General features: G+C 40.4%; 61 protein-coding genes and 1 pseudogene (1 of these 62 running past the window's edge). 46 read left to right on the forward strand and 16 right to left on the reverse strand.

The features are described from left to right. Positions 1 to 240 (reverse strand): transposase (locus IQ19_RS10295; protein ID WP_199749410.1); only part of this gene is annotated, 240 nt, incomplete at its 3' end. 293 nt (positions 241 to 533) lie between these two features. Between IQ19_RS10295 and IQ19_RS10300 the strand changes: the two genes are divergently transcribed. Then, entirely contained in the window at positions 534 to 668 is a 135-nt protein-coding gene (locus IQ19_RS10300) for a GapA-binding peptide SR1P (RefSeq protein WP_110067300.1), read from the forward strand. A gap of 42 nt (positions 669 to 710) precedes the next feature. Here IQ19_RS10300 and IQ19_RS10305 read toward each other — a convergent pair whose 3' ends face one another. Beyond that, positions 711 to 2,180 carry an aminotransferase class I/II-fold pyridoxal phosphate-dependent enzyme gene (locus tag IQ19_RS10305; protein WP_144542350.1) on the reverse strand — a complete coding sequence of 490 codons (1,470 nt, stop codon included), beginning with the start codon at positions 2,178 to 2,180 and terminating at the stop codon, positions 711 to 713. 228 nt (positions 2,181 to 2,408) lie between these two features. On the opposite strand from IQ19_RS10305, the gene IQ19_RS10310 reads away from it, so the two are divergent. Next, positions 2,409 to 3,368 carry an NAD(P)H-dependent flavin oxidoreductase gene (locus tag IQ19_RS10310; protein ID WP_144542351.1) on the forward strand — a complete coding sequence of 320 codons (960 nt, stop codon included), beginning with the start codon at positions 2,409 to 2,411 and terminating at the stop codon, positions 3,366 to 3,368. 42 nt (positions 3,369 to 3,410) lie between these two features. After that, positions 3,411 to 3,683, forward strand: a complete 273-nt coding sequence (locus tag IQ19_RS10315; RefSeq protein WP_144542352.1) for a UPF0223 family protein — start codon at positions 3,411 to 3,413, stop codon at positions 3,681 to 3,683. Between the two features lie 106 nt (positions 3,684 to 3,789). Here the strand turns inward: IQ19_RS10315 and IQ19_RS10320 are convergent, their stop codons facing one another. Beyond that, on the reverse strand, positions 3,790 to 4,410 hold the full coding sequence (locus IQ19_RS10320) for a YktB family protein (protein WP_144542353.1): 621 nt from the start codon (positions 4,408 to 4,410) through the stop codon (positions 3,790 to 3,792). 197 nt (positions 4,411 to 4,607) lie between these two features. Between IQ19_RS10320 and IQ19_RS10325 the strand changes: the two genes are divergently transcribed. The 3 genes from IQ19_RS10325 to IQ19_RS10335 all read left to right on the forward strand — a co-directional run bounded on the left by IQ19_RS10325 (position 4,608) and on the right by IQ19_RS10335 (position 6,751). Beyond that, positions 4,608 to 4,802, forward strand: coding sequence for a hypothetical protein (locus IQ19_RS10325; protein ID WP_110067295.1), 195 nt, complete (start codon positions 4,608 to 4,610; stop codon positions 4,800 to 4,802). 691 nt (positions 4,803 to 5,493) lie between these two features. After that, positions 5,494 to 6,294: an inositol monophosphatase family protein gene (locus IQ19_RS10330; RefSeq protein ID WP_144542354.1), complete on the forward strand. Its 801-nt coding sequence runs from the start codon at positions 5,494 to 5,496 to the stop codon at positions 6,292 to 6,294. Then, entirely contained in the window at positions 6,281 to 6,751 is a 471-nt protein-coding gene (locus IQ19_RS10335) for a GNAT family N-acetyltransferase (protein ID WP_144542355.1), read from the forward strand. The genes IQ19_RS10330 and IQ19_RS10335 overlap by 14 nt, the downstream gene beginning before the upstream one ends. A gap of 40 nt (positions 6,752 to 6,791) precedes the next feature. Here IQ19_RS10335 and IQ19_RS10340 read toward each other — a convergent pair whose 3' ends face one another. Further along, entirely contained in the window at positions 6,792 to 6,977 is a 186-nt protein-coding gene (locus IQ19_RS10340; protein ID WP_144542356.1) for a YlaF family protein, read from the reverse strand. A 227-nt stretch (positions 6,978 to 7,204) separates the two neighbouring features. Here IQ19_RS10340 and typA point away from each other — a divergent pair, with 227 nt between their 5' ends. Genes typA through IQ19_RS10355 form a run of 3 tightly spaced genes read left to right on the forward strand, consistent with a single transcriptional unit; the run spans position 7,205 to position 9,694 of the window. Continuing rightward, complete coding sequence (gene typA / locus IQ19_RS10345; RefSeq protein ID WP_144542357.1) at positions 7,205 to 9,043, forward strand: translational GTPase TypA; 1,839 nt, start codon at positions 7,205 to 7,207, stop codon at positions 9,041 to 9,043. A gap of 27 nt (positions 9,044 to 9,070) precedes the next feature. Then, positions 9,071 to 9,385, forward strand: a complete 315-nt coding sequence (locus IQ19_RS10350) for a YlaH-like family protein (protein WP_144542358.1) — start codon at positions 9,071 to 9,073, stop codon at positions 9,383 to 9,385. A 15-nt stretch (positions 9,386 to 9,400) separates the two neighbouring features. Then, positions 9,401 to 9,694: a hypothetical protein gene (locus tag IQ19_RS10355; RefSeq protein ID WP_144542359.1), complete on the forward strand. Its 294-nt coding sequence runs from the start codon at positions 9,401 to 9,403 to the stop codon at positions 9,692 to 9,694. 122 nt (positions 9,695 to 9,816) lie between these two features. On the opposite strand, the gene IQ19_RS10360 is transcribed toward IQ19_RS10355, so the two are convergent. After that, on the reverse strand, positions 9,817 to 10,017 hold the full coding sequence (locus tag IQ19_RS10360) for a YlaI family protein (RefSeq protein ID WP_110067849.1): 201 nt from the start codon (positions 10,015 to 10,017) through the stop codon (positions 9,817 to 9,819). 249 nt (positions 10,018 to 10,266) lie between these two features. Between IQ19_RS10360 and IQ19_RS10365 the strand changes: the two genes are divergently transcribed. Next, the gene (locus IQ19_RS10365) at positions 10,267 to 10,722 is read left to right on the forward strand and encodes a pyridoxamine 5'-phosphate oxidase family protein (protein WP_144542360.1); all 456 of its coding nucleotides are present in this window, start codon (positions 10,267 to 10,269) and stop codon (positions 10,720 to 10,722) included. Positions 10,723 to 11,468: 746 nt separating this feature from the next. Here IQ19_RS10365 and IQ19_RS10370 read toward each other — a convergent pair. After that, positions 11,469 to 12,068 carry a YhcN/YlaJ family sporulation lipoprotein gene (locus IQ19_RS10370; RefSeq protein ID WP_144542361.1) on the reverse strand — a complete coding sequence of 200 codons (600 nt, stop codon included), beginning with the start codon at positions 12,066 to 12,068 and terminating at the stop codon, positions 11,469 to 11,471. A 379-nt stretch (positions 12,069 to 12,447) separates the two neighbouring features. Between IQ19_RS10370 and IQ19_RS10375 the strand changes: the two genes are divergently transcribed. Then, positions 12,448 to 13,776: a PhoH family protein gene (locus tag IQ19_RS10375; RefSeq protein WP_144542362.1), complete on the forward strand. Its 1,329-nt coding sequence runs from the start codon at positions 12,448 to 12,450 to the stop codon at positions 13,774 to 13,776. 138 nt (positions 13,777 to 13,914) lie between these two features. Here the strand turns inward: IQ19_RS10375 and IQ19_RS10380 are convergent, their stop codons facing one another. Next, a complete protein-coding gene (locus tag IQ19_RS10380) occupies positions 13,915 to 14,412 on the reverse strand; it encodes a molybdopterin-binding protein (protein ID WP_144542363.1) in 498 nt (165 codons plus the stop codon). A gap of 147 nt (positions 14,413 to 14,559) precedes the next feature. Between IQ19_RS10380 and glsA the strand changes: the two are divergent. From glsA to pyc, 4 genes and pseudogenes are all read left to right on the forward strand, one after another. Beyond that, positions 14,560 to 15,490, forward strand: a pseudogene (glsA, locus tag IQ19_RS10385) (glutaminase A). Positions 15,491 to 15,878: 388 nt separating this feature from the next. Next, complete coding sequence (locus IQ19_RS10395; RefSeq protein WP_110067841.1) at positions 15,879 to 16,160, forward strand: Fpa/YlaN family protein; 282 nt, start codon at positions 15,879 to 15,881, stop codon at positions 16,158 to 16,160. Positions 16,161 to 16,427: 267 nt separating this feature from the next. Further along, positions 16,428 to 17,630, forward strand: a complete 1,203-nt coding sequence (locus tag IQ19_RS10400) for an FtsW/RodA/SpoVE family cell cycle protein (protein WP_144542365.1) — start codon at positions 16,428 to 16,430, stop codon at positions 17,628 to 17,630. Positions 17,631 to 17,829: 199 nt separating this feature from the next. After that, positions 17,830 to 21,270: a pyruvate carboxylase gene (pyc, locus tag IQ19_RS10405; protein ID WP_144542366.1), complete on the forward strand. Its 3,441-nt coding sequence runs from the start codon at positions 17,830 to 17,832 to the stop codon at positions 21,268 to 21,270. 68 nt (positions 21,271 to 21,338) lie between these two features. Here pyc and IQ19_RS10410 read toward each other — a convergent pair whose 3' ends face one another. Next, entirely contained in the window at positions 21,339 to 22,313 is a 975-nt protein-coding gene (locus IQ19_RS10410) for a COX15/CtaA family protein (protein ID WP_144542367.1), read from the reverse strand. 672 nt (positions 22,314 to 22,985) lie between these two features. On the opposite strand from IQ19_RS10410, the gene cyoE reads away from it, so the two are divergent. The 8 genes from cyoE to IQ19_RS10450 all read left to right on the forward strand — a co-directional run bounded on the left by cyoE (position 22,986) and on the right by IQ19_RS10450 (position 31,404). Further along, positions 22,986 to 23,924, forward strand: coding sequence for a heme o synthase (gene cyoE, locus IQ19_RS10415; RefSeq protein WP_144542368.1), 939 nt, complete (start codon positions 22,986 to 22,988; stop codon positions 23,922 to 23,924). Positions 23,925 to 24,035: 111 nt separating this feature from the next. Then, positions 24,036 to 25,112, forward strand: coding sequence for a cytochrome c oxidase subunit II (coxB, locus tag IQ19_RS10420; protein ID WP_144542369.1), 1,077 nt, complete (start codon positions 24,036 to 24,038; stop codon positions 25,110 to 25,112). Positions 25,113 to 25,140: 28 nt separating this feature from the next. Next, positions 25,141 to 27,009: a cytochrome c oxidase subunit I gene (gene ctaD, locus IQ19_RS10425; RefSeq protein WP_144542370.1), complete on the forward strand. Its 1,869-nt coding sequence runs from the start codon at positions 25,141 to 25,143 to the stop codon at positions 27,007 to 27,009. Further along, complete coding sequence (locus IQ19_RS10430) at positions 27,009 to 27,638, forward strand: cytochrome c oxidase subunit 3 (RefSeq protein ID WP_144542371.1); 630 nt, start codon at positions 27,009 to 27,011, stop codon at positions 27,636 to 27,638. Before ctaD ends, IQ19_RS10430 begins: the two co-directional genes overlap by 1 nt. Before the next feature lie 4 nt (positions 27,639 to 27,642). After that, positions 27,643 to 27,978: a cytochrome c oxidase subunit IVB gene (gene ctaF, locus IQ19_RS10435; protein ID WP_110067833.1), complete on the forward strand. Its 336-nt coding sequence runs from the start codon at positions 27,643 to 27,645 to the stop codon at positions 27,976 to 27,978. A 199-nt stretch (positions 27,979 to 28,177) separates the two neighbouring features. Further along, positions 28,178 to 29,080, forward strand: coding sequence for a cytochrome c oxidase assembly factor CtaG (gene ctaG, locus IQ19_RS10440; RefSeq protein WP_144542372.1), 903 nt, complete (start codon positions 28,178 to 28,180; stop codon positions 29,078 to 29,080). Positions 29,081 to 29,312: 232 nt separating this feature from the next. Continuing rightward, positions 29,313 to 29,780: a DUF420 domain-containing protein gene (locus IQ19_RS10445; RefSeq protein WP_144542373.1), complete on the forward strand. Its 468-nt coding sequence runs from the start codon at positions 29,313 to 29,315 to the stop codon at positions 29,778 to 29,780. A gap of 451 nt (positions 29,781 to 30,231) precedes the next feature. Next, positions 30,232 to 31,404, forward strand: coding sequence for a GNAT family N-acetyltransferase (locus IQ19_RS10450; protein WP_144542374.1), 1,173 nt, complete (start codon positions 30,232 to 30,234; stop codon positions 31,402 to 31,404). Positions 31,405 to 31,438: 34 nt separating this feature from the next. Here the strand turns inward: IQ19_RS10450 and ytvI are convergent, their stop codons facing one another. Continuing rightward, positions 31,439 to 32,497 (reverse strand): sporulation integral membrane protein YtvI, encoded by a 1,059-nt coding sequence (gene ytvI / locus IQ19_RS10455; protein ID WP_144542375.1) that lies wholly within the window; start codon positions 32,495 to 32,497, stop codon positions 31,439 to 31,441. A gap of 223 nt (positions 32,498 to 32,720) precedes the next feature. Here ytvI and IQ19_RS10460 point away from each other — a divergent pair, with 223 nt between their 5' ends. After that, positions 32,721 to 33,074, forward strand: a complete 354-nt coding sequence (locus IQ19_RS10460; protein WP_144542376.1) for an Asp23/Gls24 family envelope stress response protein — start codon at positions 32,721 to 32,723, stop codon at positions 33,072 to 33,074. A gap of 83 nt (positions 33,075 to 33,157) precedes the next feature. Here IQ19_RS10460 and IQ19_RS10465 read toward each other — a convergent pair whose 3' ends face one another. Beyond that, entirely contained in the window at positions 33,158 to 33,517 is a 360-nt protein-coding gene (locus tag IQ19_RS10465) for a YugN family protein (protein WP_144542377.1), read from the reverse strand. A 246-nt stretch (positions 33,518 to 33,763) separates the two neighbouring features. Here IQ19_RS10465 and IQ19_RS10470 point away from each other — a divergent pair, with 246 nt between their 5' ends. The 3 genes from IQ19_RS10470 to IQ19_RS10480 all read left to right on the forward strand — a co-directional run bounded on the left by IQ19_RS10470 (position 33,764) and on the right by IQ19_RS10480 (position 36,136). Further along, positions 33,764 to 34,402 (forward strand): CAP domain-containing protein, encoded by a 639-nt coding sequence (locus IQ19_RS10470; RefSeq protein WP_144542378.1) that lies wholly within the window; start codon positions 33,764 to 33,766, stop codon positions 34,400 to 34,402. 4 nt (positions 34,403 to 34,406) lie between these two features. Continuing rightward, positions 34,407 to 34,838, forward strand: a complete 432-nt coding sequence (locus IQ19_RS10475) for a CBS domain-containing protein (protein ID WP_144542379.1) — start codon at positions 34,407 to 34,409, stop codon at positions 34,836 to 34,838. A gap of 224 nt (positions 34,839 to 35,062) precedes the next feature. After that, positions 35,063 to 36,136: a CAP domain-containing protein gene (locus IQ19_RS10480; RefSeq protein ID WP_394137209.1), complete on the forward strand. Its 1,074-nt coding sequence runs from the start codon at positions 35,063 to 35,065 to the stop codon at positions 36,134 to 36,136. A 35-nt stretch (positions 36,137 to 36,171) separates the two neighbouring features. On the opposite strand, the gene IQ19_RS10485 is transcribed toward IQ19_RS10480, so the two are convergent. Together IQ19_RS10485 and IQ19_RS10490 are read right to left on the reverse strand one after the other, a co-directional pair. Next, entirely contained in the window at positions 36,172 to 36,549 is a 378-nt protein-coding gene (locus IQ19_RS10485; RefSeq protein ID WP_144542380.1) for a hypothetical protein, read from the reverse strand. A gap of 15 nt (positions 36,550 to 36,564) precedes the next feature. Beyond that, complete coding sequence (locus tag IQ19_RS10490; RefSeq protein ID WP_144542381.1) at positions 36,565 to 37,062, reverse strand: PaaI family thioesterase; 498 nt, start codon at positions 37,060 to 37,062, stop codon at positions 36,565 to 36,567. Positions 37,063 to 37,228: 166 nt separating this feature from the next. Between IQ19_RS10490 and IQ19_RS10495 the strand changes: the two genes are divergently transcribed. The 5 genes from IQ19_RS10495 (at position 37,229) to IQ19_RS10515 (ending at position 39,343) form a co-directional block, all read left to right on the forward strand. After that, positions 37,229 to 37,633 (forward strand): YlbD family protein, encoded by a 405-nt coding sequence (locus IQ19_RS10495; RefSeq protein WP_144542382.1) that lies wholly within the window; start codon positions 37,229 to 37,231, stop codon positions 37,631 to 37,633. Between the two features lie 19 nt (positions 37,634 to 37,652). After that, positions 37,653 to 37,895 carry a YlbE-like family protein gene (locus IQ19_RS10500; RefSeq protein ID WP_110067823.1) on the forward strand — a complete coding sequence of 81 codons (243 nt, stop codon included), beginning with the start codon at positions 37,653 to 37,655 and terminating at the stop codon, positions 37,893 to 37,895. Between the two features lie 116 nt (positions 37,896 to 38,011). Continuing rightward, positions 38,012 to 38,443 (forward strand): hypothetical protein, encoded by a 432-nt coding sequence (locus IQ19_RS10505; protein ID WP_144542383.1) that lies wholly within the window; start codon positions 38,012 to 38,014, stop codon positions 38,441 to 38,443. 58 nt (positions 38,444 to 38,501) lie between these two features. Next, entirely contained in the window at positions 38,502 to 38,942 is a 441-nt protein-coding gene (locus tag IQ19_RS10510) for a YlbF/YmcA family competence regulator (RefSeq protein WP_144542384.1), read from the forward strand. Positions 38,943 to 39,067: 125 nt separating this feature from the next. Beyond that, positions 39,068 to 39,343 (forward strand): YlbG family protein, encoded by a 276-nt coding sequence (locus IQ19_RS10515; protein ID WP_144542385.1) that lies wholly within the window; start codon positions 39,068 to 39,070, stop codon positions 39,341 to 39,343. A 100-nt stretch (positions 39,344 to 39,443) separates the two neighbouring features. Here the strand turns inward: IQ19_RS10515 and IQ19_RS10520 are convergent, their stop codons facing one another. Then, a complete protein-coding gene (locus IQ19_RS10520; protein WP_144542386.1) occupies positions 39,444 to 39,833 on the reverse strand; it encodes a DUF7147 family protein in 390 nt (129 codons plus the stop codon). A 158-nt stretch (positions 39,834 to 39,991) separates the two neighbouring features. On the opposite strand from IQ19_RS10520, the gene IQ19_RS10525 reads away from it, so the two are divergent. From IQ19_RS10525 to coaD, 4 genes are all read left to right on the forward strand, one after another. Then, positions 39,992 to 40,303: a hypothetical protein gene (locus tag IQ19_RS10525; RefSeq protein WP_144542387.1), complete on the forward strand. Its 312-nt coding sequence runs from the start codon at positions 39,992 to 39,994 to the stop codon at positions 40,301 to 40,303. A gap of 512 nt (positions 40,304 to 40,815) precedes the next feature. Beyond that, a complete protein-coding gene (locus IQ19_RS10530) occupies positions 40,816 to 42,234 on the forward strand; it encodes a stalk domain-containing protein (protein WP_144542388.1) in 1,419 nt (472 codons plus the stop codon). 389 nt (positions 42,235 to 42,623) lie between these two features. Then, positions 42,624 to 43,178, forward strand: coding sequence for a 16S rRNA (guanine(966)-N(2))-methyltransferase RsmD (gene rsmD, locus IQ19_RS10535; RefSeq protein ID WP_144542622.1), 555 nt, complete (start codon positions 42,624 to 42,626; stop codon positions 43,176 to 43,178). 64 nt (positions 43,179 to 43,242) lie between these two features. Further along, positions 43,243 to 43,722 carry a pantetheine-phosphate adenylyltransferase gene (gene coaD / locus IQ19_RS10540; protein WP_144542389.1) on the forward strand — a complete coding sequence of 160 codons (480 nt, stop codon included), beginning with the start codon at positions 43,243 to 43,245 and terminating at the stop codon, positions 43,720 to 43,722. A gap of 63 nt (positions 43,723 to 43,785) precedes the next feature. On the opposite strand, the gene ylbJ is transcribed toward coaD, so the two are convergent. Next, positions 43,786 to 45,003: a sporulation integral membrane protein YlbJ gene (gene ylbJ / locus IQ19_RS10545; RefSeq protein WP_144542390.1), complete on the reverse strand. Its 1,218-nt coding sequence runs from the start codon at positions 45,001 to 45,003 to the stop codon at positions 43,786 to 43,788. 439 nt (positions 45,004 to 45,442) lie between these two features. On the opposite strand from ylbJ, the gene IQ19_RS10550 reads away from it, so the two are divergent. Both IQ19_RS10550 and IQ19_RS10555 read left to right on the forward strand, forming a co-directional pair. Further along, positions 45,443 to 46,252 carry a patatin-like phospholipase family protein gene (locus IQ19_RS10550; RefSeq protein WP_199749451.1) on the forward strand — a complete coding sequence of 270 codons (810 nt, stop codon included), beginning with the start codon at positions 45,443 to 45,445 and terminating at the stop codon, positions 46,250 to 46,252. Continuing rightward, entirely contained in the window at positions 46,252 to 47,262 is a 1,011-nt protein-coding gene (locus tag IQ19_RS10555) for a SepM family pheromone-processing serine protease (protein WP_144542392.1), read from the forward strand. Before IQ19_RS10550 ends, IQ19_RS10555 begins: the two co-directional genes overlap by 1 nt. 260 nt (positions 47,263 to 47,522) lie before the next feature. Here IQ19_RS10555 and IQ19_RS10560 read toward each other — a convergent pair whose 3' ends face one another. Continuing rightward, positions 47,523 to 48,734, reverse strand: a complete 1,212-nt coding sequence (locus tag IQ19_RS10560; RefSeq protein ID WP_144542393.1) for a nucleotidyltransferase — start codon at positions 48,732 to 48,734, stop codon at positions 47,523 to 47,525. Positions 48,735 to 48,967: 233 nt separating this feature from the next. Between IQ19_RS10560 and IQ19_RS10565 the strand changes: the two genes are divergently transcribed. From IQ19_RS10565 to IQ19_RS10580, 4 genes are all read left to right on the forward strand, one after another. Next, positions 48,968 to 49,492: a YceD family protein gene (locus IQ19_RS10565; RefSeq protein ID WP_144542394.1), complete on the forward strand. Its 525-nt coding sequence runs from the start codon at positions 48,968 to 48,970 to the stop codon at positions 49,490 to 49,492. A gap of 120 nt (positions 49,493 to 49,612) precedes the next feature. Continuing rightward, positions 49,613 to 49,786, forward strand: a complete 174-nt coding sequence (rpmF, locus tag IQ19_RS10570) for a 50S ribosomal protein L32 (RefSeq protein WP_009791160.1) — start codon at positions 49,613 to 49,615, stop codon at positions 49,784 to 49,786. Between the two features lie 334 nt (positions 49,787 to 50,120). Beyond that, complete coding sequence (locus tag IQ19_RS10575) at positions 50,121 to 50,876, forward strand: enoyl-CoA hydratase/isomerase family protein (RefSeq protein ID WP_144542395.1); 756 nt, start codon at positions 50,121 to 50,123, stop codon at positions 50,874 to 50,876. 131 nt (positions 50,877 to 51,007) lie between these two features. Beyond that, positions 51,008 to 51,640, forward strand: a complete 633-nt coding sequence (locus tag IQ19_RS10580; RefSeq protein WP_144542396.1) for an RsfA family transcriptional regulator — start codon at positions 51,008 to 51,010, stop codon at positions 51,638 to 51,640. A 129-nt stretch (positions 51,641 to 51,769) separates the two neighbouring features. Here IQ19_RS10580 and IQ19_RS10585 read toward each other — a convergent pair whose 3' ends face one another. Beyond that, a complete protein-coding gene (locus IQ19_RS10585; protein WP_144542397.1) occupies positions 51,770 to 52,243 on the reverse strand; it encodes an N-acetyltransferase in 474 nt (157 codons plus the stop codon). Positions 52,244 to 52,629: 386 nt separating this feature from the next. Here IQ19_RS10585 and IQ19_RS10590 point away from each other — a divergent pair, with 386 nt between their 5' ends. The 4 genes from IQ19_RS10590 to IQ19_RS10605 all read left to right on the forward strand — a co-directional run. Continuing rightward, entirely contained in the window at positions 52,630 to 53,973 is a 1,344-nt protein-coding gene (locus tag IQ19_RS10590; protein WP_144542398.1) for an acetyl-CoA carboxylase biotin carboxylase subunit, read from the forward strand. Positions 53,974 to 53,988: 15 nt separating this feature from the next. Then, on the forward strand, positions 53,989 to 54,201 hold the full coding sequence (locus IQ19_RS10595; RefSeq protein ID WP_144542399.1) for a biotin/lipoyl-binding carrier protein: 213 nt from the start codon (positions 53,989 to 53,991) through the stop codon (positions 54,199 to 54,201). Between the two features lie 297 nt (positions 54,202 to 54,498). After that, positions 54,499 to 56,040 carry an acyl-CoA carboxylase subunit beta gene (locus IQ19_RS10600; protein ID WP_144542400.1) on the forward strand — a complete coding sequence of 514 codons (1,542 nt, stop codon included), beginning with the start codon at positions 54,499 to 54,501 and terminating at the stop codon, positions 56,038 to 56,040. Positions 56,041 to 56,232: 192 nt separating this feature from the next. Then, on the forward strand, positions 56,233 to 57,062 hold the 5' portion of the coding sequence (locus tag IQ19_RS10605) for a 2-dehydropantoate 2-reductase (RefSeq protein ID WP_144542401.1). 55 nt of this gene lie beyond the right edge of the window; 830 of the gene's 885 nt are visible here — the first part of the coding sequence; its start codon is at positions 56,233 to 56,235; its stop codon lies off the right edge, out of view.

Below are 57,062 nucleotides of genomic sequence, written 5' to 3' on the forward strand. Positions count from 1 at the left end.
AGTTTGACGCATCGAGCGTATGCCAAAAAGATATTGAATGAACACCATTTTAATAAGGACAACAGGGTCAATACTAGGTCTCCCATTGTCTAAGCTATACTTATCTTTTACCAGGTCATAAATGAATTCAAAATCAATAGCTTGTTCGATCTTTCTAACCAGATGATCTTCAGGCACTAATTGGTCAAGAGCGACCATTTCTATTTGATTTCTTCCATCTTCTACGTGTTTTGATAACATTTGAATCCCCCACAAAAAATCTTTTCAACTTCATTATACAAAAAAAGCTTGTAGACGTGGTCCGTAAAGCAGACTTTGTCTACAAGCTGAAACAGACCATATAGGTCTGTTTTTTTATTGTGACATACTATTAAAGAGGAGACAACGCCTGGTAAAAAGAATAAATACCAAAAAATACTTTAAATATGTTATACAATTAGGCTTGAAAAATTAATAGTGTTATATTATTATTGAATTAAAGATGTTAAGCGCTTTCAAGTTTAATAAAACTCAATGAAAAGGAGAATGAAAAGATGGGTACAATCGTATGCCAGGCTTGCAATTCAACTATCGATCACTTTGAGGATGAAAAAGTAACAGTTTTATATTCAAAACAATGCAACTGCTGTGACGGAGAAAAAACAGATAAAGCAAACAATAACCGCTAAAAATAAAAAGAGCCTATTCCTTAAAGGAAAGGCTCTTTTGCTTTATCGAATGGCACGATGTTCTTCAATGACGCGCAGGTATTTGAAATCGTAATCTTCCGGTCCTTGAACGGGAAGTCCTGCTTCCATATTTGTTTTAATATACCGAAGATTTTCTTTTGTAATGATTTCACCTGGGATAAAAATCGGTATGCCAGGCGGATAGACCATGATAAATTCAGCTATAATTCTTCCTTCTGATTCATCAAATGGTACCAGTTCAGTATCTGCATAAAAGGCATCACGCGGCGTTAAGGATAAGACTGGAATATCAGGCAAGAGCACTTGAGTTTCAAGTTTCTCCGTATTTCCTTGGCGCTCTTTTGCCAGCTCGGCAAGAGCAGATACTAAAATATCAGCTTCCCTTTCAGTGTCTCCTGGTGTAATGATGCAAAGGATGTTATATAAATCGGACATTTCCACTTCGATATTATGTTTTTCGCGAAGCCAATTTTCAACATCAAAACCGTTCATACCAAGTTCCTTGACAGAAATGATTAATTTTGTCGGATCGTAGTCATGGGCAGCCTTTGTTTCCAATATTTCCTCTCCGACGCAATATAAGCGATCAATTTCATTTATGCTGCGGCGGATTGATTGGGCCAATTCTATAGTTTTGCCAATGAGCTCCCTGCCTTCAGTGGCAAGGCGTTTTCTTGCAACATCCAATGAAGCGAGCAATAAATAAGAAGTGGAAGTAGTCGTCAGCATACTCAAAATGGATTGAACCCTTTTGGCCGATACGAGATTTCCTTTCATATTTAAAACAGAGCTTTGGGTCATGGACCCGCCAAGTTTATGGACGGAGGTAGCTGCCAGATCTGCTCCGGCCTGCATAGCCGACAATGGAAGCTCGTCATGGAAGTGGATATGCACTCCATGTGCTTCATCAACCAGGACAGGCACATTATAGGAGTGGGCAATATCTACAATTTTCTTTAAATCAGCAGAAATCCCGAAATAAGTCGGATTTATAACCAAAACCCCTTTGGCATCCGGATGGAGTTCAAGGGCTTTTGATACAGAGTCAGTTGTAATTCCGTGCGATATTCCCAGTTTTTCATCAATCTCAGGATGAATGAAAATAGGCGTTGCACCCGAGAAAACGATAGCAGACATGACTGATTTATGGACATTTCGAGGGACGATGATTTTATCTCCAGGACCGCAGACCGCCATAACCATTGTCATTATGGCTCCGCTTGTACCCTGTACAGAGAAGAAGGTTTTATCAGCTCCAAATGCCTCTGCAGCAAGGTCCTGCGCTTCTTTAATAATTCCTTTTGGCTGATGGAGATCATCAAGCGGCCCGATATTTATCAGGTCGATTGCAAGAGCATTATCCCCAATATAATCTCTAAATTCCGGGTCAATCCCAGTACCTTTTTTATGCCCTGGTATATGAAACTGCACCGGATCCTTTTTTGCGTGTGCAAGTAAACCGCTGAACAACGGTGTTTTATATTGAGACAACTTATTCCCACACCTCTTTAGTTAATATTTCAATTTGATCGTGTTATAAAACATTTGCATTATAGCATTATTCATTCCCTTTGCATAGAAAGATTTATCGTTCTGCTGCCATATGGCGCAGACACTTCTGCCACTAAATTTTGAACTTGCTTTTAGTTTTAGAAGTTAACAGGAAATTAAAACATAAAAATAGAAATAGAAGAATATTGACGAATGGAGGTTATAAATATGAAGTGGAACACAAGGGTTACAGACATGCTAAAAATTCAATATCCTATTATACAGGGAGGGCTTGCACATCTCGCTTATTCCGATCTGGCTGCTGCCGTTTCAAATGCAGGCGGGCTGGGGCAGGTTACAGCAATGTCTCTTAGCAGCCCGGAAAAACTTAAAGAAGAAATTCAAAAAGTAAAGAAATTGACAGACAAGCCTTTTGGAGTTAATTTTGCTATTGGGCAGCACGGCAGACCCTTCTCTGATTATCTTGATGTTGCAATTGAAGAAGAAGTTCCGGTAATATCCATGACAGGAGGAAATCCTGCCCCCATTTTTGAACAACTGAAAGGGATAAACGTTAAGAAGCTTGTTCTTGTAGCAGCAAAAAGGCAGGCTGTAAAGGCAGAAGAACTTGGTGCTGATGCAGTCATGGTCGTAGGACAGGAAGGCGGAGGCCATTTAGGCAGGGATGATATCGGTACCTTTGTCCTCGTGCCTCAGGTTGTTGATGCTGTATCCATTCCTGTTATTGCATCAGGAGGCATCGGGGATGGCAGAGGAATGATGGCTGCGCTAAGCCTTGGAGCCGAAGGGATTGAAATGGGAACAAGATTTGTGGCGACAAAAGAATGCGTTCATGCTTCCGAATTATATAAAAACCGTCTCGTAGAAGGAACAGAAAATGATACAGTTGTCATTAAAAGAACCATTGGCGCTCCTGCCAGGGTAATTGCAAACTCCTGGACAGATAAAATCCTTGAAATAGAAAAACAAAACGGCGGCTATGAACAACTAAGGAACTACATAAGCGGGAATGCTAATAGGAAATATATTCATGAGGGGAAAGACCATGAAGGTTTCGCATGGGCTGGCCAGGTAATGGGGTTAATCAAGGATGTGCCGACTGTTGAGGAGTTAATTCAGCGAATGGTAGCTGAAGGGGAAGACGTCCGCAAAAAGTGGGCTGAGTAAATATTAGAGGCAGCAGGATTATCATAAGTGAGGTGAGATGACATGGAATATCAATACCCTATTGACCATGATTGGTCAACAGAAGAAATTGTTGATGTTATAAAATATTTTGAAAGCATTGAACAGGCATATGAAAAAGGAATTGAGCGGGACCAATTTATGAATGCATACAGACGGTTTAAAGAAATAGTGCCGGGCAAAGCCCAGGAAAAAAATCTTTGTGATGAATTTGAAGAACAGAGCGGCTATTCATCGTACAGAACGGTGAAGGCTGCCAAGGAGTCTTCTGCAGGGGATAAAATCAAAATGAAATAACAGGCCTAGAACCGGATCCGCACCGGCTATATAACTAAAAAAGGAAAACCGCCTAATGTAAGGAGGTTTTCCTTTTTTAGTTATTAATCTAATCACTTAATGATGTTTATGCCATTTTGTATAGGGGTAATAAATTTCTAAATACAGAATCTGCTTTTTCAATAAATTGATCAGGCGACATGCTGACGGCCTCTTCTCTAGGGATATGGAAGCCGCAAAGAATTTCAGCCTTTTTGACAGTTTGCAGGCGAACAAACATGGATTTTAATTCATCTTTAGACAATTGATTGTGCGGAAGAGCAGATGGTTTCGTATGATCACCAGACCAGACATAATCCTTAGGTATTTCTTTATACAATTTATCCAATCTGTCCTCGAAAGCTTTGCCGATTGCCTCTTTATTCGGTGCTTCATAGATGACAGCAAACCAAATGAATACATGTGTTTCCCACAAGCCAACTTGAAAATGCGGAAGCATTTTGTAGCCTCTCGCATTGCTGGCAAATGCAACCCACGTATCATTTGGGGGATTCTTGGTTCGCCTTGCATGTTTAGCAACATGAGGAAACATTTCATCGCCGGATAAAGCTGAAAGCGATGGGGCAAAATGCCGTCCCAGTTCTTCAAGCTTCGGTCTTATCGTTGACTTTAATGCTTCCATTCTGTCATCTAGGCCATCTATTTTAAAAGTATCGAAATCTTCATTGGTAAAACCGGAAAATGACATAAGCTAACCTCCTGAATGCTTTGTCAAATATTGTAGCATAACCTCGAACAAACAAGAAATGTTAAGCCTTCAAGCTCTCTATAAATTAAAGTTTGGGTTATAGCACAAATTAGTTGCATCTAAGATTTACTCTTCATATGATAATAGTAAAAATAATCAGAAAACTAACAAGATTATTGGAAGGGGTGTACTGTCTAATGAAACAACTTATGAATTCTGTTAAGAAAAAAGCCGGTGAGAGAGAAAGGACAGCAGTTCTACGACTGGAAATGGATTATGAATTGGCTACTTTATTTGATGCCATGACAGAAAAAAATGAAGACCTAAAGAAGCAAACAAAGCTAAAGCTTGAAAGGATCAGGCAGGAACTTCTAAGATTAAAAGCACTTTAAAGATGAATTTTGAACTGTGAAGCAAAGGAGAAAAGGCAGAAAAAATGCAGATGAAAAGCAGAAACCTTTAGAAACGAACTCCCTTATTACATGAGGAGTTCGTTTATTATTTTATAAATGACTTATTATTTGTTTTGGCACTCTGTTGATTGGAGCGGAAGGCGCGGGGCACCAGCGGGAGAAGCGAGTCAAAGTGAGACCCCGCAGACGCACTGCACCAAGGAGCGTCGGAACGCCCGCGGTTCGCTGAGTACCTGGAGCGTAAATCAACAGACAAGTTTAACCGAGCTTTTTTTTAAATAACTTCATGGCTTGCAAATGATTAGACTCTCCCTGGGAGAGTATATAACTTGAAGAACATCGCTAATTCATTTAAGCTATTTATATTTTAGGCTATGTTAAAGCTTATTGTTGATTTTGCACCCCGTTGATTAGAGCGGAAGGCACTAATCCCGCGAAAATGCATCCGCATTTCCTTCGTGCGGTGTTGATTCAAGGATGCTTATTCAAAGTCCTGCGGGAAACGCGAGTCAAAGGGAGACCCCGCAGGCGTTCACGCCGAGGAGCGTCGGAACGTCCGCAGTTCGCTGAGTGCCTGGAGCGGAAATCAGCAGGCGAATTTAACAGAGCCATATTTTAAAAGGGATCCCAGAAAATAACGATGGGGAACCAAGCGGAGGGTGGACCAATTATGACGAATTGGAGCGAAATTGATACATATGCAAAAGCCTGGGTTAAAGAGGCTGGAGTTAACATCCGAAATTCCTTCAGTAAAACATTGACAATTATGACAAAGTCAAGTGCAAATGATTTGGTGACGGATATTGATCAGGGAACAGAACAATTTTTCATAAAGAAAATTAAAGAGAAATATCCTGATCACCGAATCCTTGGAGAAGAGGGATTTGGCGATCAGTTAAACAATTTGGACGGAATTGTATGGATCATCGACCCAATCGATGGAACGATGAACTTCGTGCATCAGCAAAGAAATTTTGCTATTTCAATTGGCATCTATGAAAATGGTGAAGGGAAAATCGGTTTAATTTATGACGTGGTGCATGATGAATTGTATCATGCTATTAAGGGGCATGGAGTCTTTATGAATGAATTGGAACTCCCTCCATTAAAAGAAACAGAAGTATCCAAAGCAGTTATCGGGCTGAATGCAACATGGGTAACTGAAAATAAGCGAATCGATCCATCGCTGCTGGCTCCGCTAGTTAAAAATGCGAGAGGTACCCGCTCCTATGGGTCTGCGGCAATAGAGATGGCCTATATTGCATCAGGGCGGGTTGACGCGTATATCACTTTAAGGCTGGCGCCATGGGATTTTGCCGCTGGTGTCATATTGATTGAGGAACTGGGAGGAATAGCGACTACTCTTAAAGGAGAGCCTTTGAATCTGCTTGAAAATAATTCAGTTTTTGTTTCTAAGCCGGGTCTTCACCAGGAAATCATGAAAGAGTATTTAAAAGATGGAAATTGGTAATCTGTCCAGTGATTTGATGACTGATGCAGATTGGCCATTCTTTATAGAAACCATCAAAGACAGCCCTGAGTGGGAAGAAACCGAAAAAAGCAGTTTTGATCCTAAAAAGTACATGGCTATGTACGAGAACCTGAATGGTGAGTGGAGATTATGGCGATTGGATGGTGAGCGGATAGGCATTACCTTTCATGTTAAATCATCGCCAGCTAATCAAAAGCCGTGGATTGGGACTATTCTTGTTAAAAAAGAAATGCGGCGAACAGGTTTGGGTATAGCCATAATCGGCCAAATAGGCAAGGAATTGAAAAAAAGAGGCGAAAAGTCATTATTTGCTGGTGTGCCGGAATATCGCTACATGTGGATCGAGTTTTTATCGGATGCCGGATTTGAACAGTTTAAGATGGAGGTTTCTCCTGAAGGCCAAGATTATTTGATCATGGTCTGTCCGCTCATTTAAAAAAGCTGCAGCACTTGGCTGCAGCTTTTTCGCGCTTTAATTATAGCAATCCGTCTTCTCTCATTTTCTTCTTTGTTTTAAAACCAAAACCCATTACAAAAACTAACAGAATGATTGAAAAAATAATGCCAATTATGCTTCTTTCAGCCACAGCAACGCCAATTCCCATCATGCATAGGGCTGCTCCAATCGCAAAAGCTAATAATGGCCACTTGATATTTTTCATACGATTTTACCCTCCCAGGCGGAGTAATAAGTGCATTTGCTGGCAAACAATATATAGAAATAGCCGCATTAAATAATGAAAATAATCTAAAAAGCCAGGCACGAACCCCTTTTCTACATTATTTTACACAAAAAGCTTTTAGGTTTCTACTGTAATTATGATATAATGTATCAGTTGTGAAAAAAATGTAGAAAATTATTTAGTTTTTATAAATAGGAGGAAATCTTTTGAAATTAAGAGAAGATATTCGCAATATAGCTATTATTGCCCACGTTGACCATGGGAAAACAACGCTGGTTGACGAGCTTTTGAAACAGTCTGGAACTTTCCGTTCAAATGAGCATGTGGAAGAGCGTGCAATGGATTCAAACGATTTGGAAAGAGAACGTGGAATTACCATCTTAGCTAAAAATACTGCAGTTAAATATAAAGATACAAGAATAAACATTCTTGATACGCCAGGACACGCAGATTTCGGCGGAGAAGTTGAACGTATCATGAAAATGGTTGACGGTGTATTATTGGTAGTTGATGCATATGAAGGGTGTATGCCGCAAACACGTTTCGTACTAAAAAAGGCATTGGAACAAAAATTAACTCCAATCGTTGTAGTAAATAAAATTGACAAGGAATCTGCCCGCCCAACAGAAGTTGTGGACGAAGTAATCGATTTATTTATCGAACTTGGTGCAGATGAAGATCAGCTGGAGTTTCCAGTCATCTATGCTTCAGCAATTGCTGGGACCGCAAGTACAACTCCTGATAAACAGGATGATGATATGCATTCGGTTTATGAAGCAATTATTGAGCATATACCAGCACCTGCTGATAACCGGGAAGAACCGCTTCAATTCCAGGTAGCACTTTTAGATTACAATGATTATGTAGGAAGAATTGGGATTGGCCGCGTTTTCCGAGGAACAATCAAGGTCGGCCAGCAAGTTGCATTGATGAAGCTTGATGGAGCTGTCAAACAGTTCCGTGTGACGAAAATTTTTGGTTTCTTCGGCCTGAAGCGTGAGGAAATTCAGGAAGCCTATCCTGGAGATTTAATCGCTGTTTCCGGAATGGAAGACATCAACGTAGGGGAAACTGTCTGCCCTGTTGAACATCAGGAAGCACTTCCTGTTTTAAGAATCGATGAACCAACATTGCAAATGACTTTCGTTGTAAATAACAGCCCATTCGCAGGAAGAGAAGGCAAGTATATTACAGCCAGAAAAGTTGAAGAAAGATTGCGTGCTCAACTTGAGACAGATGTGAGTCTTCGTGTCGAAAATACAGATTCACCTGACGCTTGGATTGTATCTGGACGTGGAGAACTTCATTTATCGATATTAATTGAAAATATGCGCCGTGAAGGCTTTGAATTGCAGGTTTCAAAACCTGAAGTAATTATTAGAGAAATTGACGGTGTTCGCTGCGAACCGGTAGAACGTGTTCAAATTGATGTACCAGAAGACAACACTGGTGCTATTATTGAATCAATGGGTACGCGTAAAGGTGAAATGCTTGACATGGTTAATAACGGCAACGGGCAAGTACGATTAACATTCAATGTCCCAGCCCGCGGCCTAATCGGCTATTCTACAGAATTTATGACGCTTACTCGCGGATATGGTATTATCAACCACACTTTTGACAGCTACCAGCCAGAGATTAAAGGGCAAATCGGCGGCAGAAGCAAAGGCGTGCTTGTTTCAATGGAAAGCGGGAAGTCATCCACATATGGTATTATGCAAGTAGAGGATAGAGGAACCATTTTCGTTGAACCAGGTACTGAGATCTATGAAGGAATGATTGTTGGGGAACATACTCGCGAGAATGACCTTACAGTTAATATCACAAAAGTGAAGCATGCAACCAACATCCGCTCTGCTAATAAGGATCAAACAAATGTAATTAAAAAGCCGCGCATATTGACTCTTGAAGAAGCGCTGGAATACTTGAATGATGACGAGCTTCTTGAAGTAACACCTGAATCAATCCGACTGCGCAAGAAAATTCTTGATAAAAATGAACGTGAAAGAGTATCTAAGAAAAAGAAATACGCTGAAACAAACTAAGGCTAAGAAGGGGGAGGAGAGAGGGATATGGATGTTTCACAACGCCTGTCTTTTTTCGCTGCTTTATTCAAAGTCGATCAAAATCCCACAACAGGGATGTGGCTGCTATATATAACAATTGTCCTTTTGTCTATCCTGGTTTTTAAATTGGGATTTGCCAAGAAGCTTCCTATTGCCAAATCAGTAGTTATTTACACCTTCTTAATTTTGGGATGTACGATGCTGACTTTTCTTGGTGTGTTCCTTCCGGTTGCAGAAGGCCTTGTTGTGGCTGCGCTAATCTTGATTATCTATAAAATCCGCCTTCACCAGGAAAAGAAACAGCACGCAAATGCGGATTAACAGGGAGAGGCTGATATGAAATCTTTGCAGGATTCACTGTATAACTGGTTAACGATTAAAATTGTCAGTGATGAACGGCCGGATGATACAGCAGCAGCAGAAACAGAAAAAATGTTTTTCGATATTCTCGGGGATGAGTTTCACGTATCCGATATTGAAATTGAAAAAGATGATGTCATGTACTATGTACATTACAACAATAAGGACGGAGAACGGAACAAGACCCGTTTTCCGCGTGAATTGATAGAAGTAATGCTCAATCAGATCAAAAATGAGCCTGATAAGTATGTGAATTATCCAGAGGATTAAAAAGAGCCGCCCCTTTCGCATGGGGCGGCTTTTTTTTGCTGGCTATAGTTTTTGAAGCAATCCAGCTGTTCTCGAAATTATTATCTGTTGAGAAATGCCTTTTCACTGCAAAAATGGCGGGCTTACCATTCTTCCTCCTGGACCTTGCTCCGATATAGTTTAAAATTGCCGGTCTCGGCTCTCTTTTGTGTCCTCTCTGCGATTCTTGTTTCGCACGGTTTGCACATATAGGTGTGGATTGGACGATTGCGTAGACGTTTGGCCTGCAGTGATTCATTTTCTATAGATTCGATTTTATCGCAAAGTACACATTTAACTCTCATAGGGACACCTCATATTATTTTGGCTGCTCTTTATACCATTATAGTACAAGTTGGGGTTTGATTCGAATGCTTTGGTATAAATAAATTTTTGCTGTTATACGGTATTTGGCCGGAGGTGTTGGTTCATATTAGTATAGAACAGATATGCATGGCTAACATTGGTGAATAAGGAATGTTAGCCATGAATGTATATTGGTTGAAAGAAAAACATTATCATACTATGATGAAACTATTAGAGGAGGGAAAAGAATGGCAAATCAGGTAGAACCAAAATTAATTAAACCATTATATGATGAACTGCAAAAAGAGCGGTTTGTTACACTTGCCACTGTGGATCACGAAACAGGAGGTCCAAATGTCAGTGCGATTTCATGGGTATTGGCCAAGGATGAAGAAACAATCTATTTCGCTGTTGATAACCGTTCAAGAATCGTGCAAAACATAGACAGCAACAATAAAGTAGTCCTGAATATCATAGCTAATGAATCTACATATTCCATTTCTGGAGAGGCATCAGTAAAGTCTGAAAAGATGGAAGGGGTGCCGCTTAAGCTTGCGCTCTTGGAAATCAGTGTGAAAGAAGTCCGTGATGTAATGTTCTACGGTTCTAAAATTACAGCAGAACCGCAATATGATAAAACCTACGACAAAGATGCTGCTGCCCGTTTAGATAAACAGGTAATGGAAGCCATGAAAAAAGCTTAGTTTCTCTAAGAGGATAGGGTCTTTATTGATAAGTTTATAATAACGAATGAAATGACGTGTGGATTCACATACGTCATTTTTTATTTAATTAATTGTGCTCTGTTAAATTTGCCTGTTGATTTCCGCTCCAGGCACTAAGCGAACCGCGGGCGGTCCGACGCTCCTCGGTGCAATGCGCCTGCAGGGTCTCCCTTCGGCATGCTCCTCCTGATGGAGTCTCGCGCCTTCCGCCCCAATTAACAGGAATAATAAAAATAACCTTCGTCAAGCCAGTGAAGGACAAAACTCCACGAAGGAAAAGCTGAAAAGTCCCTCGTCAAGCCAATGAAGGACAAAACTCCACGAAAGAAAGGCCAAAAAGTCCCTCATCAAGCCGATGAAGAACAAAACTCCACGAAAGAAAGGCCAAAAAGTCCCTCATCAAGCCAATGAAGGACAAAACTCCACGAAAGAAAGGCCAAAAAGTCCTTCATCAAGCCAATGAAGGACAAAACTCCACGAAAGAAAGGCCAAAAAGTCCCTCATCAAGCCGATGAAGGACAAAACTCCACGAAAGAAAGGCCAAAAAGTCCTTCATCAAGCCAATGAAGGACTGAACTCCACGAAGGAAAAGCTGAAAAGTCCTTCATCAATATTAAGGGCAAAATCACTGATTCAAAATATTTTTTAGATATGGACAGAACAAATACTAAAAAAAACAGGTACCTATATCATTTCGTGCAACTGGAATAGGTACCTGGCATTGGTTATTTATAGTGGTTGGATCCTTCTTCTTGTTTTTGTTCGAGTTGTTTTTCTTGGTTGTTATTGAGTTTTTTCTTCGGGTCTTCGGTTGCATTTTTTTCGTTTTTCTTGTTTGGATCAACTAAATCTGCAGGGACCTCTGGCATCAAACGGCCGGCAATGTCAGCCAGTTCATTCATAATCCCTTGAATAGGCTCTCCATTTTGTATGTCTTCGGCTATTTCTCTAAGCCGTGCGTTAATATCCGGATCAGCCACAATCATGGCTCTTGCGCCATGGGGATCATTTTTCAGGCTTTCTGCAACAGAATACTTAATTGTCCCAACTTCCGATCTATCGAGGTTTTTATTCACATCAATCCCCACAATCGCAAATCTTCCGAGGACAACAGCAGTCGCGTCATTAACATTGGGTATCCTGGTTGCCAAATCGACCAGGTGTCTGGAAACTTGCTGACCTGTCTCTCTGTCAACCTCCTGAATCGTACTATTTTTAACATTAATGGCATTTTGCTGGTCCTGCTGGTCTTGGGACTGGTTATTGTTTATTCCGCAACCTGACAAAAGTAAGGCTGAAAAGAACAATAATAGCCATTTTTTCATATTTGACACCTCCGGGGCTATCAAAAAATTTTTCCTGAAATGAAAGCAATTAGCCGAAAATGACTTCAGGCTTTTTACAAAATCTGAGGACTAAATAGGATTGTTTAATGTTTATTGTGCAAAACTTCTTCTATCTTTATTCGGAAAAACATATATTTTACCAAGTTATATTTGTCCCACTGTATTTCAAAGCCTTTTATCCTATTCATTCAACTTCTCCAGTGGGCATGAATAATATAAACAAACAGCGTATTCGTTATGAGTCCAAAATGGCTCATTTCAAGCAAAGTCTCAGCAGCTGTCGAAACCAAAAAGGCATAAAGCCCCCACTTAAGAAGTTACGCTTTATAAAGACCCAAGAGGAGCAGGAGGCATCAGATTGAGTAAAATTTACGTTTTAGATACCAACGTCTTGTTGCAAGACCCTAATTCCATATTTTCATTCGAAGATAATGATGTGGTAATTCCAGCTGTGGTGCTGGAAGAGGTCGATTCGAAGAAAAGGTATATGGATGAGATAGGCAGAAATGCAAGACAAGTATCCAGGCTGATTGACGGCATGAGAGAAACGGGAAAGCTTCATGAAAAAATCCCTCTTGAAAATGGCGGAAGCCTGCGTATTGAATTGAACCACAGATCTTTTCACCAGCTGCAGGAAATCTTTGTTGAGAAAACCAATGATAATCGGATTTTGGCTGTTGCTAAGAATTTGTCGCTTGAAGAAGAGACAAAAGAAAATGGACGAACAGTTATTCTGGTTAGTAAAGATGCTCTAGTCCGTGTTAAAGCCGATGCAATTGGGCTAATTTCAGAAGATTTTTTAAGTGATCGGGTAGTGGAAAATGATCATTTGTATCCCGGATTCCTGGAAGTTTATATAGGGCTGGATATATTGAACCGCTTTTATGAAAAAGGTGAATTGCCCTTATCGGATGTAGCAAACCATCCATTCTACCCCAATCAGTTCCTTGTCATGAAGGACGCTCTCGGCTCTTCATCATCTGCTTTGGGAGTGGTTGATAAAAACGGCAAAAAGGTAAAGAAGCTTATCTTTGACTATGATCATATTTGGGGAATCAAACCCCGCAATGTCCAGCAGATAATGGCTTTGGAGCTTTTGCTAAGAAACGATCTGCCTTTAGTTACGCTAATTGGGAAGGCGGGAACCGGAAAGACCTTATTAGCGCTCGCATCCGGTTTAATGCAGACCGAGGACTACGGGCAATATAAAAAGCTGCTGGTAGCCCGGCCGATCGTTCCGGTAGGGAAAGATCTTGGTTTCCTGCCAGGGGAAAAAGAAGAAAAATTAAGGCCGTGGATGCAGCCGATTTACGATAATCTTGAGTATTTGTTTAACGTGAAGAAACCGGGGGAATTGGATGCCATACTGGCAGGGATGGGATCGATTGAGGTGGAGGCGCTGACCTATATACGGGGAAGGAGCATTCCGGATCAGTTTATAATTATTGATGAAGCACAGAACCTGACTAAGCATGAAGTGAAAACTATTCTTACCCGAGTGGGGGAAGGAAGTAAAATAGTCTTAATGGGTGACCCTGAGCAAATCGATCATCCATACCTGGATGCTTATAACAATGGCCTCACCTATGTTGTCGAAAAGTTTAAAGATCAAATTATCTCCGGACATGTCAAGCTTATCAAAGGCGAAAGATCCGGCCTGGCACAGCTTGCGGCTGACCTTTTATAAAAAATATTTTAGCCTAATATTTCACGCAGGAAATTATAATAATCGGTCTATAAGCCGGGGTGGCCAGGAAAAAGCAGAAAATCCAGCGCTTACATCAAGGCCAAAAAGAAAAGGGCGATTTTCCATCGCCCTCTCCGGTCATTCCACTCTGAATGCTTTCACTCTTTTGATGGGATTGTTTTTATTGCTTCCATCCCCCAAATACACATGTACAGGTCCGTCACTTTTTAAAGGTTTTCCTTCATTTGAGAACCCCAATATTAAATCTTCTGCTTGGGAAAGCGGCAGTTGAACCTCGCCATCTTCACTTTCGATAATAAGAGATTCTGCATTCTTATCAGGCTCTGCGTTAAGGAGGAACGGTTTAAAAGGAATCCCGAAAGTGCCTGTCAAAACCTTTTCCTTTTCAAATTTTTTTTCTGTTTTTAATGTAGGAGGAAACACGGCTCCTTCCATAATCTCCCGATCCCAATGCTTGGAAACAGCCTTCGTATATTCCTCCAGCTCATTTTTATTCTCAGCCTCATTATCAAAGTATGTATTTAAATCTACTCTCCGGTCATCAAAAATCCAGACTCCAGGGTCCAGTGTAATTGTATATTTAACTTTTCCTTTAAACGAAATAATATTTTCCATAGTAATCCTCCTGGCAATCCATGAACTCATGAATAGATGTATGCTTTCAGTATACAGATTTTATGGTGGGTTGTCATATTGGCATTCTCGATATTCATTTGGGGTAGACTAGCTAAATGATAAAAATAATGCCAGGAGGAGAAAAAAATGACATGCCATACTAGCGGTGACCTGCAGGAAATTGTTGACGAAGTCGTTCCATTGACAAATGATGGCGAAGTAGCTGATTATATTCCTGCACTTGCTGAAGTGAACAAGCATGACCTTTCAGTAGCGGTATATAACGTCCGAGATAACACCTGCATATGCCGGGGATTACCAAAAAAAATTTACATTGCAAAGCATTTCAAAAGTGCTGGTGTTAGCTTTGGCAATTCAGGATAGAGGCTATGGCTATGTCTTTGATAGAGTAGGAATGGAACCGACAGGCGATCCTTTCAATTCAATCTCCAAGCTTGAGACTTCCGTTCCGTCAAAGCCTCTCAATCCGATGATTAATGCAGGAGCGCTGGCAGTTACAAACATGATAAAAGGTGATAGCGCTTTAGAAAGGTGGAGCCGCATTAGAGACTTTGTGCAGCGCCTGGCAAGTGATAAAAATGTGACTTGCGATGAGTCAGTGGCAAAATCTGAATTTGAAACTTCTTGCCTTAATAGGGCCCTCTGTTACTTTATGAAGCAGCACGGCGTTATCGAGGGAAATATAGAAGAATTAATGGATATTTATACAAAACAATGTGCAATCGAAATGAGCTGTTTTGATCTTGCGAGGATAGGTGCTGTATTTGCCCTTGATGGAAAAGATCCGGAGACAGGTAAAGAAATTATCCCTAAGGGTATTGCACGTATTTGTAAAACGTTTATGGTCACATGCGGTATGTACAATGCCTCCGGGGAGTTTGCAATCAAAGTTGGAATACCAGCGAAAAGCGGGGTATCAGGAGGAATTCTAGGGGTAGTGCCTGAACGATGCGGGGTGGGGATCTTTGGCCCTTCACTGGACAAAAGAGGGAATAGTATAGCAGGTTTAAAATTATTGGAAATTCTTGCAGACAAAAATAACTTCAGCATATTTTAAAATATGGCTGTGTTAAAGCTTGTTGTTGATTCTAGCACCTTGTTTTTGGAAAGGAAAGTGCGAGATCCTCGAAAATGCATTCGCATTTTCTTCGTGCGGTGTTATCTCAAAGATGCTTACTCAAAGTCCTGCGGGAGGAGCGTGTCCAAGGGAGACTCCGCAGGCGCCCGCGCCGAGGAGGCTACCGGACAGCCCGCGGTTCGCTGAGTGCCTGGAGCGGAAATCAACAGGCAAATTTAACAGAGCCTAAAATATAAGTTCTAAATAAAGCAGGACAGGCGGAAGTGTGCAATTCTTTATGCTAATCCCTTATTATCCTTGCTTTTTTCCAAGCTTAAGTATAAAATTTAAAGATAGGATAATCGCTCGGAAATGGAGGGATTGAAAGTTGGCTTCTGAAATGATTTTAGATCACAAAGAAAAAGCAAACGCTCTTTTAAAAGCAGATGCTGCTAAAATATTAAAGTTAATCAAGGTGCAAATGGATAACCTCACTATGCCGCAATGCCCTCTATATGAAGAGGTGCTTGATACCCAGATGTTCGGGTTGTCCAGAGAAATAGATTTTGCTGTCCGTCTCGGCTTAATTGAAGAGACCGAAGGCAAGGCTATTCTTGATGAATTGGAAAGAGAACTCTCCATTCTTCACGAAGCTTCAGTAAAAAAATAAAATTTAAAAACTCAAACATTCTACACAGATTGTTTGAGTTTTTTTATAACCAAATTGAAAAATGCCAAGCAATAACGTTAATTAGTATGCCTGCAAGAAAGATTTTGTTTAATTGGTATAACTTAATTTAAAATTAGTATAACATAATTGTGGAATTCTTTTGATTGCTGTGTTACATTTAAATTAACTTTTCTTTTCTTCAAAGCAGGATATTTAATACTATAGTAGAATAAGTAATAAACTTAGAAGATAAGGGAAGAGGGCTGGATGTTTAAAAAAATTCTAAAATCATATGATTATACCTTGATTATAGCTGTAGCTCTGCTATCTGTTTTTGGCCTGATTATGGTTTTTAGCGCAAGTATGGTTACTGCTGTACAAATTTATGATCAAGAAAGCGACTACTTTTATAATAAACAAAAGATGCATTTAGTTGTTTCAGCAATAGCATTTATCTTTGTTGCTTTATTTCCATACAAAGCCATGCAAAGCAATAAATTTCTTGTTCCGATGGTAGGTATTTCGGTTGTTGGCTTATTTGCCCTATTTATTTTTGGTAAAGTGGCTGGCGGAGCCATGAGCTGGTTTGAAATTGGAAGCAGAAGCCTTCAGCCCGCTGAATTTGTAAAGCTGTCTGTTATCATATATTTAGCAGCGGTATATGCAAAAAAACAGCCATATATAAATGAATTTAATAAAGGAGTCCTTCCGCCGCTTGCCTACTTAATTCTTGCTACCATGCTGGTTGCGATTCAGCCTGACTTTGGAACAGCTATAATCATTTTTGCTATAGCAGCAGCAATTATTTTTACTTCTGGCATGAATTTTAGGAATATCTTCAAGCTGGGTCTGTTTGGACTGTTGTTGGCTGCTCCATTTATCCTTCTTTTAAAGGATAAGATTTTTGCCCCTTATCGGATGGGAAGAATAGAAGCCTTCAGAGATCCTTTTGGATCAGAGTTTGGTTATCAGCTTTCCAATTCTTATATTGCACTTGGTGCAGGGGGAATGAAGGGACTTGGTCTCGGGGAGAGTGTCCAGAAGCTTGGCTACCTTCCTGAAGCACATACAGACTTTATTATGGCAGTTATTGCCGAGGAACTTGGGGCTTTCGGGGTAGGTTTTGTCATTTTGCTTCTCGGGTACATTGTTCTGAGAGGAATCTTTATCAGTTTAAAGTGTAAAGATGCTTTTGGCAGCCTGCTTGCAATTGGAATATCCTCCATGATTGGGATTCAAGCTTTTATCAACCTGGCCGGGATCTCAGGAGTCATGCCGCTTACGGGGGTAACTCTTCCCTTTGTAAGCTATGGAGGATCTTCACTTCTGCAGCTTTCAATTGCTATGGGGATACTTGTAAACGTCTCTATGTTTGTAACATATGAACAAAAGTATAAAAATACAGATGAACAATTAAAGCCGGAATCCATTCAAGAGGCTTCCGAAAAAGCTTATGTGATTCGTAAATAAGCACAGGTTATTCTCAGTGCTTTTTAATACATAAATCAGGAGTTAATTCCTTCTGATTAGTAAAGAAGGCTTCCTGCGCGAAAACTGCAGGGTTGCCGGTCATTACAATTCAGGTCAGCAAGCGGGTGGATTTTCCACCCCGATTCAGCCTGGATTTGGCAGAATATTATTAAAAATACATAAAGACGGGGTGTTTTTCTTGAGCCGAAGAATCAACAAGGTTTTAGTAGCTAACAGAGGAGAAATTGCCATCCGCGTATTCCGTGCTTGTACAGAGCTGGATATTCGTACGGTGGCCATCTATTCAAAAGAGGATTCAGGATCCTATCATCGCTATAAAGCTGATGAAGCGTATTTGGTAGGGGAAGGCAAAAAGCCGATTGATGCATATCTGGATATTGAAGGAATTATTGATATTGCTAAAAATAGCGATGTTGATGCCATCCATCCTGGATATGGATTTCTGTCTGAAAATATTGAATTTGCCAGACGGTGCGAGGAAGAGGGCATTATTTTTATTGGTCCTTCATCCAGGCATTTAGATATGTTTGGGGATAAGGTAAAAGCCAGAACGCAAGCCCAGCTTGCTGAAATTCCGGTTATCCCGGGCAGTGACGGGCCAGTACAGAGCCTTGAAGAAGTGATCAGCTTTGGCAAAAATCATGGATTCCCTATCATTATTAAAGCCTCCCTTGGAGGCGGTGGCAGAGGAATGCGCATAGTAAGAAGCCTTGAGGAAGTAAAGGAATCATATGAGCGTGCAAAATCAGAAGCCAAAGCAGCATTTGGAAACGATGAAGTGTATGTTGAAAGATTCATAGAAAGGCCAAAACATATCGAAGTTCAAATCATAGGTGACCGTGAAGGGAATATCGTCCACCTTTATGAAAGAGATTGCTCTGTACAAAGACGCCATCAGAAGGTTGTAGAAGTAGCACCATGCGTGTCCCTCCCTGAAACTTTGAGGGATGAAATTTGCCTGGCGGCAGTCAATCTAATGAAGAATGTTGATTATATAAATGCAGGTACAGTAGAATTCCTTGTCGCTGGAGACCAGTTTTATTTTATAGAAGTTAACCCGCGTGTACAGGTTGAGCATACAATCACCGAAATGGTAACAGGAGTCGATATTGTTCAGACGCAAATACTTGTTGCGGAAGGTCACTCTTTACATAGCGAAGAAGTGGGAGTGCCAAAACAGGAAGATATCCATATTCATGGGTTTGCCATTCAGTCACGTGTTACGACTGAAGATCCGTTAAATAACTTTATGCCTGATACAGGAAGATTAATGGCATACCGGTCCGGCGGCGGGTTTGGTGTCCGGCTGGATGCGGGGAATGGCTTCCAGGGTGCGGTCATTACACCATATTATGATTCCCTTCTGGTAAAATTGTCGACTCATGCAATGACTTTCCAGCAGGCGGCATCAAAAATGGTCCGAAATCTGAAGGAATTCCGTATTCGCGGTATTAAAACAAATATTCCATTCCTTGAAAATGTTGTTAAGCATGAAAAATTCTTGAGGGGAGAGTATGATACTTCCTTTATTGATGAAACACCTGAACTATTCCTATTCCCGAAAAGGAAGGACAGGGGTACGAAAATGCTTAGCTATATCGGGAATGTAACTGTCAATGGATTCCCGGGAATTGAAAAGAAAAAGCGGCCTGTTTTTGACGAGCCTAGAGTGCCAAAAATGAAATACAGCACCAGCTACCAGGACGGAACAAAGCAAATATTGGATTCTCTTGGTCCTGAAGGCCTTGTAAAATGGATCAAAGAACAAAAAGAAGTCCTTCTTACTGATACAACTTTTCGTGATGCACACCAATCATTGCTTGCTACGCGTATAAGAACAAATGATATAAAACATATTGCCGAACCAACGGCAAAGCTTCTTCCGGAAATGTTCTCGTATGAAATGTGGGGCGGTGCTACTTTTGATGTTGCCTACAGGTTCCTGAAGGAAGACCCGTGGGAAAGATTGCTCACATTAAGAGAGAAAATGCCGAATGTGCTGTTCCAAATGCTGCTTCGTGCTTCCAATGCAGTAGGATATAAAAACTATCCTGATAATGTCATAAGAGAGTTTGTTGAAAAGTCTGCACATGCAGGAATTGATGTATTCCGAATATTTGACAGTCTTAACTGGGTTAAAGGGATGGAGGTCGCGATTGATGCTGTCCGCCAGAGCGGCAAGATTGCTGAAGCCGCTATGTGCTACACAGGCGATATTTCTGATCCAACGAGAACGAAGTATGATCTGAATTATTACAAGAATCTTGCCAAAGAGCTTGAGAGCCAGGGAGCTCATATACTAGCCATAAAGGATATGGCTGGACTTCTAAAGCCTCAATCTGCTTACAGGCTGATTTCTGAGCTGAAAGAAACGGTGGACATTCCGATCCACCTTCATACGCATGATACAAGCGGAAATGGAATTTACACATATGCAAAAGCAATTGAAGCCGGAGTTGATATTGTCGATACAGCTTTAAGCACTATGGCTGGATTAACCTCGCAGCCAAGTGCCAATTCACTTTATTATGCATTGGAAGGCACTGACCGCAAGCCTAATGTTAATATTCAGGCTCTTGAACAATTGTCCTATTATTGGGAAGATGTTCGTAAATATTACCAGGACTTTGAAAGCGGTATGAAGGCTCCCCATTCGGAGATTTACCAGCATGAGATGCCAGGTGGACAGTACAGCAATCTACAGCAGCAGGCTAAAGCTGTAGGCCTTGGCGATAAGTGGGATGAAGTGAAGGACATGTATTCCCGTGTGAATCAAATGTTTGGGGACATCGTTAAGGTAACACCTTCCTCAAAGGTAGTAGGGGACATGGCCCTGTTTATGGTCCAAAATAAGCTTACAGAGCAAGACGTCCTAAATAAAGGGCAGTCACTTGATTTCCCTGATTCAGTAGTTGAATTGTTTGAGGGTTATTTGGGACAGCCATATGGAGGTTTTCCTAAGGAGCTTCAAAAAGTGATCTTAAAAGACAGGGAGCCGATAACGGTTCGACCGGGAGAACTTTTGGAGGATGTCGATTTTGATGCATTAAAAGAAAAGCTCTTCAAGGAACTGGGAAGGCAGGTAACAAGCTTTGAAGCAATTGCTTATGCCCTGTATCCAAAAGTATTTATAGATTATGTAAAAACATGCGAACAGTTTGGCGATATTTCTGTTTTGGATACTCCAACATTTCTTTATGGTTTAAGGCTTGGAGAAGAAGTGGAAATTGAGATTGAAACAGGGAAAACATTAATTGTTAAATTAGTTTCAATCGGCCAGCCTCAGGCTGATGGTACACGGATCGTCTACTTTGAGCTTAATGGACAGCCGCGGGAAGTCAGTATAAAGGATGAAAGCATTAAAGCAACAGTTGCTTCCAAAGTTAAAGCAGACCCGCATAATGAAGCCCACATTGCTGCCAGCATGCCTGGAACAGTAATAAAGGTAGTCGTTGAAAAGGGTGAGAAAGTGGAAAAAGGCGATCATCTAATGATTACAGAAGCGATGAAAATGGAAACAACTGTACAGGCTCCATATTCAGGGACAGTTAAGGACATTTACGTTGGAAATGGTGAAGCGATTCAAACTGGCGACCTTTTGATTGAACTGACAAAATAAACATTAAAAAGAGCTTCGGCCATGCCGAAGCTCTTTTTTTAGTTGGAAGCAGCTTTTCCTCTATCTTGTTAAGTGATTGTTGTAACAGGAGATACTGCTGCTCCTTGTTTTTCTTCCTTCTTCACTTTCTCAATGGCAAGCTCATTCTTTTTGCTTCGGGAAGACAGGAGGATAAAATAGCTTAATACCCCAAACAAGCAAGAAATAAAGAATGCATGCGCTAGTGCTATATAAAGATTAAGTCTGGTAAGAACTACCAAGGCTCCGGCAGCAACCTGCAGGGATACGAGTATAAATGAAATAATCCAGCCCCAGTAAATGACTTTCTGGTCTTTATAATATTTTATTGCGAGATAAGTTATATAGCCAATCCAGATGAAGATCAATCCTGCTGCGGCTCTGTGGCCCATTTGCACCCACTCATACATGTTTCCCGGAAGTGTAAAGGCTCCATTAATGCAGAGCGGCCAATCACGGCAAACCAGGCTTGCGTTTACATGACGGACAAGAGCTCCTGTGTAAACTACAGCATAGCTATATAATGAGACACCGATTATATGCTTCCTCATTCTTTTATCGATGATCAGCTTCTCAGCCTGAAATTTCTTGTCTACTTCAAAAATAAGCAAAGTCAGAAGAAGGACTGCTGCAAAAGATATTAAGGAAATGCCAAAATGAAGGGCAAGCACGAAATCCGATTGTCCCCAGACTACGGCAGCTGCACCAATCAATGCCTGCAGTACGAGGAAGAAGAAAGAAGTCAGCGACAAAAATTTAGTTTCCCTTATGTGGCCCATTTTTCTCCAGGTCCATACAGATAAGATCAAAACCATAATTCCAACCGAACCGGAAACCAGCCTGTGAGCAAGCTCTATAACCAGCTCAGGAGTTATAGAGCTCGGAACGAATTCTCCATTGCACAGCGGCCAGGATTTCCCGCATCCCATTCCTGATTCAGTTTTAGTAACAAGCGCACCGCCTAACAATATTAAAAGCATGCCGATTGTGGTTAAAACAGCAAACCACTTTAAAGATCGTTGCAAAGCCTTTCACCTTCTTTGTAAAATTCGTTTTGCTTTTGTTTTTACATATACAATAGAATTTCTTTTCTATTAATTATCCGTATTCTATCTTAACAAAAATCCTCTAAAAAGCCAGATAGGGTTGTTGTTCCATTTCCTTTATCGATAGTACAGGAATAAAGCTTTTTTTACAACACTTATAAAAATTTCTAAACGTAATTATAGTAAAAAAGGTTGAAACTTGGATTGGAGTTTGCTAGAAATATATAGTGGGTATAAAATGGATATCCCTGTCGCGGAAGATATAGTTGGTTTCCCCTTTGACCAGATACATACTAGTTAGTTGGAATCTTCACTCCTAAATGTTTTCTGCAGGTTTTATTATCTCAAAAAAACAACCTTTCTTTAAGCATAATTTATTTTTGACACAAATTAGTCATAAATTATTCTAAAAAAATTCACAAAAGAGTTTTAAAGTGTGATTTAATATACAGAAGAAAGGTTTATCAATGCTTGAATATTAAACTGATTATTCACGTTGTGAATAGTAGAAAACTATTGATTGATAATTATTTATTTAGGGTGAACCCCTCGTTTTTTATTGCAAATATGGCTTTGAAAGCAATTATGCTTTATAGTAGTTGTAGTGTTAAAATAGCTTTGTTTGTGATAAGGGATAAAGGAGGAAAAGATATGTCCAACTCACGGGCTTTGAGTGAAGCTGCTATTGAAGACAGTGAGCGAAGCCTTCAAAACGATATACCGAAGACTACAGTCTGGAAGGATTTTCTTGCGCTGATTAAAATAGGCATTGTAAATTCCAATCTGATAACTACCTTTACGGGGATTTGGCTTGCATTGCACTTTTCCGGCGAAGGATTTTTCAATAATCTGGACCTGGTTTTCTATACATTAATTGGTTCTTCACTGATTATAGCAGGCTCATGCAGCTTGAATAATTATATTGACCGCGATATTGATCCATTAATGGAAAGAACTAAAGGCAGGCCAACTGTAACAGGGAAAGTGAACCCTGCTAAGGTTGCGCTTTTGAGTTTTCTGCTGATTGGCCTTGGGACGGCCTTTTTGATGTTTACAACTGCAACAGCAGTTGTAATTGGATTAATTGGCGTTTTTAGCTATGTTGTCCTTTATACTATGTGGACAAAGCGCAAATTCGTTTCCAACACAATCGTGGGCAGCGTTTCCGGTGCAGTGCCTCCATTAATTGGATGGGCGGCCGTGGATGGCAGCCTCGACCCGATGGCATGGGTGCTGTTCGCAATCGTATTTATCTGGCAGCCTCCTCACTTTTACGCACTCGCGATGAGAAGGGTGGATGAATACCGAGCGGCGGGAGTTCCAATGCTTCCAGTTGTAAAGGGATTTAAAGTGACAAAAAGGCATATTTATATCTGGGTCGCAGCATTAATGCCGCTGCCGTTCCTTTTGCCTTCACTTGGTTTGCCATTCATTATCCTTGCAACGATCTTGAATATCGGCTGGATTTTGACTGGCATTTATGCCAGGAAGTTTAATGATGATATTAAATGGGCTACTTTAATGTTTGTATACTCGTTACAATATCTGACTATCATGTTTGTAGCTATGGTAATCATCACACTTATTTAATTTTGTTAGGAAATTCTTTCTTTCGCTAGTTACGAGAGGGGATTTATCCATATTTTTTGATCAAACAATTCAAAAAATGAAATTTTTACGAAAGAGGGGTTTGATTAAGCTATGAAAAGGCTTGCAAAGTGGCGTCTTTTTTCTCTGTTTGCGGTGATGGCGCTCGTTCTTTCCGCTTGCAGCGGTAAACCGTATTTATCTACGCTAAATCCTGCCGGCGAAGTGGCGCAAACACAGTATGATTTAATGGTGTTGAGTACTGCAATTATGGTGGGGGTAATTGCAGTCGTGACAGTAATCTTCTTTATTGTTGTTTTTAAATTCCGCCGCAAGGACGACAGAATTCCGAAACAAGTTGAAGGAAGCCACAAACTTGAAATTATTTGGACTGTCATTCCGATCTTATTACTTCTTATTCTTGCTGTACCGACAGTTTCAGCTACCTTTAAGCTTGCTGACGTAAGTGAAATGGAAAAGAAGAATGAAGAAGGCAAAACAGATGCACTTGTTGTTAATGTGCGTGCTAACCTATACTGGTGGGAGTTTGAATATCCAAACCAGGAAATTATTACTGGACAGGAACTAGTTGTGCCAACTGACCAAAAAGTTTATTTCAACCTAATTGCGTCTGATGTTAAGCACTCATTCTGGATTCCTGCTGTTGGCGGAAAGCTGGATACAAACACAGATAATGTGAATAAATTCTGGCTGAAGTTTGACGGCGAAAAGGCTGATGAGGCCGACAACTTATTCTATGGTAAGTGTGCAGAGCTTTGCGGACCTTCCCATGCTTTGATGGATTTCAAAGTTAAAGCGGTTCCAAGTGACGAGTTTGATCAGTGGGTAACTGCAATGCAGGAAGTAAAAGAGCCTCAGCAGGCTGAAACTGATCTTGCGCAGGCTGGACAAGAAGTGTTTAATAACAGCTGCATCGGCTGTCATGCAGTAACTCCTGCAAACACTGCTCCTGAAGCAGCTCGTTTAGCTCCAAACTTAACAAACTTTGGCGATCGTGAGCGTATTGCCGGTATCCTTGACCACACTGAAGAAGACCTGAAAAATTGGTTAAGAGATCCTGAAACATATAAGCCTGGAAACAAGATGACAGGCACTTATGGTGAATTGACTGAGGAACAACTTGATGCCCTTTCAGAATACTTAATGGGCTTAAAGGTTATGGAACAATAGGGGATTTTTTGAAAAGGGAGGTAAAATTGTGAGTACCTTAGCACAGAAAAAAGGTTTTGGAGCGACTTTATGGGACTATTTAACAACAGTCGACCATAAAAAAATCGCAATCCTTTATCTTATAGCTGGCGGATTTTTCTTCTTGCTTGGCGGTTTGGAAGCCATGTTTATCCGTATCCAGCTTGCAGTACCAAACAATGATTTTGTAAGTGCCGGCTTGTATAATGAAATTTTAACCATGCACGGTACAACGATGATCTTCTTAGCGGCTATGCCACTTATATTTGCTTTTATGAATGCCGTAATGCCACTGCAAATTGGTGCGCGTGACGTTGCATTTCCATTCTTGAATTCTTTAGGATTTTGGCTGTTTTTCTTTGGTGGAGTATTCCTTAACCTTTCATGGTTTTTAGGTGGAGCACCTGATGCAGGCTGGACTTCCTATGCATCTCTATCAATTGCTTCTGAAGGGCATGGAATTGACTTCTATGCACTTGGATTGCAGATCTCCGGTGCAGGTACGTTAATTGGCGGTATCAATTTCCTTGTTACAATCATTAACATGCGTGCTCCTGGTATGACTTATATGCGTATGCCGATGTTTACTTGGGCTACGTTTGTAACTTCAGCGTTAATTCTATTTGCATTCCCTGCTTTAACAGTAGGTTTATTCTTGCTAATCTTTGACCGTATGTTTGGATCTAACTTCTTTGATCCGGCTATGGGAGGAAACACAATAATCTGGGAGCACTTCTTCTGGATTTTTGGTCACCCTGAAGTTTATATCCTGGTATTGCCGGCCTTCGGTATTTTCTCCGAGATTTTTGCGATTTTCTCGAGAAAGCGCCTGTTCGGATATTCTTCCATGGTATTCGCTACAGTTCTTATCGGTTTCTTAGGATTCATGGTTTGGGCTCACCATATGTTTACAACTGGAATGGGTCCAATTGCAAACGCGATCTTTGCAGTAGCAACGATGGCAATTGCAGTACCAACTGGTATTAAAATCTTCAACTGGCTATTTACAATGTGGGGCGGAAGCATTACGTTTACAACGCCAATGCTTTGGGCTGTTGCCTTCATTCCTTCATTTGTAGCCGGCGGTGTTACTGGTGTTATGCTAGCATCTGCAGCACAGGATTATCAGTACCATGACAGCTACTTTGTAGTTGCACACTTCCATTATGTAATTGTCGGCGGTGTTGTATTTGCATTATTTGCAGGTGCCCATTTATACTGGCCGAAAATGTTTGGTACAATGTTAAACGAATTCCTTGGAAAAATTACTTTTGTGTTATTCTTTATTGGATTCCATTTAACATTCTTTATCCAGCACTTCCTCGGACTTTGGGGAATGCCGCGCCGTATCTTTACTTTCCTTCCTGGACAGGGACTGGAAACGGCTAACTTTGTAAGTACAGTCGGTGCTTTCTTCATGGCAGCTGCTGTGATTGTATTGTTAATCAATGTTGTTATTACAACTGTTAAAAACGAAAAGGTTGGCAATGATCCATGGGGAGATGGCCGTACACTTGAATGGGCTATTCCTTCACCGCCTCCATTCTATAACTTCAAGCAGCTTCCGCTAGTTCGCGGACTTGATGCTTATTGGCTTGAGAAGATGGAAGGCAAACAGGGAATGTCACCTGCTGAACCGCTAGGTGATATCCATATGCCAAACAATTCTTTCATTCCATTTGTTATTTCTTTCGGCTTATTTGTGGCTGCATTTGGTGCAATGTACAGAGCTGACTACAGCTGGGGGATTCCAGTATTGATTGTAGGTATGCTGATTACTTTAGGTTCAATGTTCGTCCGTTCTATTAAGGATGATCATGGCTACCACATTCATAAAGAAGATTTGGAAGATAATAATGATAAGGGGGTTAAGGCATAATGGCTGCTGAACAAAAGATGACCTACGAAACATGGCCGGCGTCGCCTGAAAAGCAAACCCTCGAGGCCAAGAACAAATTTTTAGGTTTTTGGTTTTTCCTTGGAGGAGAGACCGTTCTATTCGCCTCCCTCTTTGCAACTTACCTTGCCTTGAAGGATAAAGTACCTAGCAGTGATATGGCGTTAGCGAAGGACCTATTTGAGATTCCTCTTGCATTTATGATGACGATGCTTTTATTAACTAGCTCGTTAACAAGCGTTTATGCAATGTATCATATGAAGAACTTTAATTTCAAAAAGATGCAGCTATGGCTTGGAATTACAGTTTTGCTTGGACTTGGCTTCCTAGGTTTGGAAATTTATGAGTTCAATCATTATGTGCATGAATTCCATCATAGTTTCACAAGCAGTGCATTTGGTTCAGCCTTCTATACATTAGTCGGTTTCCATGGTGGCCACGTTGCATTTGGTTTACTGTGGATCACTACTCTAATGATCCGCAACAGCAAAAGAGGATTAAGCCTTTACAATGCGCCTAAGTTCTATGTTGCGAGCCTTTACTGGCACTTCATTGACGTTGTTTGGGTATTCATCTTCACAGTAGTATATTTAATGGGAATGGTGGGATAATCTGATGGCAAATCAACAACCAAACTCAGGAAACCCAAGAGTAGACATTGAATATAGACGCAAAAAAAGTGCAGAAGAGATGAAGCATCAAGTTATCACTTTTGCAATGATGATCTTCTTAACAATTGTTGCGTTCGTAGCAGCTGGTTATGAAGGTTTCTCGGCATGGTTTATTGTGCCTTTCATTTTGATTCTTGCAGTTGTGCAGGTAATCTTCCAGTTATACTATTTCATGCATATGAGCCATAAAGGTCACGAAGCACCTGCATTGTTCTTATACTCCGGGGCATTAGTCGGATTTATTACAATCATTGCGTTCCTGACTGTCATTTGGTGGTAATCATAGGAGAAAATCGGCTATCGGCCGATTTTCTTTTTATGTAAGCAGGTTTAGGAAATTATGGGGAGTTGCACTTCATTGAGATTGTGGACGAGAGAGAGTATAATATTATTGGGAATGTATTTGCAGAGATATGTAGGAAAGCCGTTGCTAAAAGAGTGACTGGCGATAATGAGTTATACTGAATGAGGTGATAGGCATGTCTTTAGAAATATTCGGTTTTCGTGCGCTATGGAGTCCATTATTCTTTTTATTTGTGCTCCTTGTTCTTGGAGGATACTACCTATTAACAGTTAAGTATCGCACCAAATTTAAATACAGTGAGCCTTTGACAAAAAGGCAGGGATTATACTTTGTTGCGGGGATGGTTGTTTTATATGCAATCAAAGGCTCTCCAGTCGATCTGATGGGCCATTTAATGTTTTATGCCCATATGATTCAGATGGCTATCCTATATTTAGTCGTTCCTCCGCTTGTGATCATGGGAATCCCTCAATGGGTTTGGCGTGCGGCCATAAATTATAAAGGTGTCAAACCTTTATTTGATTTCTTTACCAAGCCGCTCATAGCCCTTATCCTGTTCAATGGCGTATTTTCTATTTACCATATACCTGATGTGTTTGATATTGTAAAAACCGATATGCTGCTTCATACAGCATACACGACTATATTGTTCCTGCTGGCAACTTTTATGTGGTGGCCTATCCTGAATGAACTGCCTGAAAGGGATACATTAGGCGGACTTAAGAAGGTAGGGTACGTATTTGCCAATGGTGTTTTGCTAACGCCTGCGTGCGCGCTGATTATTTTTGCAGATACTCCGATGTACAATACCTACTCAGATCCTAATGCATGGGCACAGGCACTTCAGTTATGTGTTCCTTCTACTACATTGGCAAACCTAAACTTGAGCGGACCTGAAATGTTTAATTCCATGTCACTCATCCATGATCAGCAGCTGGGCGGTGTTATCATGAAAATCATCCAGGAGATTGTATATGGCATTATTTTGGCACAGATCTTCTTCGCCTGGTATAAAAAAGAACAAGAAGAAACACCTATTGAAAAAGAACATATGCTTAATCCGCAGCCAATTAAATAATTGGAGAAACTCCAGCTTGATTGCTGGAGTTTTTTTGCACTCTCTGTTCTGTCAATAGTGCAGTGAATTTCATCACATATGAATAGTTAAATATTGAACATTTAAGGAACTTTTCTTAAAAGTACATTCAGTTTGTTGAAAAAAGCGGTATACTTTACTAGAATTAAATTTGTGCTTTATTTGATACACCTAATATTGATTTTAAACCGAATACCGGAGAGAGGAAGACGATATGGAATATTCATTGCCAATATTGCCTACTATTAGTACAACGTTCATTGTGCTTAGTGCCATCACTGTTGCGATTGGCTGGGTACAGATTAGCAAAAAGAAACTTGAAGCCCATAAAAAAACGATGACTTTAGCTGCTGTGTTCGCTGTCATTTTCTTTATCATATATGCCAGCAGAACCGTATTTATCGGCAATACTGCTTTTGGCGGTCCGGACGATATAAAAATTTATTATACCATCTTTCTGATTTTCCATATTACTCTTGCAACTGTAGGAGCTGTTTTAGGAATTATATCACTATATACCGGCTATAAAAATAAATTGGATAAACATAGAAAGCTGGGGCCTGTTACAAGTGTTGTCTGGTTCTTTACAGGGATTACAGGTGTTGCTGTTTACTTGCTGCTTTATGTCTTCTACCATGGCGGGGAGACTACATCTGTTATTAAGGCAATACTGGGAACATAATAATGATAGAATACCGTTCTTTGAAGCGGTATTTTTTTATTTTGCTATGTTAAAGCTCATTGTTCATTTTTGCACCCTAATGATTGGAGAGGAAGGCACGAGCCCTCGAAAATGCTGACCCATTTCCTTCGTGCGTTAATTCAAGGATACTTATTCAATATCCAGCGGGAAACACGAGGTAAAGGGAGACCCCGCAGGCGTTCACGCCGAGAAGGGTCCCGTACCGCCCGAGGTTCGCTGAGTGCCGGGAGCGGAAATCAACAGACAAGTTTAACAGAGACATCCATGCTAATAAAAATTCGCACCTTTTATATAAAATAAGTATAATTCATTTTGCAATGTTAACTGCTTCTGCTGAACCGTTCAATTTAAACAATTCAAGAGTTCAAGAAGGAGTTATAAGCTCCATAGCGAATCCTTATTAGGATGGAAATAAGCGGGAGTGAAAAAAGTGAACGTAAGGAAATTAGAAGAAAAAGAATATATAGAAGCAATGAAACTTTCCATGTATGCTTTTCAGTACGATGTCCCTGAAGACGATATTCCAAAGCGCAAGGAAATGTTAAAGAACCATACGATTTTTGGTATATGGGAAGGAGAAAATCTGGCTGCTAAGCTGCATATCATTCCATTAAATGTTTATATAAATGGCCATGCCTGGAAGATGGGAGGCATAGCTGGGGTTGCAACCTATCCGGAGTACAGAAGAAATGGACTTGTCAGCCAGCTAATAAAACAATCTTTGGTTGAGATGGATGAGCAGGGGCAGGTCTTTTCATTTTTGCACCCTTTTAATATATCTTTTTACCGAAAATTCGGCTGGGAGATTTTCACGGAATACAAGAAGACTTACATCAATAAAATTGATTTAAATATGGCAGGCAAATCTTCAGGCACAATTAAACGATTTAATAAAAGCCAGCATATCAAAACAATTGAAAAAATTTACGAAGAATATATGGGGCAGTTTTCTGGAGGACTTATCAGAGATACCTATTGGTGGGAGAACTTTGTCTATTCGGATTATCAGATTGCTGTATATTTTGACGAAAATGGTGACGGCAAAGGCTATCTTCTTTTTAAAGTAAAAGATAATAAAATGGACGTAGAAGAATTCACGGCACTCAATCAGGAGGCCAGAGTGAATTTATGGAACTTCATCTGCCAGCATGATTCCATGGTTGAGAAGGTAAAGGTCATCACTTCTGTACATGATCCGTTTCCATATTACCTGCATCAGCCTAACTTAAAAATGGAGATTTTTCCGTATTTTATGGGGAGAATTGTAAATGTGGAAAAGTGCCTCAGCAAATATTCTTTTGATCATAACGAAGAAAAAGTTTTTATACATATTGAGGATTTCCATGCTCCATGGAATACTGGAAGCTATCTGATCACGGGCAGAGAAGCAGCTGTTTTCAAGAATAAAGAAGGGAGCCGCTGTGCAAAGCCTGCAGCTAGAGGACTGCACATGTCCATAAAAGCTTTATCAGCAATCATCATTGGCTACAGGCGTCCGCTGGAATTATATGATTTAGGTGAAATTACAGGGCCAAGAAAAGATGCGGAGGTTCTTGAAAGAAAAATCCCGCTGCAAAAATCCTTTTTTTACGATTTCTTTTAAATTACACACAAAAAGCTTCCCGTAAGGAAGCTTTTTATATTTTAAAGTTCATTTTTATTAAACCGGCTTCTTTGGCTGAATTAAAGGCAATAACCAAAAGCGGGCCAATGATGAACCCGAGTATGCCTATTAAATTTAAACCGATATACATCGCTATTAGAGTCGCTAGGGGGGATAGGCCAATGTGTGTACCCATTACCTTTGGTTCAACTGTTCTTCGTATAATTAACAGTACAGCTGCCAATATTGCCAGCTGTGTACCCATTCCAATATCTCCAGTGAAGAGATGGAAAAGGGCCCAGGGGCCTAGAATGACGATGGAGCCAATGATCGGTATAAAGTCAATAATCCAGATGATAATTGACATAACCAAGGCTACTTCCGGATTAATAAATAATAGACCGATCAGGGAAACGATAAAAATAATCACACTAACAAGGAATTGAGCCTTAAAGAAGCCAAATCCAACATACGAAAGCCTGGAAGTCATGAATCTGACTTTATCTGCCGTTTTTTCAGTCAGATGGTTGTACATTCCTTTCCTTAAGCGTGGAAGGTCAATTAAAAATAGGAACAACGCGATTAGATACACAATGAGACTGACAAGATAGTTTGGAATATTCGTCAATAGCGCTTTTAGATTATCTATATTGACATAAGCTACAAGGTCATCCTTTGTTTTATTCAAAAAGGATTGGACTTGGATGCTGATTTCATCAACTAAATCCTTTGGAAGATCTTTAGCGGCATTCGTAAAATCTGCCTCAGCCCGCAGCCATGCTTTTGTAATCTCATTAATGTACATTGGTGCATTTTCAATAAGCTTAATTGCCTCTGTAATCACTTTCGTCGTAATAAAATAGCCAGACAAACCAATAAAAAGGACAAATCCGATAAAAGTAATCAGTACGGATAATCTTCTATTTATTCTTATTTTATTCTGAAGCAATTTAACGATTGGTTCCAGAATGAGAGCTGTAATGAAGGCAACAATCAGTGGAACAGATACAGGCAAAATAAAGTAGAATATGGCGGCAATAAGAAGTGCCCCAATTAATATAAATAAAAATCGTCTAGTAAATATTGCAGACAAAAATAAATCCCCTTTCCAAACTCCTAAAAGCAGCTAGCATCAGCCTTTGTAATGGCATATATTCAACAGTTACATAAGGATATAAATAATAGTAACATTTCAATTATATTATGCATTTAATGTTAGAAACAATAAAAACATCTTTATGTTCATGATTTATTTCCTGAGAGATTATAGCCCGGTAAAACTTTAAATAAATCGGACAGAAAGAAGTGACAAGAAGATGCAAAATGAACATCTCGACTTCGGAACGATTAAAGCAGCCAGCGATATAATCTCAGCAATAGTAGAATCAAGTTTACAAGAACGGGAAGGTGTGATTCCCGTAAAAAGTGATAAATTTTCTTTTTTTAAAAAAAGCCCTAATAATATTTCAATCTCATTTAAGGATACTGAAGTTTATTTGAAAATAAAAATGAACATACAAAAGGGAATTAATATTTTGGAGGAAACAAGCGAGATTCAGAAAGAAATCAAGGATGAAATTATTCACTTAACAGGACTTAAAGTAAGAAGAGTTGATCTATGTATAGACAAAATAGTACCTCAGTCACCCCTTGAGGATTTCAGATATTAATTGTGTATAAAAAGACGCATGGTGTCCATGCGTCTTTTTATGTGAAAGAATGCCTCTGAAGCTATACAGCTTCCACTTTTAAATTATACCGCGAAATGATCGATTTCAGTTTTAATATCAGCAAGAATTTTTTCACACTGATTTAAGAGTGATTTCGGGAAGGTTTCTCCTTCTCCATATTCAACTCCATGCGGGTAATAATGCTTGCCAAGAAGTGGAGTCATTAGCTGAATCAATGCTTTATGTGCTCCTACATCTCCCTCAACTGCATACCCGAATACTCGAAGGTAAAAAACACCTTCCTTTAATTCAAATTTGCGGTCATATGTAACTCTTTCGTAATCCCATTGGCCCTCACGAACCAGGCCGTGTGATAGCATTACTTCATCTAAGCGGGTTAAGTCTGCCTTTTTATTTTCCAGACCTGTGTTTTCAAATTTCATAATTGTCCCTCCTGAAAACAATCCATGGTTCAGCTGATCGATCCATGCATAATTTAAACAAGTTTATCTCAAATTTAATAATAGTAGAAAAAAGCGTAACATGCAACGGATACATGCAAGAAAAGATGGCTCTGTCAAATATCATCAGTTTAGTGGCGGGAAAATCAAGACAAGTTATTTATTCTATTCCTATTTTCAACATGAAAATTAATTTACAGCTCAACAAGGCGAAAGGGGAAACGGCAGATGAAAAAAAGAACGATAACAATAGCTTTATTAATATTTTTACTAGCTTCCGGGCCTGCTGATGCCACAACAGAGTATAAGGTTGAAAAAGCCGACACTCTCTGGAAAATAGCAGTTAAATTCAACAAAGATTTAAATGATATTATTAACAGCAATTCTCATATTAAAAATCCTGATTTAATTTATCCTGGACAAACTATACTCATACCTGGCCAAACAGGGAGGAGCAGCGCCCAAAAAATTGCTGAGGGTGAGCGCACTATATGGGAGCTTGCCAATGAGGAGCGTAAGCAGAAAGGGTTAAAGCCATTGGTTATGGATTCTATTCTTACTGGCGCTGCTAAACAAAAATCCAAAGATATGATGAACTTTGAATATGTGTCGCATAATTCTCCTACATTTGGAAATCCTACAAAAATGTTAAGGAATCAGCAAATTTCTTTCCTGACGGTGAAGGAGAATATCGGAGCCGGCTACAGGTCGGCTGATGAGATGTTTTCAGCCTGGATGAACTCTTCGATTCACCGAGCAAACATCCTGGATAAAAGAGCTACACATATTGGAGTTGGACATGTAAAAGGCGGTTTGCATGGGCACTATTGGACAATATTCATTGTGGAAAAAAATGAAGGAGGATAAAAACATGGAAAGAATTCGTGACATTATGACTGATGATGTTGAAAGCTGCTCACTTTTGGATAATGTATATGAAGTGGCGGTTAAGATGAAGGAGTTAAATGTAGGTGCTATTCCTATTGTTGATAATGATAAGCTTGTCGGAATGATTACAGACCGCGATATTGTCCTTCGCTGTGTGGCTGAAAAGCATCCTGCTTCTTCAAAAGTCGAAGACATTATGAGCAGCCATCTTGTAACAGTTAAAAAAGATACAGAATCGAGAGAAGCTGCCCGCTTGATGGCAGAGCACCAAATCCGCCGCTTGCCTGTGGTGGAAGGTGACAAGCTTGTTGGGATAGTATCCCTTGGCGACTTTGCTGTTCGTCATTTAACAGATGAACAGGCAGGAGAAGCTCTTTCCGATATCTCAAAACATGAAAATGAAGCACAGCACTAAAAGGACACCAAATGGTGTTCTTTTTTTTGCCTTCGCCAGGTTAAATGCCAGCAATCGTTTTTAAAAACAATAGAAAAACGATACACCTAATGGTATGATTAGTACAAAAGGCTGAGATATATTTGTCATTTTATATCGCAGCGCACATTACATAAAACATTGTAAATGTTATACTCTTTAAATACTATAAAATAGAATAACTAAAAGAAGGGAGGGCGCGTTCTCTGCGGACACTTTTGCGAATATTAGTATTGATCTCCATATTTCTTGCAGCTGGTTTTTATTTGGATATTACCGGTGAGGAACAGGGAGAAATATTGGTAAACCAGGAAAATTCACAGCCTGAGGCAATAAAGGATTTGGGTGAGGATGTGAACCCTGACATGTCTTCCAATGAAGGCATTCCTGAAAAAGGTTTGGCCAAGCTGATGGGGAAATCTATTCAGAAGGTTAAAGAAAGTTTAGGTGAGCCGTCCAGGGTTGATCCTTCTTTTTTTGGTTATGAATGGTGGATTTATAATAAAAGCGATACAGAGTATGCCCAGGTTGGCGTAAGCGGCAACAAAGTGGTCTCAATTTTTGCAACTGGGGAAGATTTGGACATCAGCCCTTTTAAAATCGGGCAGCCAGTCGGTGAAATTTATTCTTCCGTTTTTGTTGAGACAAATATCAACCTTGAATTTAAAGAAAGCTCCTACCGTTTTGAACTGTCTGAAGAAGATCTTAATACCAGGCCGCTGGTTATGGTTGGAGACCATTATGCACAGCTGAATATCGATAAATTTACAGGAACACTATCAAGTGTAAGGTTAATGGATACTGCAACTTTAATTAAAATGCGGCCGTATGAAATGGTTTACCGCGGAGAATTATTAGAGGGCCCCCTGCCTTCACCTGCCTTTGAAGAAGAAGTGGAGAGAGGGAAGGAACAGCAGATTCTGGATCTTACTAATGTACTAAGGGTGCGGCATAATCTAAGTCCGCTGGAATGGGATAAAATGACTGCCGACGTTGCGTTTGCCCACAGCAAGGATATGTATGAAAGCAAAGATTTTTCCCATATTTCCAAAACTTACGGTGAACTCGCCGACCGGCTTGAGGCCGGAGGTGTATTATACAAAATTGCCGGAGAAAATATTGCTGCAAACTATATGGATGCACCTGCGGTTGTCGAGGGATGGCTTAATAGCAAGGGTCATAGGGAAAGCCTGTTAAATGAAGAGTTCACCCACCTGGGGGTTGGTGTTTATAAGAAGCATTATACCCAAAACTTCATCAGGAAGCTGGAAGAAGAATAATGAAGTCAAAAAGAGCCGAACTTAGTTAGGCTCTTTTATTTTCTTGCATTAGACTGTTCTTTAACATGTATTCGGCTGACATGGAAATATTCTTCCTTCCAATTCCCGTATAGGTGTACGGTGTCTCCAATATTTAGAGAAAGCAAGCTGGCATTTTTCATTAAAGGAGTAATCTTTTTTCCCTTCCACTGTTTTTTGGCTGATGATTGTATGGTCAAGTCAAGAACATGGACGTAGCGGTGATAATAATATCTTTGCTTGCTTTCGCTCATATGGACAATCTCCCCGGAGATGATGGCTTCTTCAGGAACATTGTTGAGGTCCGCCCACTTTTCATAGCTTTCACGCATCTCTTTTTTTGTTAGCCAATAAAAGTAAAGGCAAATAATCGGTATTACGATAGCGGTAACCATGTTTCCACCTGCTTTTTATTTGTTGACGCCTTTTTTTTCAATGATAAAAAAGCTGCCTGTTGCCTGGGCGATCTTTCTGCCGTCAGCCCGATGGACATCAGCAGATAACACCATGGTCTTTGTTCCTTTATGGTCAATATTCGCCCTGCATGTCACATAATCACCTTTTCCTACTGACAGATAGTGTACGTTTAACTGCGTAGTTACAGCTCCAAACCCGTCAGGCAGCAGTGAAGCTGCAAGAGTGCCCATTGCAGAGTCGATAACTGTTGCGGTAATCCCTCCATGAAGGATTCCAAGCGGATTATCCACTAGCGGTGTCAGGGGGATGGTTAAAATGCATTCATCATCAGTTATAGAACGCTCCATTTGCAGCAGTCCCCCTATATAGGAACTGTTTTGGCCGGTTTGTTTTTTATGAAAGCCCTGCAGCAGGGATTTTAAAACCTCTAATTCCTCGTCTGTTGCCTGATTCGTGCATTTATCGAATAATTCCATTATTTCTTTGTCCATAAAAATTCACCCTTCATTAACTTTCTGCATTCATATATTATCACTAATGGAAGAATATTTAAATTTATTAATAAAAAGGTTTCAGGGGCAGCACCTTTCATTCACCTTTTCCTTTAACAGTCATATGGTAATGTAGGCATTTGTAACAGAATGAGGTGAAATAGGCATGACTAATAATAAGCTTCATCCCTCTGTTGAAAAATTTAAAGAGTTTGTGAAACAGAACCCGCAGATTATTCGGGAAGTCCGGTCCGGCAATGCAACATGGCAGGATTTATATGAGGACTGGTACCTTCTGGGTGAAGATGACTCAAGATGGGATTCATTTAAAGAAAACAAGGGAGAAAAACGAACATCTGAAGAGAAGAAAAGCGACTGGATGGGCAATATCATGGGGACGCTTAAACATATGGATGCCAATCAAATGCAGGGATATATCAATAATCTTAGCCAGGCACTGTCAGCAGTCCAGGGAGTCATTTCCCAGTTTCAAGGCGGCCAGCAATCTGGCGGGGGCACAAAGTCAGCAAACCCGAAACCAAATAACCCGTTCACATTTCGAAAAGATTAAACACAAGGGGAACGAAAGAATGAGAAAAGATATTATCGATTATCTTGATCAAAAAAAGGAATTAAAGCAATTCATCCGGGAGCAGCCCCACTGGTATAGAACCTTAACAAGAAACCCCCATGAAATCCAATCCCTTGAAGTGGCTGCTCTGCACTATTATAAAAAGACCATTCCCCATCAGGTCGAGAAATTTACAAATGGGGTGCAAATGGCTTCCATGATGATGAGCATGTTCCAGGCAATGAATTCACAATCCAATTAAAAAGCTTTCTCGCGAGCGAGAGAGCTTTTTATTATGTTAAAGAGTAAAAAAGACTGGCAGTGCAAACACTATTTATATTAAATATTTTTGGAAGTCAACTTGAGGAGTGAAAAATATTGAAAGGGATAAGAAACCTGTCTTTTATACTTTTTCTGTTTGTTCTTACAGCCTGCCATAAAGATATTCCAGAACCTGAAACTAAATTCGAAGTTGAGCCTGTAAATGCAATAGAGCTTGCCTCTGATATCCCGGTTTCCGGAGTGGAAAGAAGCAATACGAAAAATCCCTTCTATGTCCGGCATCAAGTGAGAGGCAGGGAAGTGCTTGTAGAATGTATCGTGCAAGGAGTTTCGTTTAGTGGGCAGAGCGCTAAAGATAAAGGCAAAATTCTATTATATGTGGACGGAAAAAAGAAAGAGGAAATTTCCTCAGCAGCTTTTATTGTAAAAGGCCTTTCTTCAGGTAAGCACCGAATCAGGTTGGAGGTTGTGAAAGAAAACCAGCCTTCCTCTAAACTAAAAAGAGAGTTTTATGTTTCCGTCCCATAGGTTCCTTGCTTTAGCTTTGCAACGTTTCATGATAAAATAAGAAACGGAGGTGGGCTATTTGCTTGCTACATTAGAGAGAATTGCTATTTTGGACAAAGCTGACGAGCTTGCAGCAATGATTGTCGAATCCCAGGAAGCGGAACACTACCGCAAAAGTTTATATAAATTAAAGAACAGCCGTGAGACACAAAGAAAAATTCAGGAATTTGTTAAAATGAAAGAGCTTTATGAAGAGGTTCAGCGTTTTGGCAAATATCATCCAGAATATAAAAAAGTGATGATGTCTATCCGGGAGCTTAAGCGTGATATGGATATGGACAGCCATGTGGCAGAGTTCAGAAGGGCTGAAACTGGCCTGCAAAATTTGCTTGATGAGGTAAGCGTACTTATTGGGCGCTCCGTCTCGGAGCATATCAAGGTCCCAACTGGAAATCCATTCTTTGAATCAAGCTGCGGAGGCGGCTGCGGCAGCGGTGGCAGCTGCGGCTGTTCAGCATAAAAAACCAGCACATGCTGGTTTTTTTGTTATCTAAAAAGAACTTGTTTGTCCCATAACCATTGAAAACTCCCATTTTTCTATGCTAGACTAAGTAAAAGAATTGATTCGCTGAAGGGGAAAAATATATGCTGGGCCAAAGGCAAGGAATAATAGTCTGGCTTTATTCGTTAAAGCAGGCAAAAATGTTAAGAAGATTCGGAAACGTCCATTATGTGTCAAAAAGGCTAAAATATGTTGTATTATACTGTGATCTTGCCGATACGGAAGGATTAATGGAAAAAATCAGCTCATACTCCTTTGTAAAAAAAGTGGAGCCATCCTATAAACCATTCCTTAAAACGGAATTTGAAAATTCAAAGCCTGACAAAGCAAAGGAATATGACTATAAGATGGGTATTTAAAAAGGCATGAGCAAAGCTCGTGCCTTTTTGTTGGAAGTTCAGAAGTAAAATACTCACTAAAATTTCACCTCCGGTCGCCCTTGGATGCATCCGGAGTTTTTTATTGGAGTGGTGCAATATAATGATTAAGCCTTAAGATTCCAATTAAATACTGGTAATACAATTCCTTTTCATTAAAAAGAGTGGAGGGCTTTACGGTAAGCTGAACGATTTCCTTATCGAGATTCCTTGCAGTTTCCGCAAATAAATCAAATCTTTTGTTCGGTGTCACATTTGGATTTGGAATTCCTTCCCGGCTTAGATATAGCGGCTGGAATTCTCCAGGATTTGTAGGTTTCAGAATAACCGCCAAAGATGTAACTTCTTTACCATTAATGCTGGTATGGAAAGCTGCCATATTCGACAGGCGATGCTGATTGGCCGTTGCTATCTCGATTAATTCATAAATATCCGAATATCCTTCTCCAATTTCTATAAAACGCTGTATCAAAATTAGTTCCTCCTTTAAGCCTCTGTGGCATCCACTTCCTCATCCCTGTATTCAGTTTTGAAATTTTGAAAATAAAATGCCTTATGTCCATCCATACTTTATCATTTCCCGCATAAAAATAGAAGTAGCACCTAAAAAGCAGAAGGGAGAGAGACTGTATGCTTTACCTTTTTCTTTTAATGACATTGCTCCTATGTGCCAGTTACTTCATCAAGGCGGATATATCTCCATTAGAAAAGAAACATATTTATGATATGAACGGTTTTGTTGTTGTCTCCATTATAGCTGCGCTTACTGCGAAAGGTTTATTGCTTGTACAAAATAAAGATCTATTCGCGATGTCGCTAGGTGAACTGGAGAGTTTTTTTGCTTCAGAAGGATTGCCGAGGGAAGACTGGGCAGTGACTTGCATGAGCATTGGAGAAAACTGCAGCATATTGGAAGATGGCCTGGATCTGGATTTTGCATGAAGCAGCTATAAAACTACGCGGCGGAGATAGAGGCTGGTTCCGCGCGCAAAAGGGAATCCTGCGCGTAAACGATGAATATCTGCTCGCAAAATGCATAAACCCGCGCAGAAAAGAACAGAACCCGCGCACAACCCAAGGAATTTCGCGCGCAAAAGGGAATCTCGCGCGTAAACGATGAATATCTGCGCGCAAAATGCATAAACCCGCGCAGAAAAGAACAGAACCCGCGCACAACCCAAGGAATTTCGCGCGCAAAAGGGAATCCCACGCGTAAACGATGAATATCTGCGCGCAAAATGCATAAGCCCGCGCACAAACCAGTCCCCGCCGCGCAAATGAACAGAATCCACGCACATACCAAGCAACCGGGCACACAAAAGCCGAAGGCACGCGGCTTTCAACCACCGGGCTAAAAGAGGAAAATTTCTCAAATTTTATACAAAATTTATGTGACGGATGTCCTTCCCTTTGGTATTGTTATGGTAAAAGAACAAGACTAAGAGGGTATACCAATGTGGAGGGCATCTGTATTTATTTTTTTAATATTGTCAGGAACAATCACAGGCATGCTTGTCTGGCAGTGGAAAGCTTATTCTGAGCAGACTGGACGGGCTGAGGAGCATACTGTGGGGGCAACCCAGCAAATTACTGTTGAAACGCTTCAAAATGAGCTTAAAATCACGCAAACGGTCACAGGTCTCATACCAGAAAAAGAATATAGGCTGGTCATTCCTGATTCACTATTTAAGTGGAAGTGCAAAAATGGCCAAGAAGAGGCGTGTGATTCGGCGGACGAAAATCCTTACACATTCTTCTCAAATGAGAATCAAATGATTTTTGAATATGTTTTGCCAATGAATAAGGATAAAAAAGCATTTATGTTAAATGACTGGACAGTGTCCATTCCTGGCGTGAAGGTAGAGAGCTCCCTAATAACCATTTCTGATTTCTTCAGGAGAAAAGGCTCCTGGGCAGCCGGAGTCCCTTTAAAAGCACATAAAGAAATGAAACATATCGATTATTATAATTTTGAAGGAAGCGGAAATACTCCTTCACTATACTGGCAGCAGGGGTCTCTGGAGAAAAAAAGGAAAAATACAGTAGATATTTATTCAGAAAATCAGTCATTGAATCTAAATTTTGAAAAGCTTAATAATTTAGGTGAAATTCCATATTTGTCTGTGGTGCTTACCGACCACCACCAGGAATCGTACGGAAAAGGAATCCTTATAGCCGGTACTAATACAAAAAAGGAGAAGCTTGAAAAAATGCTCATCTTCCAGGCTTTTGAAAAAAAGTTTGGCTATCTTCCGTTAAAAGAGGATTGGCTTATCGATGCACTTGCAACACGTGCAGTGGAGCAGAAGGCAGGTACACAAAAAGGGAACTGGATATTTAGGGAATTAGAGAAAGAACTGGCTGAAGATGAACTGGAGGTATTTTTTCAGAATACACATATGGAAGAATCACTCAATACAGAAAAACTGGACAAGCAGCTAAGTGATATAAAGGGCCATTCTACCCACTTTTTTACTGTGAATAAAGAATTGAATGCCCCCTTTGTACCTCTTTATTTTGATGATGGTAAAAAAGTATTTATTTCAGGCAAGGAGCAAAAAGGCCTTAAACTAATTCATAAAAACGGAAAGAAGCTCTTGCCATTTAAAGCTGCGATGGAGGCTTTGGGTTTTGACGTGAGGATATTATCCGGTGAGGAAACAATGCTGCTGGCAAAAGGAAATAACAGCTATCGCTTTTACTTGAACAGAAATGTATTCATTTATAATGAAGAGGATTATGGACTGCTGGAAAATCCATTAACCGATTTAAATGGGACAGCGTTTATTGAAATACAATGGCTTCAATCTTTATTTGATGTTTCAATCGAAGAATGGGATGATGAGATCAAGTTAACAGGTGGCCCGAAATAATAAATTTCCATAAAAGCAGATAAAAATAAAAAGCCCTGCAGATTTCCTGCAGGGTCCTTCTATATCCTTTTCAGGATAGAAGGCAAAGGGAGAGGAGAAACCGGAGGAAGAACTTATGGGGAAACGTAAGTCTTCTCCGCGGTTGGCAACAACATCCTCGAATAGATGCTGTTAATAACATTATTTCCACAATCATCATGGATATACACTTAATCGGATAATTTTTTCCATATTAATATGCCAAAATGATTCCGCTTTCAATTTACAGGTTGGCTACCAATTGTAAGTTATGGTAGGATAGGGAAGAAAAAATGTATCAGGTGATTTTTTTCCCATTTGCAGGTAAAGTATGCGGGAAAATGAAAATTATGCAAGTTAGCGGTGATTCTATGCGAGTTGTATCAGGAACGAAAAAAGGAAAGATATTAAAAGCTGTCCCTGGCAGTTCAACCCGTCCGACAACGGATAAGGTTAAGGAAGCCATATTTAATATCATTGGCCCTTATTTTGATGGCGGGCTGGGTCTTGATTTATTTGCCGGAAGCGGCGGGCTGGGAATTGAAGCTCTTAGCAGAGGGGCAGAAAAGGTCATTTTTGTCGACCGTGACGGCAAGGCTATTCAAACCATTCATGAAAATATTCGGATATGCAGCTTTGAAGAGCAGGTGGAGGTATACCGCAACGATGCAGATCGTGCAATAAAGGCAATATTAAAAAGAGAACTGGCCTTTGATTATATATTTCTAGACCCTCCTTACCGTAAGCAGCAGCTGCTCAAGCTTCTTCAGGTCATTGATGAGAAGGCTTTGCTTGCAGAGGGCGGAACAATATTGTGCGAACATAGTTCAGACGTAACATTGCCGGATTCAGTCGGCAGGCTCGTTCAGCGCAAGCATGAAAATTACGGAATAATATCTATTTCCATTTACGGCTGGGCTGAATAGCCACATACTTAGGCTGAAAGAAAAATATCTACATAATAATACAAAAAATGATAGGGGGATATTAATGGGCGGCATAGCTGTTTGTCCAGGAAGCTTTGATCCAATTACGTATGGCCATCTGGATATTATAAAAAGAGGGGCGAAGGTATTTGACCAGGTTTATGTGGTCGTCTTAAATAACTCTTCCAAAAATCCCTTATTTACAGTTGAGGAACGAATCAGGCTTATAGAAGAAGTGACCAAAGATATCCCGAATGTGATGGTGGATTCTTTTCAGGGCCTTTTGATGGATTATGCAAGCTCTGTTAAGGCAAGTGCTGTTATACGCGGTTTGCGGGCAGTTTCTGATTTTGAATATGAAATGCAGATTACATCTATGAACAGGGTATTGAATGATGAAGTAGAAACCTTTTTTATCATGACCAATAATCAATATTCGTTTTTAAGTTCCAGCATTGTTAAAGAAGTGGCAAAATATAATGGGGATATTTCAGAGCTTGTTCCCGACACAGTGGAAAAAGCACTCAAAGTAAAATTCCAATAAATGAAAAACGGGCGCCAAGGGCTGCCCGTTTTTTAATCCAGTAAAACGTATTTTCAAAATGTTTTAGTTTCTATCAAGGCGCCTTGCCAGTACATAGGTGTATACGGTAAGAGCCAATAGTGTAATAAGCGGACCGGCTGTAGCCAATCCATCAAGCATTTTCCCAAAAAGCGAATAATCTCCAAAGAAGCCGACCGGAATTGCATTGGAAGGCTGTTCCGTGTTGTAAAATCGTTCATAAATAGGATTCCAAAGGATAAACGCATAAAACGAAGCGGTAAACCCATGAATGATTCTTGCAAAAAAGAAAGGCTTAAAATTAATGTCTGTCTGGGCAAGTATGCTCGCGACTTGTGCTTGTACGCTAAATCCGCTGAAAGCAAGTATAAAGCTGGTGATAACCACCTGGTGCATCAAAGTAGCCTGCTGCACCTGGCTTGTCATTTGACTTCCAAGTGTAATTTCAAAGAGTCCGGAAATAAAAGGAATACTTAATTCAACCGGCAAATGAAACAGTGCTAAAACGACCTCTATGCCTTTAGCAAGAATTGCTGTTATTCCGAGGTGAAATAGAAGCTTGTTAATGACAGAGAAAAGAATAATAAATCCGCCGATCATTAATAGTGTTTGGATAGATGACATGACGGCATCCCCTAGAAGCTTCCCGATAGGGCGGTTATCATTAATCCTTGTCCGGTGAAGAGCTGAAAGGGCTGCCCTTAAAGAGGGCCTTGCTTTTTTTTCTTCCCGGGAGAGTTTCTTCGGATTTCTTCCGTAAAACCTCATCAATAAGCCAACGGTAATATTGCCAAGATAATGTGCTAAAGCCAGAATGACCCCAAGCTTTGCGTTATTAAAAAAACCGACGGAAACGGCTCCGAATATAAAAAGGGGATTTGAACAATTGGTGAAGGAAACAAGCCGTTCTGCTTCTGTTTTTGTCAGCTGGCCTTCCTGCCGAAGCCTTGCTGTGAGCTTTGCTCCTGCGGGGTATCCTGATGCCATTCCCATTGCCCAGACAAAACCGCCTACTCCGGGAACTTTAAATAAGGGCCTCATTAAAGGTTCCAGCAGCACGCCGATAAATTTTACGACCCCAAAACCGATCAGCATCTCTGAAACGATAAAGAAAGGCAATAAAGATGGAAAAACGATTTCCCACCACATATTTAGTCCCCTGATTGACGCATCAACCGATTCCTGGGGAAATGAAATTAATGAAATGGCCATCAAGGTTACAGAGAGTGCAAGAGTAACCGTTTTTAATTTGGAACGAAACACGGACAAGCCTCCCTCAATGTTGTACTGACTGTGCAACTATTTTAAACAATGGTAAAATGAAGTAGCATTTTGATATTTATTTTGTACACCTTTAATCAGTAATCGTCTATACAGAATACAGAGAAAAATGAACCAGGAATGCGGGTATGGTTAATGCCGCCCAGCCTTGTCCCCATATAACTCAATATACTCATAGAACTTTAAAATAGACCATAGAATTAAGTACAGGCATGTGCAAAATTAAGAAGATAAATGTTCTTGGATTATGGATTATATCATGGAGAGATATGCGATCAGCAAAGTTGCTGCTGAAAAAACATGGTGCGCACTAAAATGAATAGACCTGAAGCCATGCGTATGGATAGAAGATTTTTTAAATTTGAAACTGCTAGGCTTATAAAGGATAGAATAATAAAAGGCCATGTTAGGAGGCCGTATGATGTCCAGAGGAGGGAGTCTTTTGCGTCGTCCGAAAATAGGTTTGGCACTGGGTTCGGGAGGGGCGCGGGGGTTTGCCCACTTAGGTGCCATCAAGGTCTTAAAGGAAGCAGGCATCCCGATTGATTTTATTGCGGGCAGCAGTATGGGGGCAATGGTCGGGTGCTTTTATGGAGCGGGACTGGATATAGAGCGTTTATACAAACTTTCAAAGGCCTTTAAAAGGAAGTATTATCTTGATTTTACAGTGCCCAAAATGGGTTTTATTGCCGGAAAGCGTGTAAAGGAACTTATTCGTATTTTTACCCATGGCAAAAATCTTGAAGAGCTTGATATTCCAGTCAATGTTGTAGCGACTGATTTGATGACGGGAGAAAAGGTTATATTTAATAAAGGTCCGATTGCCGACGCAGTGAGGGCAAGCATTTCCATACCGGGCATTTTTGTGCCTGAAAAATTAAATGGGCGCCTATTGGTTGATGGGGGAGTAGTGGATCGGGTACCTGTTTCTGTTGTAAAAGAAATGGGTGCGGATATTATCATAGCCATCGATGTCTCCCATGTAAAAACAAATGCGGAAATCACCTCTATCTATGATGTAATCATGCAGAGTTTGGATATCATGCAAATGGAGCTCGTAACGCACCGGGAAATTGCGTCCGATTTTATGATCAGGCCAAGAGTGGAAATGTATAGCTCCCGGGCGTTTACCAACATTGAAGAAATTATTAAAATCGGGGAAGAGGAAGCAAAGAAACATATTGACAGTATTCAGCAGTACATAACCAAATGGAAGGAGCATCCTGAATAATGAGGAATAAGTTTTATACACGTTCCTTCTTGATTGTTGCAGTTATGATTTTGCTCAGTTCTTTTTATTATCTGCCCTATTATGTGTCAAAGCCGGGTATGGCAAAAGAACTGGAGCCGATTATCGAGGTCGAAAACGGCTACGAAGAAAAAGGCAGTTTTATGCTGACAACCGTAAGAATGGGACGTGCCAATATCTATGCATACGTGACTGCAAAATTGAGCAAATATCAGGAACTCTATCCAGTCGAAGATATCCGGGCCGAAAATGAGACAGATGAAGAGTATAATGTTCGCCAGCTTCATTTAATGGCTTCATCTAAATTGGCAGCTATAGAAACAGCCTATAAAAAAGCGGGGATTCCCATCAACTATCATTATAATGGCGTTTACGTCCTAAATGTCATGCCTGATATGCCTGCACATGGAAAGCTGCAGGCCGGTGACCGCATTTTTAAAGTAAATGGCAAAGAGTTCGAATCCTCCGATGAGTTTATCAGCACTGTCTCTGAAAAACAGGAGGGTGATGAAATCACATTAACTTACAAACGGCAGGATCAAACGAAAGAGACTACTATCACTTTAAAAACCCTTCAAGAAACGGGAAAACCTGGAGTAGGCATCACTTTGGTAGATGACAAAGAAGTTGAGGTCGATCCAGCTGTCAATATCGAAAGCGATGAAATTGGAGGACCCTCTGCAGGGTTGATGTTTTCGCTGGAAATATATAATCAGCTTATTAAAGAAGACCTGACCAGAGGTTATCAGATTGCCGGTACAGGAACCATAAATAAAGAGGGTACAGTTGGCAGAATCGGAGGCATTGAGCAAAAAATAGTCGCAGCCGACAAAGCCGGAGCAGAAATATTCTTTGCCCCTAACGAAAATGGTGCAGAAGCTTCAAATTATAAAGCTGCTGCGGCAACCGCCAAGGATATTGAGACGGATATGAAAATAGTTCCGGTTGATACTTTTGATGATGCAGTTGAATATTTGAGAAATTTGGATTAAATGATGCTAGCGGCAAACATGCCGCTGGCTATTTTTGAGGAACGGATTATGTATTTTTATAAAAATGAGGCGGACCGCACCTGCTATTCCTGTTGACTTCTTGTGAATGCTGGAAACCTTATTTCATTTTTCCAGAAAGTTATAGAGAAGCATATCAAAAAACACAAGAATCTATAAAAAAAATAAAAGCGGCAATAACAGCGGGAATATGCAAGCTGTTATTGCCGCCTTGTGTGAGTGGATAATCCATCAGCTTTTTACTAAATCATAATTGGAGGCTGCTTGAACTCCTGTTCCAGCAGAATTTGCTGCTGCCGTCCCTTTACGCCCATGGCATAAACCCGGGATGCTTTTATATCCAAGTGAAGATGGTCGCTTACCCGGGAGGACACTCTTGAAATAAGAGGGAGAGGCAAATCTGCTTTATGCTTGTTCAAATATTCTCTGCCGATTTTAGTCATTCCCAGCAGCCGCAAATACGAAGCCTTACTTGGTTCAGAAGGCATTTCCTCTTTTGCTGTGTTGGTAAGGATATGCACACAAGCTCTTTGGAGCCTTGTCCAAGTATAGCGCTTCGTTTTAATCAGTTCCATAAATTGCTGGAAGGTTTCTGCCTGCAAAGCTGCGGACAGGAAACGATGTTCCAGCCCCTCCTCCATTTCATAGATCGTTTCTAACTGTTCAGGAAGGAGGTGGATTAATCGGTATTTAAGGAGCGGCCAGTAATCTTCCCAATGGTGAAACCCTCCGAATGTTTCTTTATACTCGATTAGCCCGCTATAGGTAGTTTCTGGAACGTACTGGCGAATGGCTTCAATTTCTCCATTTTCCGAAAAAAGGGCTTTCCTGATACTTGTTGCGCTTGCAATCGTATCGGATGAAAATTGTTCGTCATGGTATCCAGCATTTTTTCTGGCAACGGTCAGAACATTCAGAGACGCATTTTGATTTCTTGCAGACTTTAAATACTGAAAGCCGAGAATATTATTTGGTTTTGAAAGATCAACCATATCACTTTCAGGCTGGATATCACAAAAAGCCAAGGATGTTGCTTTTGGATAGCTGCAGCCTTCATCCAAATGAAATTTAACTCTGTTTTGATATGTGTCATTTTGTTTTTCCAGAAAAGATAAAGTTTGGCGAAAGCTATTCATCTGCCCTGATTCGCTGCCAAAGCATAAACTGCGGCATCCGGCGGCTTCTAGTATTGATACGGCTCCACTTGCAAAAATATCTGCCTGTTGGGCAGCAAACTGATACGGCAGCTCAAAAACAATGTCAGCTCCTGCTTTTAATGCCATTTCAGTCCGCTTCCACTTTGAAACTAGCGCCGGTTCCCCCCGCTGCAGAAAATTTCCGCTCATGGCAGCAATGACGATTTCTGCACCGGAAGCCTGCTTTGCCTGCTCCATATGGTAGGCATGGCCGTTATGAAAAGGATTATACTCTACGATTACTCCAACTGCATTCATATTTGACATACTCCTCGAAAAGGTTTAAAAAGATATGTATTGGAAAAAGTAAAAAGAAAGCCAAAATATATGAAAGCGAACAAAAACTTGGATTTCTGCAAAAAGCTGCTGATCCATATAAGAAAATAAGCCTTCAATAGTGTGATAATAGCTACATTATAGTGTAAAGAAAAAATATTGACAAATAATTATAGGAAGGCTATAATTACCTTTGTTGCCTTGGGGTGATTCGTATGAAATGGACTTTAAGTCAGTTACAAAAATATCGAAGCAAGGATTTTCCCATTGATGAAACTGTCAATGTAGATGAGGTCATGAAATTGGATCCGGACATTCGCGGTGCTTCACCAATGCACGTGACTGGCCGTGCGGATATCGATTCGGCCAAAGTGACTTTTCATTTAAATATAAAGGGTCATTTAATACTGCCTTGTTCTCGTACTTTAGTTGACGTAAATTATCCAATTAATGTTGAAACAACAGAAACTTTCCTCTTAAAAGGGTTGGATTATGAAACCGAAGAGGAAGTTCACCAGGTAAATGGGGATGTGATTGATCTTAATCCGATCCTTCATGAGATCCTTTTACTCGAAGTCCCAATGCAAGTTTTCTGCGAAGACAGCAGTGAAGAAGGAGCTCCTCAATCCGGAAAGGACTGGGAGGTCATTCAGGAGCAAGATAAACAGGATAAAGTAGATCCTCGTCTTGCCGGACTTGCTCAATTTTTTGATCAAAATGATCCTTCTTCCGATTCATAACGGAAGAAAAAACAAGAAGCATTTGAAGAAACCAGCTTGATCTGGCCTTCATAACTTTCTTAATGGGTGTGTTCAAATCCCTTTGGACATCCTCTAATACTCTTTAAGGAGGTGGGAAGAATGGCTGTACCTTTTAGAAGAACATCTAAAACTGCGAAGAGAAAACGTCGTACCCATTTTAAATTACAGGTTCCTGGTATGGTAGAATGCCCAAACTGTGGTGAAATGAAACTTGCTCACCGCGTTTGCAAAGCTTGCGGAACTTACAAAGGAAAAGAAGTAGTAAACGACTAATCCTTTAGATACAAAGCACAAGAACTTTCTGTTCTTGTGCTTTTGTCGTTTTTGGGCAGTAATATTCCCGTTTAAGAGTACATGCAGCTGCTCATTTTTGCTAATATTAAAAATAGTTTAGTAAAAAGCTCTTTTATAGTCCATATTTGATTTTCACACTCTGTTGATTGGAGTGGAAGGTGCGAAACTCCAAGGGAAGAAGCGAGTCGAAGGGAGACCCCGCAGGCTTATTGCTTGAGGAGGCTCCCGGATCGCCCACAGTTTGCTGAGCGACTGGAGCGGAAATCAACAGTCAAGGTTAAAAAGAGCTTAGTAAAAATAAAAGGAGGCAGTAATGGACCCATACATAATTGAAGAACACGAAGAGGGACTTTTAGTATTTACGATAAACAGGCCGGAAAAAAGGAATGCCGTCAGTTATGAAGTGATGGACGGATTGGAGGAGGCACTATCAAGAGCAGGGAGCGAATCGGTTAAAGCGCTTGCTATTACTGGGGAAGGAAACAAAGCTTTTTGCTCCGGAGGTGATCTGTCTTCTTTCCATGGATTAAAGACAGAAAAGGAAGCTTTCGAAATGCTTAGCAGAATGGCTGGCCTTCTGAAGGCACTGCTTTTCTTGCCTAAACCGACAGTTGCTTTCCTAAATGGAACAGCTGTTGGAGGGGGATGTGAACTTGCAGCTGCCTGCGATTTTCGGATTGCTAAGGGTGGTACCAGGGCAGGTTTTATTCAAGGAACATTGGCTATTACAACCGGCTGGGGTGGAGGTACAATGCTAATGGAAAAGCTGCTTCCTGCCAATGCCATGAAAATGCTAATGGAAGCTTGTCTATATCCAACCGAAAAATTGGTCGAACTTGGCTTTGTGCATTCCGTTTATGAGGGTGAAGCACTGGAAGGCTGCAGAAGTTTTCTGGATAAAATGCTTTTACTGGAAAGCGATGTTCTCAAAGCCTATAAAGAAATGATGGTGAAAAAATGGAAGGCGAATAAGGTAGAGGAAAGGATAGAGCAGGAGGTCCGCCGCTGTGCCATTTTATGGGAAGGTGAACCGCATCATAAACAGGTTGATCGCTTTATGAATAAATAAAAATTTGGAAAAGAAGGAACAGCAGCTTAAAATCCCTGACTGAATAAAGTTTCACTTTATAGTATGATATCAGTCTATCTTTTCTAGCATAGGCATATGTATAAAGAAAAAACACTAGGAGGGATATTCTGATGTCTTCAACCCGTCAGGATGCTTGGTCTCAAGATGAAGATTTGCTGCTTGCTGAAGTGGTGCTCCGCCATATAAGAGAAGGGGGAACTCAGCTTCAAGCGTTTGAAGAAGTAGGCAAACAGTTAAGCAGAACAGCAGCTGCATGCGGCTTCCGCTGGAATTCCTTTGTTAGAAAGCAATATAAATCAGGGATTGAATTAGCTAAAAAACAGAGGAAAGAAATGAAAAAAAATCCTCCGGCAGCAGAAAGAGAAAAAGAAATTTCCGATGAACCTGCAGCTAAGGCAAGTGACTATACCGGACTAGAAACAAAAGAAGACAAAAATATAATTGAGTTTGATGAATTAGTTATTTTCCTCAAAGAGTTATATGATAAAGCGAAAAAAACAGGAGAACTGGAAGATGATTCCTCAAGGGAACGTATTCAGGAATTGGAAAAACAAATGTATTACCTTGCTGCTGAAAATGAAAGATTAATTAAAGAGCTAAATACAATGGAACAGGATTATAAGGCTTTGGTAGAGATCATGGAAAGCGCCCGCAAGCTTGTGGGGCTAAAAGATGGAGACCGCCAGAAAAATCTTAAATTCACCGTAGATCCAGGCAGCCAGCTGGAGAAAGTTGAGAAATAGGAAACAGCTCTTAATTGTGGTGCTGTTTGGATATTGCCGGAATAGAATTAAATAACATAACTAAAGCGGACAATAGATTTGTCCGCTTTGTCACTTACTATTATTTAGATGCAAGAGTAGCCCCGGTGATTAGTGGGCCTGTTCCTTAACGCCTGCAGGGAACCATGCGAGCGGGTTCTCTCCAAGGTCGCGTTCCATATCATAATTGACTGCAGAAAAGCCCATCTTCTCCCAGAAAAGTTTTGATTTTACTCGGGGATTCGTTTTAATAGGAAGTCCAAATCCTTTTGCGAATTCCACAAGCGCTTTTCCATAGCCTTTATTTTGATAGTCCGGCAGAACTTCGAGCTTCCAAAGCTCCAAATAATCCTGAGCAGGCTCGAAATAACGGTCGAATCTTGCATCAATTTGGTAAAGGCTCATGCGTGCTACGAGTTTATCGCCGAAATAGATGCCGTAGAAAGGCGATTCACTGTCATTTTCTATAATATTAGCTTCCAGGTCCTCCAGCATGGACAATTCCTGAAGTCCATACTCTTTAAATTTTTTAAATTCTTCCAAAGTTTTGTAATTTACTTTTAATTTTTCCACTTTATAATTCATGTAATCTCCCCCTTAGCCAAAGATGTATATAGATTCTTAAAGATGTAACCGCTTAATAATATCTTCCGACTATTCGAAAGTTTTTTTTCTTTGTCTATTATTATATAACAAGTAAACAAAAAATTCTGCACTTAAGAAAAACTTACTATATTTTTCGTTTTTTCGCTAGTAAGCAGCTTTATCTTGATTAACATTCTAAAGGGTTATTCCGTAGTGCTTCCAGTTGAAAATCGCATAAGAATGCTAGGACATTCAGAAAAGAATTGCGAACGTCAAGTTTTCTAATAAAAATTTAGAAAGCGTTTACAAAATAAGCAGGAAAAAGGCAGAAGTTTGTAGAAATATATATTATTGCAGGATTATTATGTTTGGAAAGGGGATCGATTGTGCGAAAAATTTTGATTGCAAACAGGGGAGAAATTGCTTTGCGCATTATAAAAACCTGCCGGGAAATGGGCATTGAAACTGTTGCCGTATATTCCGATGCAGACAAGGACCTGCCTTTTGCTAAAGAAGCTACATTTGCTTTCAATATAGGTGAACCGCCTGTTAATAAATCATATTTAAAAACAGATACCATACTTGAGATTGCCAAAAGGGAAAAAGTAGATGGAATCCATCCAGGCTATGGTTTCTTATCAGAAAACGCCAGCTTTGCCAGAGCAGTTAAAAACGCTGGAATCACTTTTATTGGTCCCGATCCTGAAACGATTGAGATGATGGGGGATAAAATTGTTTCCCGGAAAACAATGATGGAAGCAGGGGTACCGGTTGTTCCTGGAAGCGGGGAAGGAACATCTACTTTGGAGGAAGCATGCAAGCTTGCGGATTTAATGGGCTATCCGGTTATGCTGAAGGCTAGCGGCGGAGGCGGAGGGATTGGCATGGTGCGCTGTGAAAATGAGCAAGCGCTCGCTAAGTCCTTCGATTCAACAAAAACCCGTGCCAAGGCTTACTTTGGGTCTGATGAAGTATTTGTAGAAAAGTATATTCAAAATGCCAGACACGTAGAAATCCAGGTGTTCGGTGATAATCATGGAAATATCGTTCACTTATTTGAAAGAGATTGCTCCATTCAAAGGAGACACCAAAAAGTTGTTGAGGAATCACCATCTCCTTTCCTGTCAGAACAAACAAAGCAAAAGATGTATGAAACCGCTTTGACTGCGGCAGCAGCTGTTCAATATAAAAATGCAGGAACGATTGAATTTATTGTGGATGAAGAAGAAAATTTTTATTTTCTTGAAATGAACACAAGACTCCAGGTTGAACACCCTGTAACTGAACAAATTACAGGGCTTGACCTTGTAAAATGGCAGCTGCTGGCGGCCAGCGGGGAAAAACTGCCGCTTTCACAAAATGATATTAAACAGCAGGGCCACTCAATCGAATTCAGATTATATGCTGAGGATCCTAAAACCTTCCTCCCGTCACCAGGTAAATTGTCCATGTTTGAATGGGTGGCTTCACCTGGGGTACGGGTTGATTATGGATATGTTTCTGGTACAACAGTCAGCCCATTTTATGATCCGATGGTTGCAAAATGCATTATCCATGGAGAAACCAGATTAGAGGCAATCGAAAAAGCGGTTCAATTCTTTGATGAACTGAATTTGGAAGGCATTAAAACAAATGCACCTTTATTTAAAGAGATTTTAAAAGACGAAGATTTCCGCAAAGGGAATTATTCAACAGCATTTTTAACGGAAAAGGCGTTCGCAGTCAAATAAAAGGAGGAATTACAAATGAGAGAAATTACATCATCAATGGCAGGTACTGTATTAAATATTATGGTCGAGGCAGGCCAGGAGGTTACTGCGGGCCAGGAAGTACTTATGCTGGAATCCATGAAAATGGAGATACCAGTTGAAAGTGAGGCTTCTGGAAAAGTGGCTGAAGTAAAAGTGAACGTTGGAGACTTCGTGAACGAAGGCGATATTCTTATCGTTTTTGAATAATTTGGCTTTTTAAAGTTAATTGTTGATTTTGGCACCCTGTTGATTGGAGCGGAAGGCGCGAGCTCCTCAAAAATGCTCTCGCATTTCCTTCGTACGGTGTTTATTCACTAATGCTGATTCAATGTTTAGCCGGAGAAGCTATGTCAAAGGGAGACTCTGCAGGCGCGTCATGCACCAAGGAGCGTCGGACCGCACACGGAAAACGAGCTTCTTGAGCGGAAATCAACAAGCAAATTTAACAGTGATAATAAATTATGATCCCAAGTAGGGAAAAAATCTTATTCTAGGAGGAAGAGAATGACCACTGCAAAGACATTAAATGAAACGCTGCAGGAAAGAAGCAGAGAAATTGAAGCCGGCGGACATCCAAAGTATCATGAAAAAAATGAAGCGCAAAATAAACTCTTTGTCAGAAGACGTCTTGAGCTGCTGTTTGATGATGGATTCTACGAGGAGGATGGCAAGTTTGCAAACTGCCAGGAAAAAGATCTCCCGGCAGATGGCGTTGTCACTGCGATTGGGAAAATCAACGGGCAAACGGTTTGCGTCATGGCGAACGATTCAACCGTAAAGGCAGGTTCCTGGGGTGCCAGAACAGTTGAAAAAATCATTCGAATCCAGGAAACTGCTGAAAAACTAAAAGTGCCTATCCTTTACCTGGTTGACTCGGCAGGGGCGCGAATTACAGATCAGCTTGAAATGTTTCCGAATAGACGCGGAGCAGGCAGAATCTTTTACAACCAAGTAAAGCTTTCCGGCATGGTGCCGCAAATTTGTCTGTTATTTGGCCCTTCTGCTGCAGGGGGAGCTTATATTCCTGCTTTTTGTGACATTGTCATTATGGTAGACCAGAATGCTTCCATGTACTTGGGATCACCAAGAATGGCTGAAAAGGTTATTGGCGAAAAGGTTACTCTTGAAGAAATGGGCGGAGCCCGCATGCATTGTTCAGTCAGTGGCTGTGGAGATATGCTTGCCTATAGCGAGGAAGAGGCAATTGAGTCTGCCAGAAGATATTTGGGGTATTTCCCGGCAAGCTTTAAAGAAAAGCCAGCTAATCTTGAGGCTGTTAAGCCGAAGGCAGGACGTGACCTTGAAGAAATCATCCCTAAGAATCAAAATGCCCCATTTGATATGTATGAGTGCATTGATTCATTGATAGATGAAGGAAGCTTCTTTGAAATTAAAAAGCTTTTTGCAGCGGAGCTAATTACCGGTCTTGCCCGCATCGGCGGAAGAACAGTGGGGATTATTGCCAACCAGCCGAAGGTGAAGGGCGGAGTATTGTTTGTGGACTCTGCTGACAAAGGCGCAAAATTTATTCAGCTTTGCGATGCATTCCATATTCCACTATTATTCCTGGCAGACGTTCCTGGATTTATGATTGGAACTAAGGTAGAAAGAGCAGGGATTATCCGTCATGGCGCAAAGCTGATTGCAGCTATGAGTTCCGCTACTGTTCCTAAAATCTCGGTTGTCGTTAGAAAAGCATATGGTGCAGGGCTATATGCGATGGCCGGTCCAGCATTTGAGCCTGACTGCTGCATTGCGCTTCCTACTGCGCAAATCGCCGTCATGGGGCCAGAGGCCGCTGTAAATGCGGTCTATTCTAATAAGATTAATGCAATCGAAGATCCAAAAGAAAAAATTAAATACGTTCAGGAAAAGCAGCAGGAATATAAAGAAACGATAGATATTTATAAACTTGCCTCAGAATTAATCGTTGACGATATTGTTTCGCCATCAGATTTAAGAAATGTCCTGATTAACCGTTTTGATCTGTATGAAACGAAAGAATTAACATTTAGCGTACGCAAGCACCCAGTTTACCCGGTTTAATATAAGCAAATGAAAAATCCCTTTTTCGGAATTTCGAAAAAGGGATTTTTTTAAAGGATTTCTTTAAATGAAGATGGAATTAAAAAATAAATGTATTATTTGAAAAAATTGAGTAAACATTCCAATTTACCCATGTTTTACTTTATTTTGATAAAATATGACCAATGACAAAATTGATTATGGGAGTAAGCTATGAAGATTGCTATTATCGGCGGGGGGGCCATAGGCCTTTTATTTGCCCATTATTTAAATGAACACCATAACGTGCAGGTGTTTGTTAGAAATAAAAGCCAGGCGGATAGGCTACGTTCACAGGGTCTTATATTTGAAAGGGATGGGAAATGCTTTAACCACCCTATCCAGGCAAGCCTTTTTTCAGAATGGAAGGGCGAAGAGGATTTAACAATCGTTTCTGTGAAACAGTACAGTATTCAAGAGGTTGTTAGCAGCATGAAGAAAATGAGCCACGGCCGTCACTTATCATTGCTGTTTCTCCAAAATGGCATGGGGCATTTAAAGTGGATTCAAAATCTCCAAGCTTATCATCTGTTTGTAGGAAGTGTTGAACATGGTGCTTTAAAAGCAGAATCAGGCACTGTTTTGCATACTGGAATAGGGGTAACCAAGCTGGCTGCCATAAAAGGCGATTTAACTTTTTTAAAGGCAATTTCTGAATCGGCATCAAACTATTTTCCTTTTGTTTATAACCAGAATTATAAAGGAATGCTGATTGAAAAGCTGATTGTTAACTCTGTTATTAATCCATTGACTGCTGTGCTTCATGTCAGAAATGGGGAGCTTCTGGAAAATCAGTATTATTACCGTTTGTTTATAAAGCTGTTTGACGAAGTAAGTACCATATTGGACATATCCGATAAAGAGGCAGCTTTCAACCATGTGAAAAAGATTTGCAGGGATACAGGGAATAATCGATCCTCCATGCTGAAGGATATTGAAGAAGGCCGACATACAGAAATTGATTCCATCCTGGGCTATATCCTTGAGGAAGCAGATAGAAAGAA

Source organism: Cytobacillus oceanisediminis, assembly GCF_007830235.1.
Classification (GTDB): Bacteria; Bacillota; Bacilli; order Bacillales; family Cytobacillaceae; genus Cytobacillus; species Cytobacillus oceanisediminis.

What these genes read in the sequence shown, in the direction of transcription:
- IQ19_RS10300 (WP_110067300.1), top strand. Translation starts at nt 534, where the DNA reads ATGGGTACAATCGTATGCCAGGCTTGCAATTCAACTATCGATCACTTT.
- IQ19_RS10310 (WP_144542351.1), top strand. Translation starts at nt 2,409, where the DNA reads ATGAAGTGGAACACAAGGGTTACAGACATGCTAAAAATTCAATATCCT.
- IQ19_RS10315 (WP_144542352.1), top strand. Translation starts at nt 3,411, where the DNA reads ATGGAATATCAATACCCTATTGACCATGATTGGTCAACAGAAGAAATT.
- IQ19_RS10320 (WP_144542353.1), bottom strand. Translation starts at nt 4,410, where the DNA reads ATGTCATTTTCCGGTTTTACCAATGAAGATTTCGATACTTTTAAAATA.
- IQ19_RS10325 (WP_110067295.1), top strand. Translation starts at nt 4,608, where the DNA reads ATGAAACAACTTATGAATTCTGTTAAGAAAAAAGCCGGTGAGAGAGAA.
- IQ19_RS10330 (WP_144542354.1), top strand. Translation starts at nt 5,494, where the DNA reads ATGACGAATTGGAGCGAAATTGATACATATGCAAAAGCCTGGGTTAAA.
- IQ19_RS10335 (WP_144542355.1), top strand. Translation starts at nt 6,281, where the DNA reads ATGGAAATTGGTAATCTGTCCAGTGATTTGATGACTGATGCAGATTGG.
- IQ19_RS10340 (WP_144542356.1), bottom strand. Translation starts at nt 6,977, where the DNA reads ATGAAAAATATCAAGTGGCCATTATTAGCTTTTGCGATTGGAGCAGCC.
- IQ19_RS10350 (WP_144542358.1), top strand. Translation starts at nt 9,071, where the DNA reads ATGGATGTTTCACAACGCCTGTCTTTTTTCGCTGCTTTATTCAAAGTC.
- IQ19_RS10355 (WP_144542359.1), top strand. Translation starts at nt 9,401, where the DNA reads ATGAAATCTTTGCAGGATTCACTGTATAACTGGTTAACGATTAAAATT.
- IQ19_RS10360 (WP_110067849.1), bottom strand. Translation starts at nt 10,017, where the DNA reads ATGAGAGTTAAATGTGTACTTTGCGATAAAATCGAATCTATAGAAAAT.
- IQ19_RS10365 (WP_144542360.1), top strand. Translation starts at nt 10,267, where the DNA reads ATGGCAAATCAGGTAGAACCAAAATTAATTAAACCATTATATGATGAA.
- IQ19_RS10370 (WP_144542361.1), bottom strand. Translation starts at nt 12,068, where the DNA reads ATGAAAAAATGGCTATTATTGTTCTTTTCAGCCTTACTTTTGTCAGGT.
- IQ19_RS10380 (WP_144542363.1), bottom strand. Translation starts at nt 14,412, where the DNA reads ATGGAAAATATTATTTCGTTTAAAGGAAAAGTTAAATATACAATTACA.
- IQ19_RS10400 (WP_144542365.1), top strand. Translation starts at nt 16,428, where the DNA reads ATGTTTAAAAAAATTCTAAAATCATATGATTATACCTTGATTATAGCT.
- cyoE (WP_144542368.1), top strand. Translation starts at nt 22,986, where the DNA reads ATGTCCAACTCACGGGCTTTGAGTGAAGCTGCTATTGAAGACAGTGAG.
- coxB (WP_144542369.1), top strand. Translation starts at nt 24,036, where the DNA reads ATGAAAAGGCTTGCAAAGTGGCGTCTTTTTTCTCTGTTTGCGGTGATG.
- IQ19_RS10430 (WP_144542371.1), top strand. Translation starts at nt 27,009, where the DNA reads ATGGCTGCTGAACAAAAGATGACCTACGAAACATGGCCGGCGTCGCCT.
- ctaF (WP_110067833.1), top strand. Translation starts at nt 27,643, where the DNA reads ATGGCAAATCAACAACCAAACTCAGGAAACCCAAGAGTAGACATTGAA.
- ctaG (WP_144542372.1), top strand. Translation starts at nt 28,178, where the DNA reads ATGTCTTTAGAAATATTCGGTTTTCGTGCGCTATGGAGTCCATTATTC.
- IQ19_RS10445 (WP_144542373.1), top strand. Translation starts at nt 29,313, where the DNA reads ATGGAATATTCATTGCCAATATTGCCTACTATTAGTACAACGTTCATT.
- IQ19_RS10460 (WP_144542376.1), top strand. Translation starts at nt 32,721, where the DNA reads ATGCAAAATGAACATCTCGACTTCGGAACGATTAAAGCAGCCAGCGAT.
- IQ19_RS10465 (WP_144542377.1), bottom strand. Translation starts at nt 33,517, where the DNA reads ATGAAATTTGAAAACACAGGTCTGGAAAATAAAAAGGCAGACTTAACC.
- IQ19_RS10470 (WP_144542378.1), top strand. Translation starts at nt 33,764, where the DNA reads ATGAAAAAAAGAACGATAACAATAGCTTTATTAATATTTTTACTAGCT.
- IQ19_RS10475 (WP_144542379.1), top strand. Translation starts at nt 34,407, where the DNA reads ATGGAAAGAATTCGTGACATTATGACTGATGATGTTGAAAGCTGCTCA.
- IQ19_RS10485 (WP_144542380.1), bottom strand. Translation starts at nt 36,549, where the DNA reads ATGGTTACCGCTATCGTAATACCGATTATTTGCCTTTACTTTTATTGG.
- IQ19_RS10490 (WP_144542381.1), bottom strand. Translation starts at nt 37,062, where the DNA reads ATGGACAAAGAAATAATGGAATTATTCGATAAATGCACGAATCAGGCA.
- IQ19_RS10495 (WP_144542382.1), top strand. Translation starts at nt 37,229, where the DNA reads ATGACTAATAATAAGCTTCATCCCTCTGTTGAAAAATTTAAAGAGTTT.
- IQ19_RS10500 (WP_110067823.1), top strand. Translation starts at nt 37,653, where the DNA reads ATGAGAAAAGATATTATCGATTATCTTGATCAAAAAAAGGAATTAAAG.
- IQ19_RS10515 (WP_144542385.1), top strand. Translation starts at nt 39,068, where the DNA reads ATGCTGGGCCAAAGGCAAGGAATAATAGTCTGGCTTTATTCGTTAAAG.
- IQ19_RS10525 (WP_144542387.1), top strand. Translation starts at nt 39,992, where the DNA reads ATGCTTTACCTTTTTCTTTTAATGACATTGCTCCTATGTGCCAGTTAC.
- IQ19_RS10530 (WP_144542388.1), top strand. Translation starts at nt 40,816, where the DNA reads ATGTGGAGGGCATCTGTATTTATTTTTTTAATATTGTCAGGAACAATC.
- rsmD (WP_144542622.1), top strand. Translation starts at nt 42,624, where the DNA reads ATGCGAGTTGTATCAGGAACGAAAAAAGGAAAGATATTAAAAGCTGTC.
- coaD (WP_144542389.1), top strand. Translation starts at nt 43,243, where the DNA reads ATGGGCGGCATAGCTGTTTGTCCAGGAAGCTTTGATCCAATTACGTAT.
- IQ19_RS10550 (WP_199749451.1), top strand. Translation starts at nt 45,443, where the DNA reads ATGTCCAGAGGAGGGAGTCTTTTGCGTCGTCCGAAAATAGGTTTGGCA.
- IQ19_RS10555 (WP_144542392.1), top strand. Translation starts at nt 46,252, where the DNA reads ATGAGGAATAAGTTTTATACACGTTCCTTCTTGATTGTTGCAGTTATG.
- IQ19_RS10560 (WP_144542393.1), bottom strand. Translation starts at nt 48,734, where the DNA reads ATGAATGCAGTTGGAGTAATCGTAGAGTATAATCCTTTTCATAACGGC.
- IQ19_RS10565 (WP_144542394.1), top strand. Translation starts at nt 48,968, where the DNA reads ATGAAATGGACTTTAAGTCAGTTACAAAAATATCGAAGCAAGGATTTT.
- rpmF (WP_009791160.1), top strand. Translation starts at nt 49,613, where the DNA reads ATGGCTGTACCTTTTAGAAGAACATCTAAAACTGCGAAGAGAAAACGT.
- IQ19_RS10575 (WP_144542395.1), top strand. Translation starts at nt 50,121, where the DNA reads ATGGACCCATACATAATTGAAGAACACGAAGAGGGACTTTTAGTATTT.
- IQ19_RS10580 (WP_144542396.1), top strand. Translation starts at nt 51,008, where the DNA reads ATGTCTTCAACCCGTCAGGATGCTTGGTCTCAAGATGAAGATTTGCTG.
- IQ19_RS10585 (WP_144542397.1), bottom strand. Translation starts at nt 52,243, where the DNA reads ATGAATTATAAAGTGGAAAAATTAAAAGTAAATTACAAAACTTTGGAA.
- IQ19_RS10595 (WP_144542399.1), top strand. Translation starts at nt 53,989, where the DNA reads ATGAGAGAAATTACATCATCAATGGCAGGTACTGTATTAAATATTATG.
- IQ19_RS10600 (WP_144542400.1), top strand. Translation starts at nt 54,499, where the DNA reads ATGACCACTGCAAAGACATTAAATGAAACGCTGCAGGAAAGAAGCAGA.